The organism is Luteibacter jiangsuensis (genome assembly GCF_011742555.1).
GTDB classification, from domain to species: Bacteria; Pseudomonadota; Gammaproteobacteria; order Xanthomonadales; family Rhodanobacteraceae; genus Luteibacter; species Luteibacter jiangsuensis.
This window is the reverse complement of sequence record NZ_JAAQQR010000004.1, coordinates 1-55,662: the sequence shown is the minus strand read 5'-3', so window position 1 is coordinate 55,662 and position 55,662 is coordinate 1. Positions and strand designations below refer to the sequence as shown.

54 protein-coding genes and 1 pseudogene (1 of these 55 only partly in view) are annotated in these 55,662 nt (G+C 65.1%); 22 read left to right on the top strand and 33 right to left on the bottom strand.

The window, feature by feature from the left end; all coding sequences use genetic code 11:
- The 3 genes in view from HBF26_RS10200 to HBF26_RS10190 are tightly spaced (at most 1 nt apart) and all read left to right on the top strand, a layout consistent with a single transcriptional unit that may run on beyond the window.
- On the top strand, nt 1-1,067 hold the 3' portion of the coding sequence (locus HBF26_RS10200) for a YihY family inner membrane protein (RefSeq protein WP_167125672.1). The gene continues 205 nt to the left of window position 1, outside the view; only the last 1,067 of its 1,272 coding nucleotides appear in the window; its start codon lies beyond the left edge, outside the window; its stop codon occupies nt 1,065-1,067.
- The gene (locus HBF26_RS10195; protein ID WP_167022334.1) at nt 1,064-1,531 is read left to right on the top strand and encodes a TlpA family protein disulfide reductase; all 468 of its coding nucleotides are present in this window, start codon (nt 1,064-1,066) and stop codon (nt 1,529-1,531) included. Before HBF26_RS10200 ends, HBF26_RS10195 begins: the two co-directional genes overlap by 4 nt.
- Nucleotide 1,532: 1 nt before the next feature.
- Nucleotides 1,533-1,805 (top strand): acylphosphatase, encoded by a 273-nt coding sequence (locus HBF26_RS10190; RefSeq protein ID WP_167125670.1) that lies wholly within the window; start codon nt 1,533-1,535, stop codon nt 1,803-1,805.
- A gap of 105 nt (nt 1,806-1,910) precedes the next feature.
- On the opposite strand, the gene HBF26_RS10185 is transcribed toward HBF26_RS10190, so the two are convergent.
- Together HBF26_RS10185 and HBF26_RS10180 are read right to left on the bottom strand one after the other, a co-directional pair.
- Nucleotides 1,911-2,360: a copper chaperone PCu(A)C gene (locus HBF26_RS10185; RefSeq protein WP_167125669.1), complete on the bottom strand. Its 450-nt coding sequence runs from the start codon at nt 2,358-2,360 to the stop codon at nt 1,911-1,913.
- On the bottom strand, nt 2,357-2,974 hold the full coding sequence (locus tag HBF26_RS10180; RefSeq protein ID WP_167125668.1) for an SCO family protein: 618 nt from the start codon (nt 2,972-2,974) through the stop codon (nt 2,357-2,359). The genes HBF26_RS10185 and HBF26_RS10180 overlap by 4 nt, the downstream gene beginning before the upstream one ends.
- Nucleotides 2,975-3,053: 79 nt before the next feature.
- Between HBF26_RS10180 and HBF26_RS10175 the strand changes: the two genes are divergently transcribed.
- Nucleotides 3,054-3,434 carry a DUF423 domain-containing protein gene (locus HBF26_RS10175; RefSeq protein ID WP_167125667.1) on the top strand — a complete coding sequence of 127 codons (381 nt, stop codon included), beginning with the start codon at nt 3,054-3,056 and terminating at the stop codon, nt 3,432-3,434.
- Between the two features lie 116 nt (nt 3,435-3,550).
- On the opposite strand, the gene HBF26_RS10170 is transcribed toward HBF26_RS10175, so the two are convergent.
- The 4 genes from HBF26_RS10170 to HBF26_RS10155 form a co-directional block, all read right to left on the bottom strand.
- Entirely contained in the window at nt 3,551-3,739 is a 189-nt protein-coding gene (locus HBF26_RS10170; protein WP_167125666.1) for an Arc family DNA binding domain-containing protein, read from the bottom strand.
- Nucleotides 3,740-3,746: 7 nt separating this feature from the next.
- Nucleotides 3,747-4,613, bottom strand: a complete 867-nt coding sequence (locus tag HBF26_RS10165) for an SPFH domain-containing protein (protein ID WP_167125662.1) — start codon at nt 4,611-4,613, stop codon at nt 3,747-3,749.
- A gap of 64 nt (nt 4,614-4,677) precedes the next feature.
- Complete coding sequence (locus tag HBF26_RS10160; protein WP_167125660.1) at nt 4,678-6,174, bottom strand: transglutaminase-like domain-containing protein; 1,497 nt, start codon at nt 6,172-6,174, stop codon at nt 4,678-4,680.
- An 88-nt stretch (nt 6,175-6,262) separates the two neighbouring features.
- A complete protein-coding gene (locus HBF26_RS10155; protein WP_167125657.1) occupies nt 6,263-7,777 on the bottom strand; it encodes a transglutaminase-like domain-containing protein in 1,515 nt (504 codons plus the stop codon).
- Between the two features lie 125 nt (nt 7,778-7,902).
- Here HBF26_RS10155 and purT point away from each other — a divergent pair, with 125 nt between their 5' ends.
- The 5 genes from purT (at nt 7,903) to HBF26_RS10130 (ending at nt 14,648) form a co-directional block, all read left to right on the top strand.
- A complete protein-coding gene (purT, locus tag HBF26_RS10150) occupies nt 7,903-9,084 on the top strand; it encodes a formate-dependent phosphoribosylglycinamide formyltransferase (protein WP_167125655.1) in 1,182 nt (393 codons plus the stop codon).
- Between the two features lie 66 nt (nt 9,085-9,150).
- Nucleotides 9,151-10,860: a hypothetical protein gene (locus tag HBF26_RS10145; protein WP_167125653.1), complete on the top strand. Its 1,710-nt coding sequence runs from the start codon at nt 9,151-9,153 to the stop codon at nt 10,858-10,860.
- A gap of 8 nt (nt 10,861-10,868) precedes the next feature.
- Nucleotides 10,869-11,702: an SDR family oxidoreductase gene (locus tag HBF26_RS10140; RefSeq protein ID WP_167125651.1), complete on the top strand. Its 834-nt coding sequence runs from the start codon at nt 10,869-10,871 to the stop codon at nt 11,700-11,702.
- 97 nt (nt 11,703-11,799) lie between these two features.
- Entirely contained in the window at nt 11,800-14,133 is a 2,334-nt protein-coding gene (gene mrcB, locus HBF26_RS10135) for a penicillin-binding protein 1B (RefSeq protein ID WP_167125649.1), read from the top strand.
- Between the two features lie 2 nt (nt 14,134-14,135).
- Nucleotides 14,136-14,648, top strand: a complete 513-nt coding sequence (locus HBF26_RS10130) for a tetratricopeptide repeat protein (RefSeq protein ID WP_167125647.1) — start codon at nt 14,136-14,138, stop codon at nt 14,646-14,648.
- 151 nt (nt 14,649-14,799) lie between these two features.
- On the opposite strand, the gene hemE is transcribed toward HBF26_RS10130, so the two are convergent.
- The 4 genes from hemE to HBF26_RS10110 all read right to left on the bottom strand — a co-directional run bounded on the left by hemE (nt 14,800) and on the right by HBF26_RS10110 (nt 17,959).
- Nucleotides 14,800-15,870 (bottom strand): uroporphyrinogen decarboxylase, encoded by a 1,071-nt coding sequence (hemE, locus tag HBF26_RS10125; protein ID WP_167125645.1) that lies wholly within the window; start codon nt 15,868-15,870, stop codon nt 14,800-14,802.
- Nucleotides 15,860-16,123 (bottom strand): WGR domain-containing protein, encoded by a 264-nt coding sequence (locus HBF26_RS10120; protein ID WP_167022376.1) that lies wholly within the window; start codon nt 16,121-16,123, stop codon nt 15,860-15,862. Before HBF26_RS10120 ends, hemE begins: the two co-directional genes overlap by 11 nt.
- 223 nt (nt 16,124-16,346) lie before the next feature.
- Nucleotides 16,347-17,420 (bottom strand): 3-dehydroquinate synthase, encoded by a 1,074-nt coding sequence (gene aroB / locus HBF26_RS10115; protein ID WP_167125643.1) that lies wholly within the window; start codon nt 17,418-17,420, stop codon nt 16,347-16,349.
- On the bottom strand, nt 17,420-17,959 hold the full coding sequence (locus HBF26_RS10110) for a shikimate kinase (protein WP_338039663.1): 540 nt from the start codon (nt 17,957-17,959) through the stop codon (nt 17,420-17,422). The genes aroB and HBF26_RS10110 overlap by 1 nt, the downstream gene beginning before the upstream one ends.
- A gap of 33 nt (nt 17,960-17,992) precedes the next feature.
- On the opposite strand from HBF26_RS10110, the gene HBF26_RS10105 reads away from it, so the two are divergent.
- Complete coding sequence (locus HBF26_RS10105) at nt 17,993-18,859, top strand: NAD-dependent epimerase/dehydratase family protein (RefSeq protein ID WP_167125641.1); 867 nt, start codon at nt 17,993-17,995, stop codon at nt 18,857-18,859.
- 70 nt (nt 18,860-18,929) lie between these two features.
- Here the strand turns inward: HBF26_RS10105 and HBF26_RS10100 are convergent, their stop codons facing one another.
- Nucleotides 18,930-19,778, bottom strand: coding sequence for a kinase (locus HBF26_RS10100; RefSeq protein ID WP_167125639.1), 849 nt, complete (start codon nt 19,776-19,778; stop codon nt 18,930-18,932).
- A gap of 23 nt (nt 19,779-19,801) precedes the next feature.
- On the opposite strand from HBF26_RS10100, the gene pdxH reads away from it, so the two are divergent.
- The 3 genes from pdxH to HBF26_RS10085 are packed head-to-tail and all read left to right on the top strand — an operon-like array spanning nt 19,802 to nt 21,661.
- Nucleotides 19,802-20,389 (top strand): pyridoxamine 5'-phosphate oxidase, encoded by a 588-nt coding sequence (gene pdxH / locus HBF26_RS10095; RefSeq protein ID WP_167125637.1) that lies wholly within the window; start codon nt 19,802-19,804, stop codon nt 20,387-20,389.
- A 19-nt stretch (nt 20,390-20,408) separates the two neighbouring features.
- Complete coding sequence (locus tag HBF26_RS10090) at nt 20,409-20,849, top strand: secondary thiamine-phosphate synthase enzyme YjbQ (protein ID WP_167125635.1); 441 nt, start codon at nt 20,409-20,411, stop codon at nt 20,847-20,849.
- On the top strand, nt 20,849-21,661 hold the full coding sequence (locus HBF26_RS10085) for an ABC transporter substrate-binding protein (RefSeq protein WP_167125633.1): 813 nt from the start codon (nt 20,849-20,851) through the stop codon (nt 21,659-21,661). Before HBF26_RS10090 ends, HBF26_RS10085 begins: the two co-directional genes overlap by 1 nt.
- Here HBF26_RS10085 and HBF26_RS10080 read toward each other — a convergent pair.
- The 5 genes from HBF26_RS10080 to HBF26_RS10060 all read right to left on the bottom strand — a co-directional run bounded on the left by HBF26_RS10080 (nt 21,658) and on the right by HBF26_RS10060 (nt 26,286).
- The gene (locus HBF26_RS10080; protein WP_167125631.1) at nt 21,658-22,359 is read right to left on the bottom strand and encodes an arginyltransferase; all 702 of its coding nucleotides are present in this window, start codon (nt 22,357-22,359) and stop codon (nt 21,658-21,660) included. The two genes, HBF26_RS10085 and HBF26_RS10080, sit on opposite strands and share 4 nt — an antisense overlap.
- 88 nt (nt 22,360-22,447) lie before the next feature.
- Nucleotides 22,448-23,959: a GAF domain-containing protein gene (locus HBF26_RS10075; protein WP_167125629.1), complete on the bottom strand. Its 1,512-nt coding sequence runs from the start codon at nt 23,957-23,959 to the stop codon at nt 22,448-22,450.
- Complete coding sequence (locus HBF26_RS10070) at nt 23,952-24,614, bottom strand: biliverdin-producing heme oxygenase (protein ID WP_167125627.1); 663 nt, start codon at nt 24,612-24,614, stop codon at nt 23,952-23,954. Before HBF26_RS10070 ends, HBF26_RS10075 begins: the two co-directional genes overlap by 8 nt.
- Nucleotides 24,615-25,007: a hypothetical protein gene (locus HBF26_RS10065; protein ID WP_167125625.1), complete on the bottom strand. Its 393-nt coding sequence runs from the start codon at nt 25,005-25,007 to the stop codon at nt 24,615-24,617. It abuts the gene before it with no gap.
- A gap of 10 nt (nt 25,008-25,017) precedes the next feature.
- A complete protein-coding gene (locus tag HBF26_RS10060; RefSeq protein ID WP_240151294.1) occupies nt 25,018-26,286 on the bottom strand; it encodes an alkaline phosphatase family protein in 1,269 nt (422 codons plus the stop codon).
- Nucleotides 26,287-26,339: 53 nt separating this feature from the next.
- Here HBF26_RS10060 and HBF26_RS10055 point away from each other — a divergent pair, with 53 nt between their 5' ends.
- The gene (locus tag HBF26_RS10055; protein WP_167125623.1) at nt 26,340-26,750 is read left to right on the top strand and encodes a hypothetical protein; all 411 of its coding nucleotides are present in this window, start codon (nt 26,340-26,342) and stop codon (nt 26,748-26,750) included.
- A gap of 57 nt (nt 26,751-26,807) precedes the next feature.
- Nucleotides 26,808-28,478 (top strand): urocanate hydratase, encoded by a 1,671-nt coding sequence (gene hutU, locus HBF26_RS10050; RefSeq protein WP_167125621.1) that lies wholly within the window; start codon nt 26,808-26,810, stop codon nt 28,476-28,478.
- 12 nt (nt 28,479-28,490) lie between these two features.
- On the opposite strand, the gene msrA is transcribed toward hutU, so the two are convergent.
- Nucleotides 28,491-29,165, bottom strand: coding sequence for a peptide-methionine (S)-S-oxide reductase MsrA (gene msrA, locus HBF26_RS10045; protein ID WP_167125619.1), 675 nt, complete (start codon nt 29,163-29,165; stop codon nt 28,491-28,493).
- A gap of 162 nt (nt 29,166-29,327) precedes the next feature.
- Between msrA and HBF26_RS10040 the strand changes: the two genes are divergently transcribed.
- Both HBF26_RS10040 and HBF26_RS10035 read left to right on the top strand, forming a co-directional pair.
- A complete protein-coding gene (locus tag HBF26_RS10040) occupies nt 29,328-30,575 on the top strand; it encodes an HD domain-containing phosphohydrolase (protein ID WP_167125617.1) in 1,248 nt (415 codons plus the stop codon).
- Complete coding sequence (locus tag HBF26_RS10035; protein WP_167125615.1) at nt 30,572-31,822, top strand: EAL domain-containing protein; 1,251 nt, start codon at nt 30,572-30,574, stop codon at nt 31,820-31,822. Before HBF26_RS10040 ends, HBF26_RS10035 begins: the two co-directional genes overlap by 4 nt.
- Nucleotides 31,823-32,025: 203 nt before the next feature.
- Here HBF26_RS10035 and coaE read toward each other — a convergent pair whose 3' ends face one another.
- From coaE to pilB, 4 genes are all read right to left on the bottom strand, one after another.
- Nucleotides 32,026-32,631 carry a dephospho-CoA kinase gene (coaE, locus tag HBF26_RS10030; protein WP_167125613.1) on the bottom strand — a complete coding sequence of 202 codons (606 nt, stop codon included), beginning with the start codon at nt 32,629-32,631 and terminating at the stop codon, nt 32,026-32,028.
- Entirely contained in the window at nt 32,628-33,497 is an 870-nt protein-coding gene (locus HBF26_RS10025) for a prepilin peptidase (RefSeq protein WP_167125611.1), read from the bottom strand. Before HBF26_RS10025 ends, coaE begins: the two co-directional genes overlap by 4 nt.
- Nucleotides 33,498-33,575: 78 nt before the next feature.
- Complete coding sequence (locus HBF26_RS10020; RefSeq protein ID WP_167125609.1) at nt 33,576-34,841, bottom strand: type II secretion system F family protein; 1,266 nt, start codon at nt 34,839-34,841, stop codon at nt 33,576-33,578.
- 143 nt (nt 34,842-34,984) lie between these two features.
- Nucleotides 34,985-36,712, bottom strand: coding sequence for a type IV-A pilus assembly ATPase PilB (gene pilB / locus HBF26_RS10015; RefSeq protein WP_167125606.1), 1,728 nt, complete (start codon nt 36,710-36,712; stop codon nt 34,985-34,987).
- Between the two features lie 167 nt (nt 36,713-36,879).
- Here pilB and HBF26_RS10010 point away from each other — a divergent pair, with 167 nt between their 5' ends.
- Genes HBF26_RS10010 through HBF26_RS10000 form a run of 3 tightly spaced genes read left to right on the top strand, consistent with a single transcriptional unit; the run spans nt 36,880 to nt 39,466 of the window.
- Nucleotides 36,880-37,734, top strand: a complete 855-nt coding sequence (locus tag HBF26_RS10010) for a glycosyltransferase family 2 protein (RefSeq protein ID WP_167125604.1) — start codon at nt 36,880-36,882, stop codon at nt 37,732-37,734.
- Nucleotides 37,731-38,684: a glycosyltransferase gene (locus HBF26_RS10005; RefSeq protein ID WP_240151293.1), complete on the top strand. Its 954-nt coding sequence runs from the start codon at nt 37,731-37,733 to the stop codon at nt 38,682-38,684. The genes HBF26_RS10010 and HBF26_RS10005 overlap by 4 nt, the downstream gene beginning before the upstream one ends.
- A 2-nt stretch (nt 38,685-38,686) precedes the next feature.
- On the top strand, nt 38,687-39,466 hold the full coding sequence (locus tag HBF26_RS10000; RefSeq protein ID WP_167125600.1) for a class I SAM-dependent methyltransferase: 780 nt from the start codon (nt 38,687-38,689) through the stop codon (nt 39,464-39,466).
- On the opposite strand, the gene HBF26_RS09995 is transcribed toward HBF26_RS10000, so the two are convergent.
- From HBF26_RS09995 to HBF26_RS09940, 11 genes are all read right to left on the bottom strand, one after another.
- Nucleotides 39,463-40,464 (bottom strand): glycosyltransferase family 2 protein, encoded by a 1,002-nt coding sequence (locus tag HBF26_RS09995; protein WP_240151292.1) that lies wholly within the window; start codon nt 40,462-40,464, stop codon nt 39,463-39,465. The two genes, HBF26_RS10000 and HBF26_RS09995, sit on opposite strands and share 4 nt — an antisense overlap.
- A complete protein-coding gene (locus HBF26_RS09990; protein ID WP_167125596.1) occupies nt 40,461-41,393 on the bottom strand; it encodes an NAD-dependent epimerase/dehydratase family protein in 933 nt (310 codons plus the stop codon). Before HBF26_RS09990 ends, HBF26_RS09995 begins: the two co-directional genes overlap by 4 nt.
- A 4-nt stretch (nt 41,394-41,397) precedes the next feature.
- Entirely contained in the window at nt 41,398-42,831 is a 1,434-nt protein-coding gene (locus HBF26_RS09985) for a lipopolysaccharide biosynthesis protein (protein ID WP_167125594.1), read from the bottom strand.
- Between the two features lies 1 nt (nt 42,832).
- Nucleotides 42,833-43,471 carry a NeuD/PglB/VioB family sugar acetyltransferase gene (locus HBF26_RS09980; protein WP_167125592.1) on the bottom strand — a complete coding sequence of 213 codons (639 nt, stop codon included), beginning with the start codon at nt 43,469-43,471 and terminating at the stop codon, nt 42,833-42,835.
- Entirely contained in the window at nt 43,468-44,730 is a 1,263-nt protein-coding gene (locus HBF26_RS09975) for a DegT/DnrJ/EryC1/StrS family aminotransferase (RefSeq protein WP_240151291.1), read from the bottom strand. The genes HBF26_RS09980 and HBF26_RS09975 overlap by 4 nt, the downstream gene beginning before the upstream one ends.
- A complete protein-coding gene (locus HBF26_RS09970) occupies nt 44,678-45,784 on the bottom strand; it encodes a glycosyltransferase family 4 protein (protein WP_167125590.1) in 1,107 nt (368 codons plus the stop codon). Before HBF26_RS09970 ends, HBF26_RS09975 begins: the two co-directional genes overlap by 53 nt.
- Nucleotides 45,781-47,694: a hypothetical protein gene (locus tag HBF26_RS09965; RefSeq protein WP_167125588.1), complete on the bottom strand. Its 1,914-nt coding sequence runs from the start codon at nt 47,692-47,694 to the stop codon at nt 45,781-45,783. The genes HBF26_RS09970 and HBF26_RS09965 overlap by 4 nt, the downstream gene beginning before the upstream one ends.
- Before the next feature lie 55 nt (nt 47,695-47,749).
- Nucleotides 47,750-49,705, bottom strand: a complete 1,956-nt coding sequence (locus tag HBF26_RS09960; protein ID WP_240151290.1) for a tetratricopeptide repeat protein — start codon at nt 49,703-49,705, stop codon at nt 47,750-47,752.
- 61 nt (nt 49,706-49,766) lie between these two features.
- Nucleotides 49,767-50,222: a pilin gene (locus HBF26_RS09950; RefSeq protein WP_167125582.1), complete on the bottom strand. Its 456-nt coding sequence runs from the start codon at nt 50,220-50,222 to the stop codon at nt 49,767-49,769.
- Between the two features lie 301 nt (nt 50,223-50,523).
- Nucleotides 50,524-50,970, bottom strand: a complete 447-nt coding sequence (locus HBF26_RS09945) for a pilin (RefSeq protein WP_167125580.1) — start codon at nt 50,968-50,970, stop codon at nt 50,524-50,526.
- A 76-nt stretch (nt 50,971-51,046) separates the two neighbouring features.
- Nucleotides 51,047-52,417 (bottom strand): glycosyltransferase family protein, encoded by a 1,371-nt coding sequence (locus HBF26_RS09940; protein ID WP_167125577.1) that lies wholly within the window; start codon nt 52,415-52,417, stop codon nt 51,047-51,049.
- A gap of 136 nt (nt 52,418-52,553) precedes the next feature.
- On the opposite strand from HBF26_RS09940, the gene HBF26_RS09935 reads away from it, so the two are divergent.
- A complete protein-coding gene (locus HBF26_RS09935; RefSeq protein ID WP_167125576.1) occupies nt 52,554-54,644 on the top strand; it encodes an alpha/beta hydrolase family protein in 2,091 nt (696 codons plus the stop codon).
- Between the two features lie 158 nt (nt 54,645-54,802).
- Nucleotides 54,803-55,336 (top strand): hypothetical protein, encoded by a 534-nt coding sequence (locus HBF26_RS09930; RefSeq protein ID WP_167125574.1) that lies wholly within the window; start codon nt 54,803-54,805, stop codon nt 55,334-55,336.
- 82 nt (nt 55,337-55,418) lie between these two features.
- On the opposite strand, the pseudogene HBF26_RS19550 reads toward HBF26_RS09930, so the two are convergent.
- A pseudogene (locus HBF26_RS19550) lies at nt 55,419-55,532 on the bottom strand (magnesium transporter); the annotation flags it as partial.
- Nucleotides 55,533-55,662: the final 130 nt, after the last annotated feature.

Genomic DNA, 55,662 nt, shown 5'->3' with positions numbered 1-55,662 from the left:
CGTTCCAGAATTTCGTGCCCGCCACGGGCATGAAGATCCAGGAATACATGCTGGCCTTCGCCGACAAGGCCAGCCAGCTCACGGGTATTTCCATCCTCGTGATGCTGTTCAGCGCCGTGTCGATGATGATCAGCATCGAGGACCGCCTCAATCGCATCTGGCGTGTGCGCAAGCCCCGCGGATGGACGTCGCGTGTGCTGCTGTATTGGGCCGCACTGACGTTGGGCCCCATCCTCGTCGTGGGCGGGCTGGCGTTGTCCTCTTATATTGCGGCGTTCCCCTTGCTGCACCAGGCCGCCGATCAGATCGCTACGCAAAGCCGCCTGATCAACTTCCTTCCCTTCGGCATCACCTTCATCACGCTGGTGCTCATGTACACGATGGTGCCGAACCGGCGGGTGTCGTGGCGTCACGCGGCGGTGGGTGCGTTGCTCGGGGCCATCCTCTTCGAGCTTGCGCGCGGAGGCTTCGCGGCGTTCATCCGCAACTCGCCGAACTACGAGGAAATCTACGGCGCCCTCGCGGCCATCCCGATCTTCCTGCTCTGGATCTATCTGTCGTGGATCATCGTGATCCTGGGCGCGTCCATTTCGGCATCCATCTCGGCGTTCGAGTACACGGTACCGCACGAGGCCTTGCCGGAAGGCGCGGAGTTCATCGGACTGCTGGTGGTGCTCCAGCACTTCGTCGGTGCCCAGCGCACGGGTGAAAGCGTGGACCCGGCCATGATCCGGCTGCGCGAGCCTTACCTGCCCTCGAGCGCCATCGCATGTTATTTCGACGACCTTCAGCGGGCCGACATGATCCAGCGCTGCGAGTCCGGCGGCTGGATGCTCAGCCGCAGTCTCGACGCCACCGAGTTGCTGCGGGTGTACCGTTGCACGCAGTACCGGCTTCCGCTGGCCCCGCGTTCGGAGGTGCAGCGGCTCGGTATCAACTTGCCCCCGGAGCTCCTGGGTTTGTTGGACAATCTGGCCGAAGCGCTCGACGCCACGCTTGGCGCGCGCCTCGACAAGCTGTTCCCGCCCCCGCCGGTTCCCGTCCCCACCGAGGATACCCCCGCATGATCCGCCGCTTCCTCGCCGCCGCCGCATTGGCCATGGCCCTGCCCATCGCCGCTGCCCCGGCCGCGAATCCCGAACTCAAGGTCACCACGTTGGACGGCAAGCCGTTCGATCTCGCCGCACAGCGCGGCAAGTGGGTGGTGGTGAATTACTGGGCGACATGGTGCGTGCCCTGCATCAAGGAAATGCCCGACATCTCCGCGTTCGTGAAAAGCCGCAAGGATGTTGCGGCCATCGGCCTGGCCTTCGAGGACACCGAGAAGAAGGACATCGAGGCGTTCCTGCGCAAGCACCCGGTGGATTACCCCATCGCGCAGGTGGACGTCACGGAGCCGCCGAAGGATTTCGACCCGCCGAAGGGTCTGCCCACCACCTACCTGATCGCGCCGGATGGCCACGTCGCCCATCGCTTCGTGGGCCCGGTCGACGCCGCCAAGCTCAACGCGGCCATCGCCAAGGGGTCATGACATGAAAGCCGCGCGCTTCATCGTGAGGGGCAGGGTGCAGGGCGTCTTCTTCCGCGCGTCGGCGCGCGAGCATGCCTTGGCGTTGCGGCTTGACGGACACGCGCGGAACCTGGGCGACGGCAGTGTCGAAGTCGTGGTTCAAGGCGACGCTGCCGCCATCGACAGGATGGAAACCTGGTTGCACGATGGCCCGCCATCGGCCGAAGTCACCGAGCTGTATCGCGAAGACCTGGGTGTGCACGACGTGCTGCCCGGCTTCCGGGTCGTGGGTTAGAAAGTTGTAGGAGCCGCCATGGCGGCGAGCGAAACGTGCCGCACCATGGCAGGATTTCCTCGCCGCTATACGACTCCTGCACAGAAGCCCGGCGGCGCAGCGCACTCAGTCCGTCGGCCCCGATGCATTCGCCGGGCGGGCCAGCAGGGTTGCCGGAATGGTCTCGCCGTCCGAGAGCGTGAAGGTCACGACGATCTTGTCGCCAGGCTTCACCGCCTGTTTCGGTTGCATCAGCATCACGTGGTAGCCACCCGGTGCGAACGCGAGGGAGCCCTTCGCCGGGAGCGGCACGCTGTCGACCATCTCCATGCGACCCATGCCGCCATCCGTGCTGCTGCGATGGATCATCGCGTTACCGTACTGCGGGCTCGCAGCACCTACGATGGACAGTGCGCGATCGGAGCGATTCTCGAACGTGACGTATCCGCCGGCGGGCAGGTTGCCCGGCAGCACGCGTACCCATCCGCTCTTCGCCTCGACGGCCGGCTTATCGGCTGCGTGCGCGGCGCCGCCGATGGACAGGATCAACGCGAGGGCGAGGGAACGGGCCATCATGAGCGTGTCTCCAGCGAAGTGAGCAGGTGCAGGTCGTGGACGATATCGTCCTGGGATGCCGACGGTGTCGCGAGCAGCCGAGCCTTGCCTTCCGCATCGAAGAAGTAGATCGCGGAGCTGTGGCTGACTTCGTAATTGCCGTCGCCGCGGTCGGGTTCGCGGGTGAAGGCGGAACGGTAGCGCTTGGCCAGGGCTTCCACGGCTGCCTGCGAACCGACCAGGCCCACCGCGCGCTTGTCGAACGCGTTGACATAGGCATGCATCACGGCCGGCGTGTCGCGAGCCGGATCGACGCTGACGAAGAGGATGCGCACGTTCTCGGCTGCGGGACCGAGGCGGTCGAGTATCACGTGCAACTGCGTAAGCGTCAGCGGACAAACGTCCGGACAGTGCGTGTAGCCGAAATACATGACCGCGACCTTGCCTTTGTAGTCGGCTCCGGTCACCGGATTGCCGTTGTCGTCGGTCAGCTTGAAGTCGAGGTCGGGGAGATGGCCCGATACGTCGTTCAGCCGCCACTCGGGCTGCGCTTCGCGCTGGCACGCGGCGAGCGAAGCCACCGCAGCGGCGGTCAGCAGGACCATGAGGGCCCGACGGAAGATGGATGGCGTCATGCGAGTCTCCACGAGATATCCTGCGCAGGATACGCCACCCTGCCTGCCCGAAGGCGCGCACACAGAGGAATCCCAGCGCATGCGACAACCTGTCAGCACGGCCACCGCCATCGTCGTCGGTCTCGCGGGCGCGTCGGCGGTCGCCCTGGGCGCATTCGGCGCGCACGCGCTGCGCGGCAGCCTGGACGCGGCGGCCATGGCCACATGGCATACCGGCGTCGAATACCACTTCTGGCATGCGCTGGCCTTGTTGGTGGCGGCGGTCGGGCTGCGCGAAGGGCGGGCACGAAGCGTCGCGATCGGTGCGTTCGCTGCCGGCATCGTTCTTTTCTCGGGAAGCCTCTATGCGTTGGCGCTCGGGGCACCGCGCATGGTGGGACTGATCACGCCCGTGGGCGGCGTGGCGTTCATTGCAGGCTGGCTGGCCGTCGTTTCAGCACTCCGCCCCGGCCAGATGTAGGAGCGCGCCCTGCGCGCGACGGCTTTTCGCGTCGATCATCAAGCGTGCGCGCCAGCTCCAGGCCACGGCTCCAAAATATGTCGCGCGCAGGGCGCGCTCCTACAAAACAGCGTCGCTCACTCGTCCGGGTCTTCCACCGGATCGACCTTGCGTGCCTTAAGGCGCCCTGCGCGGCGCAGCGCGTCGCGCAACACGTATTCGATCTGCGCGTTGAGCGAGCGCAGTTCGTCCTCCGACCATGCCTGCATGGCTTCGAGCACGGCCGCACTGATACGCAGCGGGTATGCTTTTTTCTCGGCCGCCACGCGGGACTCAGCTGTAGAGGCTGCCGGCGTTGACCACCGGTTGCGTGGCGCGGTCGCCGCAGAGGACCACCAGCAGGTTGGACACCATGGCGGCCTTCCGTTCCTCGTCGAGTTCCACGACGCCTTCGGCGCGGAGCCTGTCGAGCGCCAGGGCCACCATGCCCACCGCACCTTCCACGATGCGCTCCCGTGCGGCGACGATGGCGCTCGCCTGTTGCCGCTGCAACATGGCCTGGGCAATTTCCTGTGCGTAGGCAAGGTGACTGATGCGCGATTCGATCACCTGCACGCCGGCCTTCTGCAGTCGTTCCTCGATCTCCTGGCGCAGATGATTGTTCACCTCCTCGCCATGGCTGCGCAGCGAGGGCTTGGCGTCGTCGTGTGCGTCGTACGCATAGCTCTGCGCCATCTGCCGGAGGGCCGATTCGCTCTGGATCTGCACGAAGTTCTCGTAGTCGTCGACGCAGAACACGGCTTCCGCGGTATCCACCACCTGCCAGACGACGATGGCCGCGATCTCGATGGGATTACCATCGCTGTCGTTCACCTTCAGCCGGCTGCTTTCGAAGTTGCGCACGCGCAGGCTTACCGGACGGCGGGAATAGAACGGGTTCGTCCAGCGCAGGCCCTCGCGACGCTCGGTGCCCGCGTATTTGCCGAACAACTGCATCACCTGACCCTGGTTCGGCTGAACCTGAAAGAAGCCCTTGGCAAGAAAGGCGAAGACGGGCACGAGTGCGACGCTGGCGGCCGCCAGGGGGCTGCCGTCATGGGCGACCTGGCCAAGAACGGCGCCGGAGATGAGAACGATCAGGACAATGAAACCGAGAAGGGCAGGAATGCCCGGAAGGGAGGCGGCGGCGCGCTCGTTCATGACGATGGACCCCTGGTTGGTTGAAAAAAGATATCACTTTGATATCAGATTTCAACTGCCTCGATTACGGAGCGTCCCGTCCCGCCGGCATCACAGGCCCATCGCTGGGTGCGGGCATGTCCATCAGGTTCGACGACGGAATGGCCCGGTCGATCCGGATCCGGGTGAGCGCGTTTATCGCCGAGAAGAACCGCCAGGGTTCGCCGCTGCCGGTGCCGAGCGCGATATGCGTGGAATCGAAGCGCCGCTGCGCCGAGTCGAAGCTGACCCAGCGGTTGTTTATCCATGCCTGGGTCCAGGCATGTGGCACGAACACACGTGTCGCGCCGCCCATGCGCTCCGCGTACACGATGCCGGTGACCACGCGTGCGGGAATGCCGAGGGCGCGCGCCATGGCCGTCAGGAGTACGGCATGTTCGGTGCAGTCGCCGCGGCGTGTGGAGACAGTTTCGAGGGCCGAAGCGTAGCCGACGTCCAGGCCCTTGGCGTCGATGTAGTCGGAAAGGAACGAGCGCAGGCGTCGCATGCGCTGCAGATCCGTGGATGCATCGCCGGCCGCGCGACGCGCCAGCGCCACCACCTCCGGGCTTTCCGACTGCACCCAGGCGTTCGGCGCCGTGTCCTCGGGAAGCGGGCCCGGCTCGTCGCTATGGCGCATGCCGAAGCCCACGTCCACGATGTACACGCCATCGCCCAGCGAGCGCACCACCTGCTCGTCGGTGTCGACGAAGGGATTGGCACCGGAATCGGAACCACGCACGGTGATGGTGTAGCGCACGGGCGCTATCCGCAGCGCGGCCACCATCGGCCGCGGCGAGGTGATCATCGCGGCGCGAAGCAGGTCGATGTCCTGGTCGGGCGCCTGCGCGCAGGCGGCGCTGCACGAGGCCATTTCCAACCGGAAGCCTAGCAGGGGCGCGAGGCTACGGCGGATGAAGCCCTCGTTGTCCACCCAGATGTCCACGGCCCGGTCGGGCCCCGCCCCGGCGATCGACTGCCGCAGGTGGTGCAGGGTCTCCCTGCGATCGTCGGGCATGACCACCACTTCGTCGCCGAGCACCTGCACGTCGACGTTGGCGACCTGCTGCCGTACCGAATCGAAATTGCGCAGCCGGTAGGTGGTGCCGGCCTTGAAGCCGTTCGCCACCATGGCCAGCCGCTGCCCTTCGGCGAGTGTGGCGCCGGTCGGCCAGATCAGCAGGTTGATCTTCGACTGGCCACCGACGGTGTTGGCCACCTGGAACAGACCGTCGTCACGGACCTCGCCGGTGGCGAGGTTTTCCTGCGACGACATGCGTGTGCTGGCGTAGAACGCCAGGGGGGCGCCGGCCGGGGACTCGGTGGAGCGGAGTTCCGTGCGCAACGTCATCGGCGTGCGCGAGCGGGTCATGCGGAAGTCCAGGACCTGCCAGGTGACCACCTTGTCCGGCTGCACCTGGCGGTCGATGTGCAGGCTTCCGACCTTGCGGCCGTCCAACAACACGGTCATCCAGCGATCTTCCGCCATGGAAACGGCAGGAACAGCGCACAGTACGGCGAGGACGGCAAGAAAGCGTCTCATGAGCGTACTTCCGGATTGTTGGGGACGCCGCCATCACAGCACGTTCGTGGCGCCAGTCAAGTGCCACATTCGGGGAAGGCAGGAGGCGTCAGGGCTTGTTCCGGGGCGGCGTCACGGGCTGGGACCTGTTCGGCTCCCGCGGCGGCGTTCGCAGCACAGGCTCCTGTCGCATGAATGGTATGCCTCCGACGGGAGCAACCCGGTCGATCCGGATATTCCCCAAAGACGCCATGGCCGAGAAAAAGCGCCAGGGATCGCCATCGCCGACCCCTAGTGCGATGTGGGTGGCATCGAATCGCCGTTGTGCCGAGTCGAAACTCACCCAGCGATCGTCGATCCACGACTGCACCCACGTGTGTGGGACGAAAACGCGCGAAGCACCGGCGAACCGGTCGGAATAGACGAGCCCCGTGACGATGCGCGTGGGGATGTGCAGCGAGCGTCCCAGCGCGGCGAGGAGCACGGCATGTTCGGTGCAGTCTCCACGGCGCGTCTCGAGGGTTTCGAGTGCCGAGGCGTAGCCCACGTCGAGGCCTGTCTGGTCGACGTAGTCGCTCAGGAAGCTCCGCAGCCGGCGCATGCGCTGGAGATCGTTCGATGCGCCGCCCGCGACCTTCTCCGCCAGGGCATGTATCTCTGGGGCGTTCGACTGCACCCAGGGATTGGGCGCGATGTCTTCCGCTGTCGGTCGAGCTTCGCCATGCGCCTGCGCGTCGCCGATCGTCACGTCGTAGACGCCCTGCCGCACCCGTGTTACCTGCTGCTCGTCGGTCGTAGCCAGAGGGGAATGCGCGTCGCCTTCGATACCGATGGTGTAACGCAGTGGAAGCACGCGAAGGCTGCCCATCGCGCGTGGCGCCTGCACCATCGACGAACGAAGGACATCGAGATCCTGGTCCGGCGCGTTCGCGCATGCCTCGTCGCAGGCAACGGTTTCCATCCGCAGGCCGAGCATCGGCGATAGCGTCTTGCGCGGATTGCCGTTGTCGTCCACCCACAGGTCGATGCGGCGGGTGCTGTCCGATCCCACGAGACCCTGCCGTAGATGGTGTAACGTTTCGTTCCCGCCAGGAAGCTCGACGACTTCGTCGCCGACCACCTCGACGTCGAGGTTCGCCACCTGTTGTTTCGTCGCATCGAAGTTCCGCACCTTGTATCGCGTTCCTGGTGCAAATCCGTGCGCGACGATGGTCAGCCGTTGCCCTTCGGCCAGGGCCGCCCCCTTTGGCCATGTCAGGAGACCCACAGACGATCGCCCACCGACGGTCGTGCTGACCTGGAACCTGCCATCGTCGCGTCGGTGTCCTTCAGTGCGTGTTTCCTGCCCGGAAGACCGGCTGCTGGCAGTGAAGGCATCCGGCTTCCCCACTGCCGTTTCGGTTGCCGCCACTTCGCTGTGTACGACGAGAGGGGTCTTCCCGCGATTGATCCGGAGATCGATCGTCTGGGTGGTGACGACGCTGTCGTCTTGCCGGTGCCGCTCTACGAGCATCTTCCCGATCTTGCGCCCGTCGAGCGTCACGGACATCCACGTTTCGGTCGCGGTCGCCTGGGCGACGCCCAGGAATGACAAGAGGGAAACGACGGCGATCCTGCGTCTCATGGAAAACTCCCCGGGGCCAACCCCAACCATATGAGGTCATCTGCGGGTATACGTCAATGCCAGGATACGATCCGGTGTGCGCGGGCAGGATAGAATCGCTCCCATCGCCTGCGAGGACGCTTTTCGTGAAAACTTTCGGCACGCCGCATTCCCCTACGGCCTTCAAGGTCCTTCTGCTCGGTTCGGGCGAACTCGGCAAGGAAGTGGCCATCGAACTGCAGCGCTTCGCCGTCGAGGTAGTGGCGGTGGACCGCTACGCGAACGCGCCGGCCATGCAGGTGGCCCATCGCAGCCACGTCATCGACATGCTGGACGGCGCGGCGTTGCGTGCACTCATCGAGCAGGAGAAGCCGGACCTCGTGGTGCCCGAGGTGGAAGCCATCCACACGCCGACGCTGGTCGAGATGGAGAAGGAAGGGGTCAAGGTGATCCCCACCGCGCGCGCGGCATGGCTCACGATGGACCGCGAGGGCATCCGCCGCCTCGCCGCGGAAGAACTCGGCCTGCCCACGTCGCCGTATCGCTTCTGCGACGACCGCGAGAGCTTTCTTGCCGCCGTCGCCGCACTGGGCACGCCCTGTGTCGTCAAGCCGGTGATGAGCTCGTCAGGGAAGGGACAGAGCGTGGTGCGGCACATCGAGGAAGCGGGGGCCGCGTGGGATTACGCCCAATCGGGTGGCCGGGCAGGGCGTGGGCGCGTCATCGTGGAGGGGTTCGTCGACTTCGATTACGAGATCACCCTGCTTACGGTTCGCCACCGCGACGGCGTGTCGTTCTGCGCGCCGATCGGGCATCGCCAGGAGGACGGCGATTACCGCGAATCGTGGCAGCCGCAACCGATGAGCGATGCCGCTCTGGCGTCCGCCCGGCGCCAGGCCGACGCGATCACCGCCGCCTTGGGCGGGCGCGGCGTCTTCGGCGTGGAATTCTTTGTGCGTGGCGACGAGGTGATCTTCTCGGAAGTGAGCCCGCGGCCGCACGACACCGGGCTCGTGACGCTGATCTCTCAGGACCTTTCGGAATTCGCGCTGCACGCTCGCGCGATCCTCGGCTTGCCCGTGCCCGACATCCACCTGTTCGCGCCCGCCGCGTCCTGCGCCGTGCTGGTCGATGGCGAAGGCACGGCGCCGAGGTATCACGGCGTTGCGGAAGCCCTGGCCGAGACTGGCACCATGCTTCGCATCTTCGGCAAACCGGAGGTTCGTGGCCGGCGGCGCATGGCCGTGACGCTGGCACGTGCCGCCACGGTGGAGGAGGCGCTCGCGAAAGCCACGCGCGCGGCCAGCCGTATCCGCGTGGAGCTGTGAGGGGCCTACAACGACCGTTCACGCCCCAATGTTAAGCTGCACCGCTCCTATGGACGATTCAACCCCATGAGCGGACGCAGAGATTCCAACGACCGCGAGCCCCGCGGTCGCACCGAACCCACCCTGGGCCGGCTCGACGACCTCGACAAGCCGGCTTCGCCGATCGACGACGGGCTGCCGCACATCGTCGTGGACGCTCCCCGCCGCCGTACGCCGCCGCCGCCGGCATCGCCCCGTGGGCCGCGCAAGCGCGGGTGGCTCATTCCTGTCCTCGTGCTGGTGCTGATCGGCGCAGTCACGGGCTTGTGGTTGCAGCAGGACCGCCTGCGCAACATGATGCCCGCCACCGAACTCAACGACACGCTGGCGCAGGCCAACCGCGCGCTCGACGAAGGCCGCCTGGACGGCACGAACGGCGACAGTGCGCGCGAACTGTTCGAAAAGGCGCGCGACCAGCAGCCCGACAGCGATCAGGCACGCGACGGCTTGCGCCGCGTCGGTCTGGCCGAGGTGGCCAGGGCCGACGCCGCACTGACGGCGGGGAATCTCGACCAGGCCGAGGCCGCGCTCAATGTCGCCCGCGAACTTCTGGGCGGTGGAGCCGACGTGGAGCGGCTGTCGCAGAGACTTTCCCAGGCCCGTAATCCGGAAGCGCGCACCGAAACGCTGATCGATCAGGCGCAGCAGGCGCTGGCCGCCGGGCGCCTGGATGGCGACGACGGTGCGGGAGCGCTGTATCGCCGTGTGCTCGATGCCGACAAGACCAACGCCGTGGCCGCGCGCGGGCTCGACAAGGTGGGCGACGCACTGGCCGCCCAGGCTCGCCAGGCGATCGCCGCCAACGACAAGGAAAAGGCGAACGCCATCGTCGACCGCATCGCCATCCTCGTCCCCCGCTACGGCGATCTCCCTTCCTTGCGTGCGGCATTGGCGGAAACGAAGAAGCAGGACGGCCAGGCCGTTGCCATGCTGATCCAGCAGGGCAACGAAGCCCTGCGCGCAGGACGATTCGTCGGCGACGGCGAGGACAATGCGCTGTCGCGCTTCCAGGCGGCACTCGCGGCCGATCCCGACAATGCCGAGGCGAAGGCTGGGGTGGGGCGGGTCGCGCAGGCGCTGATCGTGCAGGCGAACGCGGCCATCGACAGCGAGGACGACGATCAGGCCACGCGGTTGCTCGACCGCGCGGCGAAGCTCGCCCCCAAGTCGGCGGAGCTGGCCGCGGCCCGTGCGCGCATCGCCGGTGGCGACCGGCATCCGGCCGCCGGCGGCGGCGATGCGAACGCCAGCGGTGGCGACGACGCGATTCCCGAGGCCTCGATGGCCGTGAGCCCGGAGCAGAAGGCGAAGGTGGCCGATCTCGTCCGGCGCGCGCAGGCCGCCGCCGCGCGGGGCGACATCATGGATCCTCCCGGCGACAGTGCCTACGACCTGTACCGCAACGCCTTGGCCATCGACGGAAACGATCCAGCGGCACGCGCGGGGCTGCAGGGCCTCCCCACCCAGGTGGAAAAGCAGATGCAGCAGGCCGTGGCGAACGGCAACGTGCAGCGCGCCGAAAACCTCTACGGCACGCTGTCCGACCTGGCCCCGGGCGATGCCACCCAGGGCGAGGCACGCCACCGGCTCGGCAGCGCCTGGATCGACAACGCGTTGCAGCGCGCGGCGCAAGGCGACCGCCAGGGCGCGTTCCAGGCGCTCGACCGTGCCCGCCGCTACGCGCCGGACGACCCCCGCCTGCAGAGCGCGTACGAGCGCATCGCGACGGGGCGTTGAACACGGGCATGACGGTTCTGGTGATCGGAGCATCGGGGCAGATAGGACAATTCCTCCTGCCTCGCCTGACTGACGCCGGCTTCGATTACCTGGCGCTGAGCCGTCAGGCGACGGGAAGCGATCCTCGCTGGATACGCGGCGGTCTTCCCGATGCCATGCCCGACCTTCCTCCGCTGCGTGCGGTGATCAGCCTTGGTCCGCTCGATCACCTGGCGCCGTGGCTTGCGGCCACGCGGCTTGCCGGAACGCCGCACCTCGTGGCCACCTCGTCGATGAGCGCGGAGACTAAGCGCGACTCGGCGGTCCCCGCGGAGCGCGACCTGTCGCGCCGGCTGCGCGATGCCGAAACCACCCTGGTCGCCACCTGCGCGTCTCGCGGCATGCCGTGGACCCTGCTGCGACCGACCCTGATCTATGGAGCCGGCGTCGACAAGAGCCTCACCCCGATCGTGAACGCCGCCTTGCGCCGCAAGGTGTTCCCTCTGCCAGCGGGACGTGGGCTCCGGCAGCCGGTGCATGCCGACGACATCGCGGCGGCCGTCGTCGCCGCGCTCGGCTCGCCGTTCGCCCGTGGCAAGACCTTCCCGATCGGCGGGGGCGAGCGCATGAAGGCGCGGGAGATGTTCCGGCGCGCACGGCGCAGTGCCGGCGGCGCCACCCTGCCATTGCCGATCCCCCGGCTGGCCCTGCGCCTCGCCACACTCGTCGTCCCCGCGCTGCGCGGACCGGTGGAGCGGCTCGACGACGACCTTGTCGCCGACAACGGAGAACTGGAGCGCATCCTGGGCATTCACCCGCGCTCTTTCAGACCCTCCCCGGACACGTGGCGGCCGCTCACCTGAGCCCGGTCGCCATACCCTTGCCAGCATCCGTTCAGATGGCTGCCGGGAAAGTGCCCCTATCATCTCCGCACGTCTTCTCCCCCAGGACTCCTCCGCGTTGGCCTTCCTGAATCGTCTCGGCTCCCTCCTGCGCGCCAGCTGGCCCTGGCTGCGCGTCCCCTTCTGGCTGGTGATGGGCCTCGTCTTCGGCTTCCTGCTGCCGTACACACTGGTGCTGAATTCGCGCCTGCAGAGCCGCTTCAGCGACCTCGTATTCGCCGTGCCGACGCGGGTGTATGCGCGGCCGCTGCCGCTGGCCCAGGGCGTGCCTATGACGCCGGCGGCGCTCGAACTGGAACTCACCTTCGCGGGCTACACCACTGAAGGGGGTGGCAAGATCCAGGGCAGCTATTCCAAGAACGGCTCCCGGTTCCTCATTGCCTCGCATGGTTACGCGGGACCGGACGGCGGCGAGCTGCCGCATCGCATCCGCGTCGCGCTGTCCGGCGGACAAGTGGCGTCGGTAGTCGACGACACGAACGACAAGCCCATCAAGGCGATTCACCTCGATCCCGCGCGCATCGCCACGCTTTACGGTGCACAGCAGGAAGAGCGCCGGATCGTGCGTCTCGAGAATGTGCCGCCGCTGCTCGTGCAGGGCCTGCAGGCCGTGGAAGACCGCGACTTCAAGAACCACATCGGTCTCGACTTCTCCGCCATCCTGCGCGCGTCCTTCGCGAACCTGCGCGCCGGGCATACGGTGCAGGGCGGCTCCACGCTCACCCAGCAGCTGGTACGCAACCTCTTCCTCGACCGCAGCCAGAACATGCTGCGCAAGGTGAACGAGGCCATCCTCTCGCTGCTCATGGAAGCGCACTACTCGAAGGGACGCATCCTCGAGGCCTATGTGAACGAGGTGTTCCTCGGACAGCAGGGCAACCAGGCCGTGCATGGGTTCGCGGCCGGCGGCGAGTTCTTCTTCGGACGCCGCCTCGAAGATCTTCGCCCGCAGGAGATCGCCCTGCTCATTGGACTGGTGAAGGGCCCCAGCTACTACGATCCGCGCCGCTATCCGGAGCGCGCGCTGGCGCGCCGCAACCTCGTGCTGCAGCAGTTCCACGACACGGGCCTGCTCGACGACGCGCAGACGAAGGCGGCGCAAGCGACGCCGCTCGGCATCGCGGCGAACGCGCAGTTGCCGCACAACCGTTTCCCGGCGTTCATGCAGCTGGTCCGCTCGCAGATCACAGCCGATTTCGACGAGGCGGCGCTGCGCGACGGCAGCCTTTCCATCTTCACGACGCTGGACCCCGCGGCCCAGCTCTACACCGAGCAGGCGATCCTCACTACCGCGAAGGCGTTGGGCAAGCGCGGCGCGGCGGCGCAGGCGGCGGCGGTGGTCACCGATACCACCAACGGCAGCGTGCTGGCCGTGGTCGGCTCGCGCGATCCGGGCGACCAGGGTTTCAACCGTGCTCTCGACGCGCGTCGGCCCATCGGTTCGCTGGTGAAACCGTTCGTTTACCTCGTGGCGCTGGCGCAGCCGTCGCGGTGGTCGCTGTCATCCATTCTGGACGACACCCCGATCAACATGCGCCAGCCCGACGGCACACCGTGGACGCCGCAGAATGACGATCGCCAGATCCACGGCCAGGTGCCCATGCTCGACGCGCTGGTGCATTCGTGGAACCTGGCCACGGTGAACCTGGGTTTGCAGGTGGGCGTGCCGCGCATCAAGGGCTTCCTTGAATCCTTCGGACTGGAGAACGTGAATCCCAGCCCGTCGCTGCTCCTCGGCGCGGTGGATCTGTCGCCCTTGCAGGTCGCGCAGCTTTACGAATACATCGCCGCCGACGGCCACGCGCTGCCCCTGGTGGCGGTACGCGGCGTCATGGACGCCAAGGGCCAGGCGATCAAGCGCTACGAGGTGAAGGGCGGTGAGGGCGAGTATCAGACCGCGGCACGGCTCACCACGTGGGCCATGCAGCAGGTGGTGAACAGCGGTACCGCCGCGGCCATCGGCAACTCCGGCCTTTCCTGGCTGCATGCGGCCGGCAAGACCGGCACCAGCGACAGCCAACGCGACAGCTGGTTCGCGGGCTTCACGGGCGACCGCCTCGCCATCGTCTGGATGGGCCGCGACGACAACAAGCCGACAGGGCTCTACGGCGCCACCGGCAGCATGCGCGTGTGGCAGGAATTGTTCCGCAAGATGCCCACGCGCCCGCTGCCCACCACGCTGGGCGACGGCCTGGAAATGGCCTATGTGAATCCGCAGAGCGGCAAGCGCACCGACCCCTCCTGTGAGGGTGCGCGGCAGTTCCCCTTTGTGTCGGGTTACGTGCCCGAAGCGGAAGAGGGCTGTTTCTGGCAGCGATTCAAGGGTATGTTCGGCGGCGACGCCGAGCCTGAAGTGCCGGCGTCCCCGGTACCCAGTAATCCTACGGATTGACCATGCATCGCCTTCGTCTTTGTGCCATCGCCGCCGTTACGCTCGTCGCCGCCTGCAGCCAGCCTGCGCCGCCGCAGGCCACCCGCCCCAGCAAGCCCACTTACGACATCGTGGCCCAGGTTCGCGCCGCGGGCGAAAGGGAGAAATCCGCCATCGAGGTCGCGCCGCTGCGCGATCCGGGCGTGCAGGGCCTGGAGCAGGCCGCCCGGGCGGACGAACGCGCGGGCAAGTACGACGAGGCCGACGCGAAGCTGCTGCAGGCGCTGAAGCTGGCGCCTGAAGCCCCGGAACTCATCCAGGACCGCGCCGAGATTGCCATTCGCCGGCAGGATTACCCGCTGGCCGAGCAACTTTCGAAGCAGTCGTTCGAGATGGGCCCGAAGTCGGGCAGCCTGTGCGCGCGCAACTGGCAGACCGTGGTGGAAATGCGGCTCCAGGCCGGCGACACCAACGGCGCGAACGCCGCGCGCGGTGCGCTGGCGAAGTGCCACATCGCGGGGCCGAATCGGTTCTGAATCCACGCAGGTCTCGACGGAAGTGGACCATGGTAGGAGCGCGCCCTGCGCGCGACAGCTCTTGGGGCCGTGAGTAACAGGCCCTGTTGCTCCTCGCGAAAGACTGTCGCGCGCAAGGCGCGCTCCTACGGGATTGCAGTGCGGCGGGCCGTCAGAGGGCGCGAATCACCCGTCCGTGCTCATGCACGGTATCCACCAGCACCTTCACGTTCTCCGGATTCACCTCCGGCGTGATGCCATGGCCGAGGTTGAAGACGTGACCCGGATGGTTGCCGAAGGCGTCGAGCACGGCGCGCGCCTCACGCGCCACGACCTCCGGCGACGCCAGCAGCACCGCCGGATCGAGATTGCCCTGTAGCGCGACGCGGTCGCCCACGCGGCGGCGGGCTTCGCCGATGTCGAGCGTCCAGTCGACCCCAAGGCCGGCACAGCCGGTATCGGCGAGTGCTTCCAACTGGCCGCCCGCGCCTTTCGAGAAGAGAATCACGGGCAGGTCGCGGCTGGCCGCGTCGGTTTTCAGCACCTCGACCACCTGCGCCATGTAACGCAGGGAGAATTCGCGGAAGGGCCCCGGGCCCAACAGGCCGCCCCAGGTGTCGAAGATCATGAGGGCCTGGGCACCGGCATGGGCCTGGGCGACAAGATAGGCGGCGACGGCGCGAGCGATCGTATCCAGCAGTCGGTGGGCGAGCGCGGGCTGGTCCCACGCCAGCGCCTTCACCCGCGCGAAGTCGCGCGAGCCTTGCCCCTCCACCATGTAGCAGGCGAGTGTCCACGGACTGCCGGAGAATCCGATCAACGGCACGCGGCCGTCCAGTTCCCGGCGGATCAGGCGCACCGCGTCCATCACGTAGCGCAGTTCGCCGTCCATGTCGGGCACGGTAAGTGCCTCGATGGCGGCCGCGTCGCGCAACGGGCGCGCGAACCGCGGGCCCTCGCCCTGTGCGAACGACAGCCCGAGGCCCATCGCGTCAGGGATGGTGAGGATGTCGGAGAACAGGATGGCGGCATCCAGTTCGAACCGTTCCAGTGGCTGCAACGTGACCTCGCACGCGTACTCCGGATTCGTCGCCAGCCCCATGAAGCTGCCTGCGCGGGCACGCGTGGCCCGGTATTCCGGCAGATAGCGGCCGGCTTGCCGCATGACCCAGATGGGCGTGGTGTCGGTGGGTTGGCGGCGCAGCGCGCGAAGGAAGCGGTCGTTGCGGAGTTCAGCGGCCATGCGCCGACTCCTGTCCCTGGCTGAACATCACTTTGAAGCCTTTCTTGATCTGAGCGTCGCGCGCTTTGGTGAACGCGGCCAGCGCGGCGTCGCGGTCGACGAAGACCTCGCGCTTGAGCATGGCCTTGCCGCCCTGCACGCCGCTCTCGCGGTACAGGGTCCAGCCGCCGAGCAGGTCCTGCTCGAGCGTGATCTGCACGTACCGGGGCGACTCCGCCCCCGCTTCGGGCATGGTTTGCAGGTAGATCCGCATCAGCGATCCGTGACAGGCGCAGGGCCGATCATTGTAGGGCCTTTACCAAGAGGTTGCTCTGCCTCGACCCTCACGGTCAGTCGGCTCGTGTAGGAGCGCGCCTGCGCGCGACAGCCTTTCGCACCGGTCTGCAGGCTGGCGCGCCAGCTCCCGGCTTTGGCCTCAAAACATGTCGCGCGCAGGGCGCGCTCCTACAGCGGGTCCTGCCTGGCGCGAAAAGCGGTCAACCCGCCCCAAGGACTTCGAGCACGGCTTCTTCGGCGACGCCCGACACGATCTCAGCCTTGCCGATGCCGCGCCAGAGAATGAGCCGCAACGTGCCCGCGCTGTTCTTCTTGTCGAGCCGCATCAGTTCGATGAGCTGACTCGCCGGGTATTGGCGCGAGGTCTCGGTGGGAAGGCCCAGCCGGTGGAGCAGGGCAATCAGGCGCGCGGTGTCTTCGGCAGCGGACAGCCCCAGACGCTCGGAGAGCCTCGCGGCCAGCACCATGCCCACGGCCACGGCCTCGCCGTGCAGCAGATCGCTGTAATTCCCCGCGGTTTCGATGGCATGGCCGAAGGTATGGCCGAGGTTGAGCAGGGCGCGTTCGCCTTGTTCGGTTTCGTCGCGCGACACCACGCCCGCCTTGTAAGCGCATTTGCGCGCGATGGCCTCGATGAGGGGCGCGGTCTCGCGCGCGGCAAGCGCGTCGGCATGGGTTTCTAGCCAGGCGAAGAAGGCGGGATCGCCGATGGCAGCGCCCTTCACGACTTCCGCCAGGCCCGCGCGGTATTCGCGCTGCGGCAGCGAGTGCAGGAGATCGATGTCGGCAACCACCGCGCGGGGCTGGTGGAAGGCACCGGCGAGGTTCTTGCCCACGGGCAGGTTCACGCCCGTCTTGCCGCCGACCGAGGAGTCGACCATCGCCAGCAGGGTGGTGGGCATCTGAATGAAGTCGATGCCGCGCATCCAGCACGCCGCGGCAAACCCGGCGAGGTCGCCCACCACGCCGCCGCCGAGGGCGACGACGCAGGCGTCGCGCGTGGCGCCGAGCGCGCCAAGGGCTTCGAGCACCTTGCCCACGTTGGCGAACGTCTTGTGCGTCTCGCCGTCGTCGAGCAGGAACGAGGACCAATGCAGGCCATCCAGCCCCTTCGCCACGCGGTCGAGGTAGAGCGGTGCCACGGTGGTATTGCTCACCACCAGCACGTGCCTGCCACGGACGAGGGCCCGCCAGCGAGCGTGGTCCTCCAGCAGGCCCGGGCCGATCCAGATCGGATAACTGCGACCGGCGAGGTCGACGTGCAGGGTTTCCATCAGGTGCGTTTCCAGTGACGGTCGAGGAGGGCGATGGCGCGGGGAACCGCTTCGTCGACGCTTTCGCGGCGCCCACGGAAGATCAGGTCCGCGATGTCCTCGTACAGATGATTGCGGTGTTCGGCCAACGATTCCAGCCTGCCCCGGCGGTCGCCGCCGGCGATCATGGGGCGGGCCGTGTCGTGCTGGAGGCGGTCGAGTTGCTCGTCCACGTCCACTCCCAGCATGAGCACGGTACCGCGCGACATCAGCGCTTCGCGATTCGCCGGATCGAGCACGGCGCCCGCGCCGGTGGCCAGAACGATGCCCTGGCGCAGGCTGGACTCTTCAAGTTGCGCGCACTCGCGCGCGCGGAAGGCCGCTTCGCCCTCGGCCGCGAAAAGTTCGGCGATGGTCATGCCGCAGCGCGCTTCGATCTCCACGTCGAGATCGACGAAAGGCAGTCCGTAGTGGGCCGCGAGGCGCTGTCCGATCGAGGTCTTGCCGGCGCCCGTGGGCCCGACGAGAAAGAGGTTGGGCGAAGGATTCATTACGCCCATGATAGGGCACTCCGTTCGAATGTCGCAGGCGCCATGTCCGCAGAAAACACCACCGAGAGGCCCGTTCCGCGTTCTGTGCTGATCGCGGGCGCCGGCGACGTGGGCACCCGGCTGGCCCATCGCCTGCTGGCGAAGGGCCGGAAGGTGTTCGCCCTCCGCCGCGGCGAAGCAGCCGGCGGCGACGGCATCGTCTGGCTTCGTGGCGACGTGACCCGGCCGGGCACGCTTTCCGGCTTGCCGGCGGTGGATGCGGTGGTCTTTTCGCCGACCGCCGATGCCCGGGACGAAGCCTCCTATCGCGCGGTATTCGTCGATGGCCTTCGCCACCTGCTGGACGTGCTGCCTGTACCGCCGCAGCGGACCTTGTTCGTCTCGTCGTCCGCCGTCTATGGCGAGCACGGGGGCGGCTGGGTGGACGAAGACACGCCGCCGGATCCGCCGGGATTCAATGGCCGTGTATTGCTGGAAGCGGAGCGCAGCCTTGCCGCGCTGCCGGTGGGTGGCGTGTCCCTGCGGCTGGCGGGCCTCTATGGTCCCGGCCGCACGCAGCTGTTTGATCGCCTGCGCGAGGGCAAGGCGGCGGTGCCGCGTGGGCGCGAGGTCTATGCCAATCGCATCCACGTGGACGACGCCGCAGCGGCGCTCGCCTTCCTCCTGGAGCTGCCCGCGCCGGAAGCGGTGTATGTCGGCGTGGACGACACGCCGCTGCCGATCGACGTTCTTTACGATCACCTGGCCCGCCTCACCGGTGCGCCGCTGCCACCGGACGGCCCCGGCCCCGCAGGGATCGGTAACAAGCGCCTTTCGAACGCTCGGCTGCGCGCCGCAGGCTTCCGCTGCGCGTGGCCCGACGCGCGCGAGGGCTACGCCGCGCTGCTCGATTCGCACCCAGAAGGGTAGGAGCGCGCCCTGCGCGCGACAGCTCTTCGCGCCAATCTGAAAATCAGCGCGCCAGCTCCCATTCTCGGCCTCAAAAGATGTCGCGCGCAGGGCGCACTCCTACCCCGGAGGCGATGGCGTGGCGGTGCGCATCCAGGTGGATTACCAGGTCCACTTTCGCGCCCAATGTCTCCAACGCCCTGCGGCTGATCCGCTCGTAGTGCTGCAGGAAGCGGGACAGCGCGACAGCGTCCATCGCTGCCGGATCCCCGCGTCGGCGCAAGGGCTCCTCCGCCTCGTCGCGCCACGTCGCCACGATGTCCCACGACGGCGCCTGAAGAAGCACGAGGGCGTCGATGCGAGCCCAGATGGGGAGGTAGTCGGCGAGACGCTCGTCGACCCATCGCCGCCACCGGCCGTCGGCGTCCTCGACACGTTCCAGTGCATTGGCTGGCTCGACCAGCTCGGAGGTATCCGCGGCAGGCTCCACGCCCAGGCACCACCCCTCGAACACCACCAGTCGCGGCGGCCGTACCACGGAAGGCCACGACGACGGCTCCTGGCGCTCATCACGGCCCTTGTCGAAACGCGGGAGGCGCACCGGCGCGTCCGGCGATGCCTTGCCCAGGTTGTCCAGGGTGGAAGCGAGCAGCGCCAGGTCGTGCGTGCCGGGTACGCCGCGGGTGCGCAGCAGGGGGTGAACGTCCATCGCAAGCGCTTCGCGCTCGGCGCGGGTCAGGTACACGTCGTCCAGCGACAGCGAGACGGCGTCCCACCCACGTGCGCGCGCCGCGGCGACGAGACTGGCCGCAAGGGTGCTCTTGCCACTGCCCTGCAATCCCGAGATGCCGAGCACGAAGGGGCCTTTCGCACGCCCGATGGGTGCGGCAAAATGATCGAGGACAGCGGCCGCCTGCGTGCTAGCATCGAAGGACTCCATGGCCGACAGCATAGTCCCTCGTCATGCTTACACCGATCATCCTCGACACCTTCCGTGGCCTGCTCGACGAAGCCAAGGGCAGCGGCGATCCCGAACCCACCGCGATGAACCTCTCCACCGTCGACGCGGGCGGCAGGGTGCATTCGCGCATCGTGCTGCTCAAGGCCATCGACGAGCGAGGGCTGCGCTTCTTCACCAATTACGAGAGCGCCAAGGCGAACGAGATCGCGCAGCATGGGCAGGTAGCGCTGTGTTTCCACTGGAAGCAGATTCGCGAGGGCATCCAGGTGCGCTTCGAGGGGCGTGCCACGAAGACGGATGCCGCTGAATCGGACGCCTATTTCGCGACCCGCCCGCGCGGCAGCCAGATCGGTGCCTGGGCGTCGAAGCAAAGCCGGGAACTGCCCGACCGGCAGACCTTCGAAGACCGGGTGGCGCATTACGAGAAGGAATTCGCCGGCCGCGACGTGCCCCGTCCCCCGCACTGGGGCGGTTACCTCGTGGAACCGGACCGCGTGGAGTTCTGGTACGGCGCCACGTTCCGCCTGCATGAACGCATCGTGCACGCCGGGGACGGTACACACTGGACCAGCTGCCTGCTTTATCCGTAACGCATCCCGGGAGTTCGCCGTGAGCCGAGCCCAGCCTGTCCAGCACATCGCGCAGAGCACCTTCACGGTGCACACGCGGGGCCGTTCCCTCACCGAGGTGACCGACCGCATCGCAGAGGCCATCGTCGCAAGCGGCGTCGGCATGGGCATCGCGCACGTTTTCGTGCAGCACACGAGCGCATCGCTGCTTGTGGGCGAGAATGCCGACCCGACCGTCGTTGCCGACCTGGAACGCTTTTTCGCGCGCCTCGTGCCCGACGGCGACCCGCTGTTCCACCATCGCGACGAAGGCCCCGACGACATGCCCGCGCACGTGCGCACGGTGCTGACAGGCGTGTCGCTCTCGCTGCCCGTGCACGGCGGCAAACCGCTGCTCGGCACCTGGCAGGGCGTGTTCCTCTACGAGCATCGCCATGAGGCTCATCAGCGGAAGATCACCGTCACCGTTTCAGGTCATTGATGTCCGACGCCTATCCGCAGCGTATCGTCTGCCTCACCGAAGAACCGACCGAAGTCCTTTACGCGATCGGCGAGGATCATCGCATCGTCGGCATTTCCGGCTTCACCGTGCGGCCGCCGCGGGCCCGCAAGGAAAAACCGAAGGTATCCGCATTCACCAGCGCGAAGATTGGCCAGATCCTCGATCTGAAACCGGATCTCGCCATCGGTTTCTCCGACCTGCAGGCCGACATCGCCCAGGAACTCATCCGCGCGGGCGTGGAGGTATGGATCAGCAACCATCGCAGCGTGGATGGCATCGTTGCCTACATTCGCCGCCTGGGCGCGATGGTCGGGGCGACCGCGAAGGCCGAAGCCCTGGCGCAGCGCGCGGAGGAGCACCTCGCCAGCGTGGCAGCGCAGGCCGCCGCGTTGCCGCGCCGGCCCAGGGTTTACTTCGAGGAGTGGGACGAGCCGCTCATCACCGGCATCCGCTGGGTCGGCGAACTGGTGCGTATTGCCGGCGGCGACGACGTATTCCCTGAGCTGCTGGAAGAACCGCTGGCGAAGCAGCGCATCCTGGCCGACCCCATGGAAGTCGTGCGCCGTGCGCCCGACATCGTTTTCGGTTCCTGGTGCGGCAAGCGGTTCCGGCCGGAACACGTGGCGGCTCGCCCCGGCTGGGCCGACATGCCCGCGGTGCGCGACGGCGAACTGCACGAGATCAAGTCGCCGATCATCCTCCAGCCCGGTCCCGCTGCGCTGTTCGACGGCATCGACGCATTGCACTCGGTGATCGCGCGCTGGGCGCACCGCCAGGAGCCGGGTGCCTAGGGCATCGGAATCCAACGGCCGTGCCTGCGGATCTCGAGCGGCTTGAAACGCCGCTTGTAATCCATCTTGGGATGCCCCGCGATCCAGAAACCCAGATACACATAGGGGATGCCGCGGCGCCGCGCCAGTTCCACTTGCTGGATGATGCCGAAGGTGCCGAGGCTGCGCGCGTCCTCCTCCGGGTCGAAGAACGTATAGACGGCCGAAAGCCCCGCGAGGGTGACGTCGGTGACGGCAACGCCCAGCAGCCGGTTTCCGGTCCGGAATTCGAGGAATAGCGTCGGGCTCCAGGGGGCCGCGAGAAAGCGCTGGAAATCCTCGGCGTCCGCCGCATCCATGCCGCCGCCGCTGTGCCGGGCATGCAGGTAGCGTCGGTAGAGCGCATGGCGCTCGCGCGTGAAGCCGGGCATCTGCTCGCTCACCTCGATGTCGGCGTTGCGTTTCAGGCAGCGGCGCTGCGAGCGATCGGGAGAGAAGGCGGCCACGTCGATGCGACACGGCACACAGGCCTGGCACGCGTTGCATTGCGGCAGGTAAAGATGACCGCCGGCGCGGCGGAATCCTTTTGCCAGCGCAGGGGCGTACAACCGGTCGAGGTTCGGCGCGGCCGGATCGACCACGAGGTTCTGTGCCGTCCGCTCGGCAAAGTAGCCGCATGTGTGCGGCAAGGTCTGGAACAGGCGGACACGATCGGTCATGGCCCGATCTTATAGCGCCCCGGCCGACGCCGCGTCACCGCGGCGTGGAGGCTGTTCCGGAAGCGACGCATGGGTGCATCGCGGGCGGTCAGTCGGCGGAGGCGTCCGTCGGTCCGCGGATCATCGAGCGCAACGCGAGCGCCGACTCGAGGTGCTGGCGCGACCACGGACGCGAGCGTCCGCGAACGGTTTCCTGCCAGGTTTCGAAACTCTGCCGGGGCGACAGCCGGGCCCCGGGGATCGTCTCGAGCTTGGCGAGAGAAGGATTGCCGCCCCAGCGCACCTGGCGCACTTGCTCGGTGCGGGTCCACAGGATCGCGGCGTCCTGCCCGATGGGCAGCGGGAGGTACACGAGGCCCGCGGCCATCTGGGTCACGGCGGGATCCGCCAGATCCGCGCACCATGCGCCGATGTCGTCCGTGTGCACCATGTCCGCGAACGTGGCCGGCGCGTCTTTCGCCCTGTCGAGAATACGGGACAGTACCGTGTCGCCGGGTAGTTCGCCGTGCCGGACCATGCGTCCGTCGGCGGCGATCGCGATGCCGTCCGCATCCACCATGTCGAGCAGTTCCGGCGCGACGCGGCCAAGGAGTGCGGGGTCGATCCGGTCGCTCTCGTCGAAGGCCGTGATCAGCTTCTCGCGCACCGTCAGCAGGGCGCTTTCCAGTTCGATCTCGCCGAGTTCCTCGATGGCGGCCACGCGCGCCGCGAACGCGGTAGCGATGCCATCGGCGGCCTCGCGCATGCGGTGATCGGCGAAGAACGGACTGTAGTGGTGGCAGGAAATGAGGCCCCACAACGTGCCGCCCACGATGATCGATGCCACCAGGGTTCCCGTGACGCCCATGTTGCCCAGGTATTCCAGGTGCACGGGCGACACGCTGCGGAGCGACACGTCGCTGAGATCGGTGGCTTCGGCGGTGACGGGGTCGTAAGCGGGCAGGATGCGCGCCGGCACGTATTTGCAGTCGCTGATCTGACGCACGCGGTTGCGCAGGTAGAGCGCGCGGGCCTGCGCGGGGATGTCCGTGGAGGGGTAGTGCAGCCCTAGGTAGGCCTCCAGGTCGTCGCGCCGCGCTTCGGCGATGATCTCACCGTGCCAGTCGCGGTCGAAGCGATAGACCATGACCCGGTCGTAGCCCAGCAGGCTGCGGATGGTTCGCGCCACGCGCGCGCCGGCCCGCTCGACCTGGAGGTCTGTTTCCATCAGCCGTGCGAGCTCGCGCGCCACCTGCCGGGGATCGTCGTCGAAATGGACGTCGCGCCTTTCGATCTCGATCAGCCAGCGAGTGTCGTAGGCGTGCACGGCCGCGTACCACGGGCCACCGGCGCTCCCATGCGGGAGCGCCACGGGAGCCCATGCGTCATGCGCCGGCCGCGTGCCGTCGAACAGGCCGGAGGGCAGTTCGACGATTTCGTGCAGGGGCGCGTCGAGCGCGGTTTCCACGTCGACCCCGGTCACGTCGCCGATATTCTCGCTGACCTGCAGGACGGTTTTCGTGGCGGCGTCGACCACGAGCAGGACGCCATGCGGCTGGATCGAGCCGGGAATGTGGATCGGCTCGCGATCGCAGAGGGTGAGGTCGGGAAGCTCAGACATGCGAGGCGTGATCCTTTAACGTCTGTTGGTAGCGCGCAAACATGCGCAGTGCGCCTTCCACGGCGCTGCGCAGCGCGGCCGGCTCGGCCAGCATGCGGTCGAGCAACCCCTGGAAGCGGTGCCAGGGCGCTTTGGTGTTTTCGCCGATGGCGTAAAAACGGTGGGCCAGGGCAGGGAACCGTTCGCGGAGCCGTTTCACGATGACGCGGCCGCCGAGCGCCGAGCCTTCGATGACGTAAAGCTCACCCCAGCCCTGTAGGAGCGCGCCCTGCGCGCGACAGCTGTTGGGGCCGTGAGCCACAGGACCTGCCGCTTTCCGCGAAAAGATGTCACGCGCAGGGCGCGCTCCTACGAGGGTGTTGTCGCAAGCCGGGTGGGACAGATCCTCCAGGTCCCGGGCCAGCGCCTCGACGCGGGAGGCGTAGTGCCAGCCCTGCGCGACACCGATGCCTGCCAGCCACGCCGACCGCTCGGCTTCCCATTCGCTCAGCAGATGCCACTGGGCCGCCAGCAATGCCCGGTATGCCGTTTCATCCAATGCGCCGGCGAGCAGCCGTTGCATGAGCGGCGATGCCTCGGCCGCGTCGTGCGCGGCACGCGTGGACTCGCGAAGAGCGACGTGGGCGGGAGGGCGAACTGCGCGAGCGCCCTCCACTCAGAGCACCTGGGTGGCCTTGAGCACGACCACCAGCATGACGCCGGCGACGATCGCGAGCACCATGAGGCGAACGCGCGACGCGGTGCGCTGCGCCGCGGGCCGGTAGTCCGGTTGCCGGTGCATGCGCAATTCCTCCTGGAAGCGCACGACGGGCTCGATGCCGATGTCTTTCAGCAGGCCGCGCGCCTTCGGGAAGTCGTCGGCGCTTTTCACCCAGACCTGAGGCCAGGCATCGCGGTCGTTGTTCCGCTGCGAATAGCTGAATCGCTGATAGGTGGGCCGGTTCCAGCTCGAGCGGTTGGTCACCGTGGTTTCGATGCCCTGCTCGGTGAGCAGGGCGACGACACGGTCGATGTTGTCCTGGCGTGGCGAAGTGTAGATCTGGCGCATGCCCCCGATTCTACGGGAATCGGCCCGTGCCGGTTGCCGGGGCTCGCAATGCGCCCTTCACGTCGTCGAGCCTGCCGTCGTTGGGCAGCGGCTGCAGTCCCAGCAGGTGCATCAGAAGCGGGTAGATGTCCACGTTCGGGAACGGCGCGATGCGCGCGCCGCTCGCCATGTCGGGGCCACGGGCGACGAACAGGGCGCGCATGGTGGGATCGAGGTTGTCGTACCCGTGCTCGCCGCGCGACATCGGTTCCTTCCGTTTCGCCAGCACCTCATGGCTGGTGATCGACCAGCCCGTCTCGGCCAGGCAGAGATAGGCCGGCACGCGGGGGTTCTTGCCGTAATCGAGCCGCGCCGGCAAGTCTTCCTTGCGATAGCAGCGCATGTGCGCGTGGGGGGCGAGCAGGCGTGCCACCGCGCGCGACGCGTCTACGCCCGGCTTTGCGTTGAACGTGGCCATGACGCCGTAGGACACGGCGTCCAGCGACGCCAGATCGGTTTCCTCGTCGGCGAACACAATGTTGCCGCGGGGCACATCGGCCATGCCATGGTCCGACACGATCACCAGGTTGATGGCGTCGTAAAGCCCCCGGCGGCGCAGTTGCGCCACTAGGTAGCCCAGCGCGTCGTCCACCGTGCGCAGGGCGTCGTTCAGTTGCGTGGAGTCCGGTCCGAACTCGTGGCCGGCGTGGTCGACATCGTCGAAATAGAGGGTATCGAATACAGGTTTCGGGCCGGGTTCGTCGATCCACGACAGCAGCTTGTTTACGCGCTGGCGGGCCGTCAGCGAATCGTCGAAGGGGATCCAGTGATCCGGCCTCATCCCGTGGATTTTCGCTTCCGTGCCCGGCCAGAACATGGTCGCGGTGCGCAGGCCGTGCTTCTGCGCCGTGACCCAGACCGGTTCGGCTTCCGCCCACCAGCGGCCGTCGCTGGTGGCATCGCGGTTCGCAAGGCTGAAACTGCCCAGCTTCGTGTCCTGCATCGTGTTGTTGACGATGCCGTGGCGGTCGGGTACCCGACCGGTCACCAGCGTGTAGTGATTGGGGAACGTCAGTGACGGGAACGACGGCAGGATGTACGGCGCGCTGACGCCATCGCTGGCCAGGGCGACGAGGTTCGGAGTGAGACCGCGTTCGATGTAGTCGGCCCGGAACGCATCGATCGACACGAGCAGCACGGGGTGGCGGGCAGGCGCCGCCGTCGGCTGGGCGGCGCAGCCGCACAGGAACAGCAGCAAAAAGGTGAGCAGCGCACTCCAGCGCGACAACATGGTGTTCATGGGTAAAGACGTAGGCTCGTGCACAGACAATCCTTCCATGATGGACGAGTCCCATGACCAATTCATCACGCAAAATCCTGCTGGGCCTCCTCGCGGCCTCGCTGCCCGTCCTGGCGCTGGCGCAGAGCCAGCCCGCGAAGCCCGCGCCGCCGCCGCGTCCGAGGCCGGTCGTGATCACCACGCCGACTCCCAACGAGCAATGGCAGCGGCAGGTCGACCGCCAGCAGCTGCAGGACCGGCAAAACCAGAACGCGCTGCGCGAGCAGCTGCGACAAGGCTCACTCGACCGGCAACGCGCCAATACCACCGACCCGGCGCTGCGAAACCAGCTCGATGCCGCGGACCGCAGCCAGCAGCAGCTCTACCGCGCCCGGCAGGATGCGGCCACCCGCCAGTACCAGACCCTGCCGCAGCCCGACAGCACCCGCAACGCCCCGGCGCGCGCCGGTACCGCGGGCCGCTAGCGGCGCCCCCGGGCGCGGGACCATAATCGGGGATTCCCAGGATCGACGGAGTCCCCGATGACCGCAGTCACGCGCATCGACACCACCCGCATCGTTCGCGCGCCGCGCGGCAGCGAACTCACGTGTCGCAGCTGGCTTACGGAAGCGCCGTTCCGCATGCTGCAGAACAACCTCGACCCCGACGTTGCCGAGAATCCGGCGGAACTGGTGGTGTACGGCGGGATCGGTCGCGCGGCGCGCAACTGGGAATGCTTCGACGCCATCCTTCGTACCCTGCGCGAGCTGCGCGACGACCAGACGCTGCTCGTACAGTCGGGCAAGCCGGTGGGTGTCTTCCCGTCGCACCCCGACGCACCGCGCGTGCTCATCGCCAATTCGAACCTCGTGCCGGCATGGGCGAACTGGGAGCACTTCAACGAGCTCGATCGCAAGGGCCTGATGATGTACGGCCAGATGACGGCCGGCTCGTGGATCTACATCGGTTCGCAAGGCATCGTGCAGGGTACGTACGAAACCTTCGTGGAAATGGGGCGGCAACATTACGGCGGCAACCTCGCCGGCCGCTGGATCCTCACGGCGGGCCTGGGCGGCATGGGCGGCGCGCAGCCGCTCGCGGCCAGCCTGGCGGGTGCTTCGTCGCTCACCATCGAGTGCCAGCAAAGCCGCATCGACTTCCGCCTGAAGACACGCTACGTGGACGAGCAGGCCACGGATCTCGACGACGCGCTGGCCCGGCTCGAACGCTATGGCAAGGAAGGGCGGGCCGTGTCCGTGGCCCTGCTGGGCAATGCCGCGGACATCCTCCCCGAGCTCGTCCGCCGTGGCGTCCGCCCCGACGCGGTGACCGACCAGACCAGCGCGCACGATCCCGTGAACGGTTATCTGCCGTCCGGATGGAGCGTGGAGGAATGGTTCGAGCGCCGTAAGGCGGACCCGGCGGGTACCGCGCGCGCGGCCAAGGCGTCCATGCGGCGCCACGTAGAGGCGATGCTCGCCTTCCACGCCATGGGTGTTCCCACCTTCGATTACGGCAACAACATTCGCCAGATGGCCAAGGACGAGGGGCTTGCAGAGGCCTTCGCGTTCCCGGGCTTCGTCCCGGCCTTCGTGCGGCCCCTGTTCTGCCGGGGCATCGGCCCGTTCCGCTGGGTGGCGCTGTCCGGCGATCCGGAAGACATCTACAAGACCGACGCCAAGGTGAAGGAGCTGATTCCGGACGACCCGCACCTGCATCGCTGGCTGGACATGGCCCGGGAGCGCATCAGCTTCCAGGGCCTCCCGGCCCGCATCTGCTGGGTGGGCCTGGGCCAGCGCCATCGTCTCGGCCTGGCCTTCAACGAGATGGTTCGCAACGGCGAACTGAAGGCGCCCGTGGTGATCGGCCGCGACCACCTGGATTCCGGCTCCGTGGCCAGCCCCAATCGCGAGACGGAAGCCATGCGCGACGGCAGCGACGCGGTGAGCGACTGGCCGCTGCTGAACGCCATGCTCAACGTGGCCGGCGGCGCCACCTGGGTCAGCCTGCACCACGGTGGCGGCGTCGGCATGGGCTACAGCCAGCACAGCGGCGTGGTGATCGTGTGCGACGGCAGCGAGGCCGCCGACAAGCGCATCGCGCGCGTGCTCTGGAACGACCCCGGCACGGGCGTGATGCGCCATGCGGACGCGGGCTACCCCGAAGCCATCGCCTGCGCGAAGGAACAGGGCCTGGACCTGCCGATGCTGTGACCTGCGGATCGATCAGCGGCCGTTGGCCCATTCGGGGGTGTAGCGCTCGGGGTACAGGCGCTGCAGCGCCAGGACCTTCGGCCGATCGTTCACGGCGATGTACATCGAGTCCGGATTCAGGCGCATGTAGTCCTGGTGGTAAGTCTCCGCGGGGTAGAAGGCCTTCAGCGGCGTGACCTCCGTGACGATCGGCGCGGCGAAGGCATGGGCGGCCTTCAGCTGGGCCACGTAGGCCTCGGCAACCTTCTTCTGCTCAGGGGTGGCATAGAAGATGGCCGACCGGTACTGCGTGCCCACGTCCGGACCTTGACGGTTGAGCAGGGTAGGGTCCTGCGCTACCGAGAAGAACACCTGCAATAGTTGGCCATAACTCACCTGGGCGGGGTCGTACACGACCCGCACGGATTCGGCGTGGCCGGTGTCCCCGTCGCTTACGTCGTCATAGTTCGCGTGCGCGGCGTCACCGCCCGAGTAGCCCGAGCGCACGCTCTTGACGCCCCGCACGTGCTGGAACACACCCTGCACGCCCCAGAAGCAGCCACCCGCGAATACGGCCGTGGCATCGCCGGTGGCGGCCGGCCTGGTGTCGACGACCGGGGCGGGCAATTTCACTCCTTCCTCGCCGGCGGACGCGGCGGAACAGGCGGTGAGGGCGAGAAACAGGGAGGGAAGCAGGCGAAGGCGCATGGGGAGCTCCTGGGGGTGGGCCTGTCCGATCAGACCGGCCGCCCCGCGATTTCCTGACAGTCCGGACGGTGCCGGCTTTCACATTCGGCGCCCCGAGCCCTAAAGATTCGGTAAACGACGCCGATATCCCATCGGATGGGCCGGTGTGGTGGAGAGGAGCAAGTGGCTTACGACCTGGTAGAGAGACGCGTCTTCGTTGCCGACCTGGAGGTGGGCATGTACGTGAGCCGTCTCGATTGCGAGTGGTCGGACACCACGTTTCCCCTGCAGGGCGTGCCGATCACGTGCCAGGAAGACATCGACAAGCTGGCGCGATTCTGCAAGTACGTGTTCGTGGACCTGCATCGGCAGGCGGCCCGCGAGCGGCCGGCCCTGCGTCCGGCGCACGTGGCGGCCCCGGCACGTCCGGCACCGCCACGGCCGGTCGTGAACCCGCGCCTGGTATCCCGGCACGTCTATCGGGACACCGTTCGTTTCGAAGACGAGGTGCCCCATGCCCAGGCGGCATTCGACAAGGTGACGCGTTTCGCGGAGCGCCTGGTAGACGATGTCCAGCATGGCCGCAGCATCGAGCCGGTCGCGGTGGAAGAGGCAGTGCGCCCCCTCGTCGCGAGCGTATTGCGCAGCAGCGATGCCTTCGTGTGGATCGAGAGCCTGCGCCGACGCGATACTTACACCTATCAGCACGCCGTGGGCTGCAGCACCCTGGCGGCCGCGTTCGGCCGGCACATGGGCTTCGCCAGCGACGCCATCGTGAGCCTTGCCGCGGGCGGCCTGCTGATGGACGTGGGCAAGGTGCGAATCCCGGAGGAACTGCTCTCGCGCCAAGGCCCCCTCAACGATGACGAGTGGACGCTGGCGCGCCAGCATGTGGGGGAGGGCATCGCGATCCTCGACCACTCGGGAGTGACCGACGCCGAGGTGCGCGACATGGTGCTCACCCACCACGAGCGCTTCGACGGCAGTGGCTATCCCGCGGGGTTGGCGGGCACGGAGATCCCGCTGCCCGGGCGCATGGCCGCCATCATCGACACCTACCACGCCATGTCGTCGTCGCGCCCGTATCGGCCGGCGGTGTCCCAGCACGTGGCCCTGCGCCAGTTGTACGCGGGCCGGGAAGCCGCCTTCCAGGGTGAGCTCGTCGAACAGTTCCAGGCCTGCCTCGGGGTCTACCCCACCGGCTCCATCGTCGAACTCAACACGGGTGAAGTCGCCGTCGTGATGGTGCAGAATCAGGCGCGCCGCCTGCAGCCGCGGGTAGCCATACTGACGCATGCGGACAAGGGGCAGCGCGACGATTTCCTCATCGTGGACCTGATGAACCAGGTGGACGTCGTCCGCCGAGAAATCCTGCGCACCCTGCCGGCAGGCAGTCATGGCATAGATCCCAGGGAGTTTTTCATTCAGTGAGTGAGCGTGCCGATATCCTGCCAGCGGTGCAGATGATCCTCGACCGGGTCGTTCCGGATTCCGGTTGGCGTGCCGTGCTGGTGGTGCGGTTGCAGGGGATGCGCGAGGCGCAGCTGCGCTTCGGATACGAATTCGGCAACCAGATCATGCTGGCGGCGCGCGAGCGGCTCGTGGAAGCCGTGCGTCATTTCGACACGGTCTTCGTCGCCGGCGACGACACCTTCGTGGTGGTGCTGCCCTCGGTGCGCAACCGCACCCATGCGTTGCTTGCCGCCACCCGCATTGTCGGGGCCTTCGATGCCCCCCTGCTGCGCGGCGATCGTCCCTGGCACGGTCGTCCCATCGTGGGCGTGGCGGTGCACCCGGAGCACGGCACCTCCGCGGAACTGCTTTATCGCCGCGCGGAACTCGCGCACGACGAAGCCTTGCGCGTGGGCGAGGCCTTCGCGCTGTACCAGCCCGACGCCACGCCGGTTGAAATCCTCTATGGGGAACTTCGCGAGGACATCGAGGCCAACCGCCTTCATGTGGCCTTCCAGCCGCTACGCGACCTGCGTTCCGGGGAGATGGTGCGGGTGGAGTCCCTGTCGCGCTGGACCACCACCGCTCAGGTGCATGTGGCACCCGCCGACTTCGTCCAGTTCGCCGAGCGCAGCGACCTCATCGTTCCCCTGACGCGGTGGAGCCTCAACGCGTCCCTGCGCCACGCGGCCGCCTTGCATCGTGGCGGATGTCCGCTGGACGTTGCCATCAACCTGTCCCCGCGCGTTTTCGCGGAATCGGGGTTCGCGGAGCAGATGCTCGGCGCCATGGAAATCTGGGGCGTGCCGCCCACGGCAGTGATCGTCGAGATCACCGAGACCGCCCTGCTGACCGACCTGGACATGAGCGTGCGCGTGCTGCGCTGCCTGCGCGATCGCGGCGTGCGCGTGGCCATCGACGACTTCGGCACCGGCTATGCCTCGTTCGCCTACCTCCGCCATTTCCCGGCGACGGAACTGAAGATCGACCGGACCTTCGTCGATGCGATGAACACGGACAGCCGTACCGAGTTGCTGGTGCAGGCGATGATCGACGTGGCCCATCGCCTGGGCATGGAGGCCGTCGCGGAAGGCGTGGAGAACGAAGCCACGCTCCTCAGCCTCGTGGAAATGGACTGCGACCTCGTCCAGGGCTATCACATCGCCGAACCGATGAAAGCCGAGGAATTCGTGGCCGAACGGCTGGCGGCGGCCAGCCTGATCTGAAACCAAGTGTTTCTGTGCTCCTGTGGGAGCAACTGTTTTTTCAGAAGCCCTTCCCAAGCACAGAAGTTTCCCACGGGCATGCGAGCTTTGTGTGGGAGCCGCTTCAGCGGCGATGGGTGTTCGCGGCGAGCTTGCCCGCTGCCGCGGGATCGCCGGCAAAGCCGGCTCCCACAAGGTGCCATGCAGTCGCCATGGTGCGCGGTTCAAACGCCGCCGGCCAGCATCCTGTAGTGCGCGTCCAGTTCGCGCACCGCCACATCCAGCTTCGCCTCGTCCCCATCATTGACGATCACGTCGTCGGCCATGGACAAGCGGTGTTCCCGCGTCGTCTGGGCCGCGATCATCTTCGCCGCCAGGGCCGCGTCGATGCCGTCGCGCCGCACCAGGCGTTCGATGCGCACCGCTTCCGGGGCATCCACCACCAGCACGCGATCCACCCACGCGTAATGCGCGCGGTTCTCCGCCAGCAGCGGGATCGACAGGATGCAGTAAGGGCCGTCGTCGGCATCGACGGCGTCGCGTAGCCAGGTGCGGATGCGCGGGTGGAGGATGCCTTCGAGCGCGGTGCGGGCCGCCGGGTCGTCGAACACGCGCTTGCGCATCGCCGCGCGATCGAGCCGCCCGTCGTTATCCAGCGCATCGGGCCCGAAGGTACGGGCCACTTCCGCCAATGCCTCCGACCCGGGTTCGACCACGGCGCGTGCGGCTGCATCGGCATCGTAAGTGTGAATGCCCAGCGCCTCGAAACGGCGCTCGACGGCGCTCTTGCCCGACGCGATGCCGCCCGTGAGCGCGACGACGAAGCTCATCGCAGCCCGGTGAATTGCAGGTAGGCGGCCAGCAGGCGGTCGCCGGCGAGGAACCACACCCATCCCGCGGCGGCGATATAGGGGCCGAAGGGGAATGGCACGTCGCGCTGGTGGTTACGGAAGAGCATGAGACCGCCGCCCACCAGGGCGCCGATGAGCGACGACAGCATGATGATCGGCAAGAGCGACACGGGCCCCATCCACGCACCGAGGGCGGCCAGCAGCTTGAAGTCGCCGTAGCCCATGCCTTCCTTGCCGGTCAGCAGCTTGAACAGCCAGTAGACGCTCCACAGGCTCAGGTAGCCGATCAGCGCCGCCAGGATGGCCGAGCCGGGCGCCACGGGCAGTGGCTGCCAGGCGGGAATCAGCGAGAGGCCCAGGCCGATCCAGAGCAAGGGGTAATTGAGTTCGTCCGGCAGGAACTGCGTCCGGGCGTCGATGCCGGAAAGCGCGATGAGGAAGAACGTGAAGACCAGCCCCGCCAGCGCCGCCGGCGTGGGGCCGAAGTGCCAGACCACCAGGGCGCTGGCCACACCGGTGAACAGTTCCACCAGCGGATACTGGGCCGAGATCTTCGTGCCGCAATAACGGCAGCGCCCGCGCAGGAACAGCCAGCCCAGCACGGGAATGTTGTCGTAGGCGGCCAGCCGGTGCTTGCACTTGGGGCAATGCGAGGCTTCCAGGGCCACGCCCGGCGGCTTCGGGTCGTCCACCGGTTCGAGTTCCAGCACCTCGCGCGCCTGCCGGCGCCATTCCCATTGCATGCGCGCCGGCGTGCGCAGGATGACGACGTTGAGGAAGCTGCCCACAAGCATGCCGAAAACGGCGGCGAAGGCGATCCAGAGGGCGAGCGGGAGTTCGGGCATGGACGGTCCGTGGTCAAGAAAAACCCTCCGCCCGCGAAGGCGAAGGGTTCTTATTGTGCCTGCTTGCGGCGGCGGGGATCAGACCGTGCCGGCGAGCTTGAAGATGGGGAGGTAGAGGGAGATCACCATGCCGCCCACGAGGACGCCGAGGATGATCATGATGAACGGTTCGAGCAGGCTGCTCAGCGTGTCCACCGCGGTGTTCACTTCTTCCTCATAGAACTCCGCGACCTTGAACAGCATGTGGTCGAGAGAACCGGATTCCTCGCCGATGGCGGTCATCTGCACCACCATGTTCGGAAAGAGGTTGGTCTGCCGCATGGACAACTGCAACTGGTGTCCGACCGCGATGTCGTCGCGCATCTGCTTCACGGCGTCGCCATAGACCACGCTGCCGGTGGCGCCGGACACGGCGTCCAAGGCTTCGACGAGCGGCACACCGGCGTGGAAAGTGACGCCGAGCGTGCGGGCGAACCGGGCGATGGCCGACTTGTGCAGCAAATCGCCGATGACCGGAATGCGCAGGGAGAAGCGGTCCAGGAAATGGGCGAACTTCTCGGAGCGCTTCTTGAAGAAGATGATGAGGAATACGGAGCCGACGATGCTGCCGATCACGGCCCACCAGTATGACTGCATGAACTTCGACGCCGCGACCACGAACTGGGTAGGGGCGGGAAGCTCGGCCTTCGCCTCGGCGAACGTCTGTTGGAACACCGGCACGACGAACAGCAGCAGGATCATCGAGACCAGCAGCGCCACCACCAGAACCATGACGGGGTAGAAGAGCGCCTTCTTGATCTTCGACTTGATGCTTTCCATGCGCTCCTTGTAGGTAGCGACCGTATCGAGCACGGTGTCGAGCACACCCGCCGATTCACCCGCATGGACGAGGTTTCTATAGAGCTCGTCGAACTGCACCGGATACTGCGCCAGGGCCTCGTGCAGGGAGGCGCCGCCTTCGATGGCGCTCTTCACGTCGATCAGCATGTTCTTGAAGCGGACGTTCTTCTGCCCGTTCGCGATGATGTCGAAGGCCTGCACCATGGGCACGCCGGACGCCATCATAGTGGCGATCTGGCGGCTGAAGATCGCGACGTCCCTCGGTTTGACCGTGCTACCGGACGACCCGAAAAGCGGCTTCGCCTTCTCGCGCACCGTTTGCGGGTTCATGCCCTGGCGGCGCAGCTCCGCCTTCACCAGCGCGGCGTTCTTCGCCTGCATCTCGCCCTTCATGCGCTTGCCGCGCTTGTCGAGGGCGGTCCAGTCGTACATGACCAGCTTATTGACTTCGGCGCGCGCGGCGCCAATGGCGCGCGCGTTCTTCGTGGCGGTGGCGGTAGCCATGGCGCGGTGTTCCCCCCGGGTTGATGCGTCGTGGCCGCCCCTCCCGGGACGGCCATGTTCTTATTCTAGTTTGAACGGTAGGGCTGGTGTCTTTCTGCCGTCTGGCGCACATCTTCACATGCCGCGGCGGCCGCGGGCAGGCGTCAGTCCTTGGTGACGCGGTTGATTTCCGCCAGGCTGGTGACCCCGTTCCGGACCTTCAGGAGTGCCGAGGCGCGCAGGTCGTTGATGCCGGCCTTCTTTGCCACGTCGGCGATCTGCATGGCATTGCCGCCCTCCAGGACGATCTTCTGGATCTCCTCGACCATGGGCATGACCTGGTAGATGCCGACGCGGCCCTTATAGCCCTCGTTGCAGCTGTCGCAGCCGACGGCTTCGTAGATGGTGATGCCCTCGTCGATTTCTTCCTGGGTAAAACCCTCGGCCAGCAAGGCCGCGGGCGGTAGCTGGATCGGCCGCTTGCAGTCGTGCAGACGCCGAGCCAGGCGCTGGGCGATGATCAGGGTGACCGACGACGTGATGTTGTAGGGCGCGATGCCCATGTTCATCAGGCGCGAGATGGTCTGCGGCGCGTCGTTGGTGTGCAGGGTGGAGAGCACCATGTGGCCGGTCTGCGCCGCCTTCACCGCGATTTCGGCAGTTTCGAGGTCGCGGATTTCGCCGACCATGATCACGTCCGGATCCTGGCGCAGGAACGAGCGCAGGGCCGCCGCGAAGGTCATGCCGCGCTTGGTGTTCTGCTGGACCTGGTTGATGCCCTCGACGCGGATTTCGACCGGGTCTTCCACCGTGGAGATGTTGCGCCCCTCGGTGTTGAGGATGTTGAGGGCGGTGTAAAGCGACACCGTCTTGCCCGAGCCGGTGGGGCCGGTGACCAGCACCATGCCGTAAGGTTTTTCGATGGCGTCGAGGTAGAGCTTCTTTTGCGCGTCCTCGTAGCCCAGCTTGTCGATGCCCAGTTTGGCCGAGGAGCCGTCGAGGATACGCAGCACGATCTTCTCGCCGAACAGCGTCGGCAGGGTGCTGACGCGGAAGTCGATGGCGCGGGTCTTGGTCAGGTTGAGCTTGATGCGGCCGTCCTGCGGCACGCGGCGCTCCGCGATGTCCAGGCCGCTCATGACCTTGATGCGCGAGGCAATGCGATTGCCCAGCTTGATCGGGGCGGTGGCGACGACGCGCAGGATGCCGTCCATGCGCAGGCGCACGCGATAGACCGTCTCGAACGGCTCGAAGTGGATATCCGAGGCGCCACGCTTGATCGCGTCCACCAGGATCTTGTTCACGAACTTGACGACCGGGGCGTCGTCGTTGGCGTTGGCATCGATGCCCGTGGCGCCTTCGCCGTCCTCGTCGCCGCCTTCCAGGGCCAGATCTTCGAGGCCATGGTCCTCGAACCCGGGAACGCTGGCGCTCATGGCGGAGAGCGCGGTATCGATGATGCGGCGCAGCTGCCCCCGCTCGACCAGCACCGGCTCGACCATATGGTTCGAGTGGAACTTGATCTCGTCGAGCGCGTGCGACTGCATCGGATCGGCAATGCCGACGAACAGGCGCTTGCCGCGCTTGAAGAGGGGCAGGGCCTGGTGCTTGGTGATCAGGGCTTCGGTGACCAGATCCAGCGGCATGTTCGCCGCGGCCATCCCCCCGATGTCCATCAGGGGCATGCCGAACTCGGCCGACGCGACCTGGGACAGCTTGGCACTGTCGACCAGGTTGTGATCCACCAGCCAGGCGGAAAGTGAGACACGCTTCTCGGCGGCGTCCTGCACGGCCTTGCGGACATCAGCCTCCGGCAGCACGCTCTCCGTGACGAGGCGGCGAGCCATGCCGGTGAGGCCAGCCAGGATCGGCGTATGCATTTGTGAAGCCATCTGGACGTTTCCCCGAGATACGCGCCTGAATCTACTCTAGATTATAGGATTGGTCACGCTGCGAGGTGTGATGGGGCGGGGGTTCGGGCGAAGGTGCGGTCCGCGGTGCCCTTCTCGTTTCCCGCCGCCGATATCCCTTATGATTCAACGACCATGGGGGAGATATCTTGAGCCGTATAAGCATCATCCTGCCCGCCAAGAACGAGGCGGCAGCCCTGAAAGATCTTCTGCCCCGATTGACTGCTGCCCAGCCCGGGGCGGAGATCATCGTGGTCGACGATGGGTCGACCGACGACACCAAGACCGTGTGCGCCGGTAACGGGGTGACCTGCCTTTCGTCGCCTTATTCCATGGGTAATGGGGCGGCGATCAAGCGCGGGGCCAGGGCGGCAACGGGGGATATCCTCGTGTTCATGGACGGGGATGGGCAGCATGATCCGGCTGATATCGCGCGGCTTGTGGGCCGCCTTGCCGAGGGCTACGACATGGTCATCGGCGCGCGGTCCTGGGAGAGCCAGGCCGGGGTCGGTCGTGGCCTCGCGAACACGCTCTATAACTGGCTCGCCAGCCGAATGACTGGTCAGGTCGTCGCTGACCTGACGTCGGGATTCCGCGTTGCCCGTGCAAACCGTTTTCGGGAATTCATTCACCTGCTGCCGAATGGCTTTTCCTATCCCACCACCAGCACGATGGCGTTCTTCCGCAGTGCCTATGGCGTGGCGTACGAGCCGATCAAGGCGGCGGAGCGCGTCGGCAAGAGCCATATCAAGCCACTGAAGGACGGTCTTCGCTTTCTGTTGATCATCTTCAAGATCGCGACGCTCTACTCGCCCCTGAAATTGTTCGTTCCCGTCAGTTTCGCCTTCTTCGTCATGGGTAGTGCGAATTATGCGTATACGTACTTTCACTATGGACGCCTGACCAACGGCAGTACCCTGATGTGGAGCGCGGCCGTTATCGTTTTCCTCATTGGTCTGGTTTCGGAACAAATCACGTCCCTCACATACCGGCCCCACGAATGACGCGTCCCAGGGTCAGCGTCTGCGTGTCGACTTACAACCATCGTCGATATATCGCGGACTGTCTGCTTAGCGTGCTGTCTCAGGATGTCGACGCCGAGGTGGAGGTCTGGGTTGGCGACGACATGTCCAACGACGGTACCTCCGATATCGTCGCTTCCCTTGCCCAAGCCTGGCCAGGCCGGATACATCATGTCGTCCATGCAGAGAGGCAAGGTCCGATAGGCAACCTGCGCAGCATGATCGCGATGGCCGATGGGGATTTCGTCGCCCATTTGGATGGAGACGATTTCTGGCTCCCTGGTAAGCTTCGTGAGCAAATTGCCATGCTGCAAGCCGCACCGGAGTGCGCAGCTTGTTGCGCCAACGCTTTCGTGTTCGACGACGAGCGCGAACCCGTGGGCGTTTTCAGTAATGCGCGTTCACAGCGATTCGATACGGAAGGATTGCTTCGGCGAGGCAATTTCCTGAACCATAGTTCGCTTCTCTATCGAGGGGAGTTCCGGAAGATATTGCTGGACCTGGTGCCTCCTTTCATTGATTACCGCATACATCTGACGCTTGGTGCCGCGGGTGGCATGGCGTATACGTCGAAGGTACTCGTGGGATATCGATCGAACTCCTCGGGATCGATGCTGGTTCACGATAACGATGCCGTGCGTCGCCAGTACTTCGAGGCTATCGAGGCGGCTTTACCGGTCATTTCGGTCAAGGTGCGAGCGGAAGCATGCGCCGACTTTCTCCGCCGCGTCGCATTCCGGGCCTTACGGCTGAGGCGCCTGGCGATGCTCCAGGCATGGTGGCCTGCTGCCCTGCAAGGATCAGCGGAGACACCAGTCCGGTTTGCATTTCGTTGCCTGAGGAGCTTTCTCATGGAATCCGTCAGGCAGGGGATGCAAGCGTTTTCCACTTCCGTCCTGCGCACACGCACGCGCACCCTCTACTTCCGGTAATCATGCTTAAGCGCTTTGCAAGGCTGGCAAGGGCCGGCATCCTCGGTTGGCTCGCGCCGCGACGCCATGTTTGCGTGGTATGTGGACACGGCGTTGGAGGCTTTCTGCCCTATAGGAATGGCACGTCGTCCCTTTCCGGCGCGATGCGACAACTTGGACTCAACGGAAGTGATCTGGATAACTTTGAATGTCCGCGCTGCGGCGCGACCGATCGTTTACGCCATTTGAAGCTCTACCTCGAGGCTGAAGGCCTGCTGGCTCGCATGAAAGGGGCGCGGGTGCTTCATTTCGCGCCGGAGAAAAAGCTCGTCGAAGTGATTCAATCGAGCTTGCCGGCGGAATATTTGCGAGCCGACATCGAGCCACCGTCAACAGACGTCATCAAGGTCGATATCACGAGGATGCCGTTCCCTGACGCGTCCTTCGATGTGCTGATCGCCAATCATGTGCTGGAGCATGTCGATGGCCTGGCGGCGGCGCTGAAGGAGATCGAGCGCGTCCTTGCGCCGGGCGGCTTCGCCATACTGCAAACTCCCTATAGCCTCGTTTTGACCCGGACGTTCGAGGATCCCGGTGTTTCGACTGCGCAGGCTCGCCTCGAACTCTACGGTCAGGAAGACCATGTTCGTCTCTTCGGCAATGACATCGTCGAGCAGATGACCAGCCTGTCGGGGCTGCGATCTTGCGTGCGTACCCACGCAGAGGCCTTGCCTGGTATCGATGCGAGGCGACATGGGATAAACCCAAGGGAGCCTTTCTTCCTGTTCCGGAAGGATCGTTAACGGAAGCGGGGCAGGCCGTAGCGAAACAGCAGAGCGAGCTTGCGCGGGCACCAGGTAAATGCCGCGTAATACTGCGAACTGTCGATCGTCCGGGCCTTCTGCAATCGCTGCCTGTGGGCGAGGAGGGATTTACGTTCGCGCCATGCTGAGAGCGCCGCTCCGACATAGACCTCTTGCAGAAGCCGGCGATCCCGCCGAATCGCGGAGAACATCAAGCCCTCGCCCATCAGGGTCATCAGATGCGCGACAAGCACGGGAATCAGCCACATGCCAGGGGTGAAGACCACGAGCAGGAAGGTCTTGTTCCGCTCGCTGAGTCGTCGACGCCGGTAGGTTGTGAGCAGCTTCCCTTCATTCGCACGATTGCCGCCGAAACTCTGCCCTTGCATGTGGCGATACCCGGAAGCGGGCAGGCAACGAACATCGTATCCGCGCTGCCTCGCCGCACAGCAGAGATACATGTCTTCGGCGAGGGATTCCAGCCAGGCCGGAAAGCCGCCGAGCGCAAACCACAATGCACGGGGAATCCACATGCATGCCCCGATGCTCATGGCGACGTCGGGATGTCCTTCTGAAGTGACGGGGACCGGATTCATGAATGGGTCGAGCAGGCACCCCCGGTCGACCAGGTCGCCAGTCGACCAGTCGAACTGGGGAGCGGTGAGGATGGCGGGGCGAGACGCCTCGCGGGCGTGCGCCAGGAAGGTCGACAAGGCGTCGGGAAACAGAGCGGCGTCGTTGTTGAGCAGCAGGACGTACTCACCGCGACTGGCGGCCACCATGCGATTGTTGGATTCGCAGAATCCGACGTTGGACTCGCTGCGAATGACCCGGACCCCAGGGTGCCGCGCCAGGACCGCGAGGGAGGCATCGGTCGAGGCATCGTCGTGCACGATGATTTCGTAAGGCCCGGCGAAGTCCTGCGCGCTTATCGAGGCAAGGCATGCATCCAGCATGTGCTCGCCATTGTAATTGGCGATGCATATCGAACAGATCATCGATCTGCGCTCCATGACCTCTCGAGTCCATCGCGCAGCCCGACCCGAGGTGCCCAGCCGAATGTTTCGCAAGCCTTGCTATTGTCGAGCACGACTCTGTCGACATCATAAGGCGAGGCCGGCCGGTACTCGCGTAGCACAGGCTTGCCGGTTATCTCATCGATCAGGTCGAGTAGTTGGTTCAGCGGCACCGGAATGCTGCTTGAGGCATTGAAGGTGTGCGTTCCCATGGTGGCAGGCTGGCCCAGGACGTTCATGATCAGGTCGATAAGGTCGGACACGTAGAGGTAGTCGCGAATCGCCTGACCGTCTCCACGTATCACAACGGGCTCACCGGTCATCGCCGAATGGAATACGGTCGGCACGATGCCGAATCCCCGCCGATAGGGTTGTCCTGGTCCATACACGTTGGATGGGCGAAGCACCGTGACCGAGTGCTTGCCTTCGTGTGCCCATGCCGACAGGAATGCTTCCGCGGCGGCCTTTCCTGCGCTGTAGTAGGCCTTCGGCTCCACGTGCGACGTTTCGGTGGCGTTCCGTTCCCTTACGTCGCCGTAGATGGCCCCCCCGGTGGATACGAAGACCATGCGCTTCGGCGTTAAGCCGATGCTGGCCTCCATGAGTTCCAGCAGTGGCCGCAGGTTATCGTCAAGCTCCGCTAACGGCCTCCCGGCGCTGGAGCTGGGAGTGCTGGCACCCGCCAGCCATACGATGCCGTCGACATTGCGCAGCAGTTCGGTGTAGCCATCGGCGGTGAGGTTCCTGGCGACAACCGACTTCGTGTTCCCGAAAACGAAAGGTCGCCTTGAAAGCGTCACCACGCCATATCCGACGTTCTGGAGGCGGGAGAGGAGATGCGAGGCGATGAACCCACTCGCACCTGCGACCAACAATGTCGGCTTCATGGTCCGGGACAGGGTGGGGGCCATGATGTCAGCGTAGCCTCGAGGGAATGAGTTGCAGAAAACCGGAAACCGCCGGATGCGACACGATCCAACCGACCGATACGTGGACGAGAAGCGCCAGGCTGATGCCACTACCGATACCCACCCAGGACTGCGGCAGCCAGGCAGCGCAGGTCATCGCGACGGCGGCCGTGAATCCCGCCACTACCAGGGTCGGCGCAAGATCGCGCGCCTGGGCCGCGCCATTGTAACGGAGTCGCCTTCCCACGAAATACGCGTTGAGCAGGTACGATGCAGCGCTGGTGATGACGGTGGACCAGGCGATCGCCGTTATCCCCCACGGCGCGCTGCCGAGAAGCAATGCCACCGCGAGCGTTTTCTTTGCGACTTCCACCCGCAGCACGAGCCGCGGCTCGCCCATCGCGTTCAGGGCCACCAGGCTGAGCACATGGGCTGGCCAGGGAATGGCTCCCAAGGCGAGGATCGACAGGAGCGGACCTGCCGGCGCCCAGCGCTCGCCGTACACGAAGACAACGATCGGGCTCGCATAGACGGCGAGAACGATCATGAGCGGAACAAAGGCGAAGAGGCTCATGAAGAGGGCGGCACGGTGTACCCGTTTAACCTCGTCAAGGTCGTGCCTTGCGGCCGAAAGCAAGGGCAAACCCAGCCGGTTGAGAAGGGCAGAGGCGAAAGACGTGGGCGCCTGCTGTGTGTTCTGGGCAAGCGAATAGAAGCCGAGGTCGCGAGCGGTGAACAGTCGACCGATGATGACTGCCTGGAGACGGTTGTAAGCCGTGTCGATGAGGCCAGCCACCAACATGTAACCGCCGAAAGAGAGGATCGACCGGGCATCTTCGCGTCGATACCGCCCCAACGGGCGCCACCCCGAAGCGAGATAGAGCATGAGTGCCCTCGTGCCGATCGATGTGATGGCTTGCGCAACCAGCGCCCAGGCCCCCGCACCTGCCATGGCCAGCGCGATGGCAATGGCGCCGGAGGCCAGCGAGCTTCCTAGTTCCACGCGGGTTCTGACCTGAAAGCGCAAGCGCTGGGTCAGCAGGGCATCCGGCACGACGGCGAGGGCGTTCAGGGGAAAGATCGCCGAGAGGACGATGCACATCGCCGAGATTTCGGGCCTTCCGTAGAAGTTCGCGATCGCATGCGACGCGGCGATCAACGCACCCATCACCACGACGGAAATGGCAAGGTTGATGATGAACGCCGAGGTTTCCTCGTCGGCCGTCGTGCGTTGTCGCTGGATCAGAGCCAGGCCCGTGCCGGAATCGACGAAGACATTTCCCAGGGCGGTGAATACCAACACCATGGCAACGACGCCATAGGCGGAGGGCTCGACAAGATGGGCGAGCACGATGGTCACGCCGAACTGCAGCACATAACGAACGCCGATTTCGAGCCCGCTCCAGCGAGTCGCGTGCTTGACGGCGCCGGGTACGCTCAAGTCAGCGGACCTTCGCCGGCACGCCCATGACGCGGGCCCCATCGGCAACCGGACCCGTCACACACGCGCCTGCGGCTATGAACGCATCGTCGCCGATCGGCAGCGGGACATTGTGAAGGCCGTTCACGATGGTGGCGCCGATGCCGACGAACACGCGTGAGCCGATGTGAACGTGTCCGGCCACACGAGCGCCAGGGGAGAAAATGGAGTAGTCACCCACGCGGCAATCGTGCGAGAGCGAGCTGTTCACGTTGACGTGGACATGCCGGCCCAGCGAGACATTGACAGTGAGAACGGCGCCGGGAAAGAGAATGCAGCCTTCCCCGAGCACCACTGTACGGTGCAGGCCAACGCTTGGGTCACAAAGCGTTGCCGCTGACATTCGCCGGGAGACGCAAAGGCCGGTGGCACGCTCTTTCAACGCGGGATCGCCGACCGCGGCGACGAAGGGCCATCCGTCGCAATGCCCGGACTCTATGGCATGCACTTCGATGCCGTTGACGGTCGTCTCACGTAAATGCGCTTCCTCGACCACGAATGCCATGGTGGCCGGCGCCACCCCGCAGCGCTCCGCGATGAAGGCGACCTCGCGCGCGTGGCCCCCGGCGCCGAAAATGGCCAGCTTGCCGTAGGGTGTCATGGCTGAGCCAGGCCTTGCTTGCACGAGAACGCGATCACGTCGCAGATGAGATGGATGCCATCGAGCGTAAGCGACGGGCCGCTGGGAAGCACGATATTGCGGGCGGCGACACGTTCGGTATGTTCGAGCGATACAGTCGGCTCGATGTCGGCGTAGGTCTTCATGCGATGGCAGCCGGGCCAGAAATACTTGCGTGCGAGGATATTTTCCGCGTGAAGGATATCGATCAATTCGTCGCGCCCCACCCTCGACGGTTCGTCAACCGAAGCCACAATGTAGTGATAATTGTTTTCTTCGTGCTCGTCATATGTCACGAGCGTCACGCCTGGGATGTCGGCCAGTCGTTCACGGTAGACCTCGTAACGGATGCGGTTCGCCTCGACAAACGACGGTAAGGCTTCGAGATTGGTCAGGCCCATGGCCGCGCTGGCTTCCACCATCTTGCCGTTGGTGCCGTGGTGTACCACGTTGTCGTAACCCGCGAAGCCGAAGTTGCGCATCAACCGCATCGTGTCGGCCAGCGTGTCGTCGTTCGTGACGACGGCGCCGCCTTCCAGCGTGTTGAAGACCTTGGTTGCGTGGAAGCTGAGCACTTCGCAGGCGCCGAACGAGCCGATGCGCTTGCCCTGGTAGGTGCAACGATAAGCATGGGCGGCGTCGAACATCAGCTGCAAGCCGTGCTCATTGGCGATATCGGCCAGCGCGTTGATGTCCGCCGCGCGGCCCCAGGTGTGCACTGCGATGATGCCCGTGGTCCGGGGCGTGACAGCGGCCAGGACCGACGCTGGGGAGAGGTTATGCGTGGTGGGATCGATGTCCGCGAAAACAGGAGTGATTCCCTGCCATGCGAGAGAATGGGCGGTGGCGATGAAGGTCCACGAGGGCACGATGACTTCACCTGTCAGGCCCATCGCTCGGATCGCGATTTCCAGTGCGATGGTTCCATTGCATATGGCCACGCAATGGCGGACGCCGAGGTCGGCGGCGATGCGCTGCTCGAACTCCTGGACAAGCGGCCCATTGTTCGTCAGCCATTTCCTGTCCAGCATCGCGTCGATTCGCGCCAAGAAGGCGGATCGGTCCCCGGTATTGGGGCGCCCCACGTGCACGGGCTCTTGGAAGCGCGGCGGAGCGCCTCGGATGGCGAGCGGGAACCGGTTCGTGGTCGTCATGGATTGGGTCGCTTTTTGGCGCAGTGTGACGGTATCAGCGCCTGGGCGCCAATAGCTCGTAGATGGCAGCATACCGGCGCGCCGCATCGTCCCAGGTTCCGAACGCGGTGCGCGCTGCGGATCGGGCATTGGCGCCGAAAGTCGAGTTCGTGTGCGGGTCTTCCAACGTGGCGATGGCCTCGGCATATTCTGAAGGGTTCCCGCAGAGCAAACCATTTTTCCCGTGCTCGACTACCGTGGCATGCGCAGGCATATCGGAGGCGACGATAGGCAGCCCGGCGGCCTGGGCTTCCAGCATGGTCTGCGGCCTCCCCTCCGCATGGACGCTCAGGGTGATGAGCCCGTGGGCCCTGGGGAACCATGTCGATGCCAGTTGAGCAGGTGTTGCCGCTCCGTGCCATCGAACCCATTCGGGAATGGCGACTTGCTCCTGCATCGGGCCAAGCAGATGCAAGGTGCGCGGCTGATTCCGGAAGAGGGGTTCCGACCATTCGAACAGCGGACCGAGCTTGTTCGCCGTGAGCCGGGTTACTGCGATCCACTCTGGATAGGATTGGGGCTGGCGGACGACGTCGTACCAGATGGGATCGATGCCGAAGGAGACCGGGACGATGCGTGCCACGTCGCCGAAGGCGGCCTCGAGTCTCGGAACCATCCACTCGGCGTTGGGACAGATGGCGACGGCGCGCCCCTTGAACGTCCTCCGAAGAAGCGCCTTTACCGTAGGGATGTCGAGCAGATTGAGATCGTTGCCCAGCACCGAGATGACAACTGGCTTGACGTCGGATGGCAGCGGCAGAGCGCATTGCAGCCAGTTGACATGATAGAGATCGATGTCGCGTTCCCTACGATACGCGCTCCATAGCATGCGCAAGAGGCGGAACGGAACATTTGCACCGCGCAGGCCGTGCTTGCGCATGAGATGGGATACGCCACCCGCGGCCATCAGTTCGCCAAGCCAGCGGGCTTCCTTTGGAGTGGTCGTACTCCGCACGTGCTGGGGTAGTTCGCCCGGTGGCGCCCACAGTCGCAGTTCCATTCCTGGAATCCTGGCAAGGCCACCTGCCAGATTGCGGATGAACACACCGCGCCAGTCACTCTCGTCCGCGGGATAGGAGGTACTGGTCATCAGAGTCTTCATGTGCTGGCCTTGGCAGCGCTGCTGCCATACGTTGCTGCCCGATCCTGAAGAGATTTGATGGAGTCGTCGAGGCGGCCATTAAGGTTCAGGCGGCGAAGTGCTGCCATGTGTTCGGCCACTGCCGCTTCGTTACCGAGCACGAGGGCCTCCTTCACGATAGTGATGTGATAGGCAGGTTCCGAGGGTTCCGCCGCAGATGCCGCTTGCGCCATGCGGAAACCGAGTGCCCTGTCTCCCAACCCATTCCAGGCGAAGTCGCCGTACGCGGAAAGAAGTCGTCCCCTGGGCCGCGGATGGTTCAGTGCGGCCATGTAGAGGCGCAGGAGTTGGTCTGCAGGCAGGGCGCACTGCTCCTTCAGGCTGCACGAACTCAACGACATGATTGCGCTTTCGTCCTCGATCGTCGGCGACCTCAGCTTCAACTTGCGCTCCATCGAGTCCCACCATTCCTGCTTGATGGGGCGATGCATGCGCGCTGCGAAGTAGATGAGCGCCTGCTCGGGCAGCGTGGAGGACCCGGGAAGGGCAGCGGCTTTCTCCAGCGGAGCCGCGACAAGCGGAACTACCGGGGAATCCGCCTTGTAGCCGGAAACGATGATGTAGGTCCGGCCGAGTTCATACTGGGCGCGCGGCGAATCCGGGGCACGGATAGCGAGCTCTTGGGCAAGCCGCACCGGATTTCCCCAGCGATAGGCGGAGTAAGCGGTCAGCAGACCCCAATAGACCAAGGCGAGTCCGAGCGCGACGCTGCTCGCCGTCGATGATCGAGGTTCCGCCGCCGCGCTTTGTCTCCTCAGCGTCGTTACCACGGCGAGCACCACGCCAAAGCTGGCGAAGTAATTGCGGTGTTCGTAGATCAATTCGAGCGGAACGATGGTGGCCGTGAGCGTCTGGGCGGCCAGGAACCACGCGATGCCGAGGGAAAGCAGAGGCGCGCGTCGTCGTGCGGCGAACGCCAGGCCGGCCAGGGCCACCAGTCCCACGATGCTGAGCAAGGTGATGGGCGGCGACAGCAGCCCCGTCGAGATCCTGAATTCGTCGTGGTAGAAAGACAGTGCCGACGGCGTGGGCACGACTGTCCACGCGAGGTAGTCGAGGACGACCCGTGCTTCGCTCAGAAGGCGGGTGGTCATCGTGAAGTCGCGTGTCGCCCAGGTCGACGCACGAAACAGCGCAGGTGCGATCCAGGCTACACCCAGGATTCCTGGCATGAAAAGCACCACGCCAAAGAGTATCCAGATGCGCCGTGGCAACCGTCGCTCGGGTGCTTTGTCACGGAAGACCAACCATTCGATGAGAAACGCATAAAGTGGGGTAAGAACCGCCGTTTCCTTGGCCAGTAGCCCCAGGCCGGTTCCCAGCACGAGTGAAAGCGCGCTAAGCGCGAACCCGTACCTTGCACGTTCCATGCGCTGTCGCCCAACGACATATCCGTAGAGCCCCAGGAGGACGAAAACGTTGGCGAGGCTCTCCATGCGCTGCACGACATAGAGAACGGCTGTGAGATTGATAGGGAGCAGCAACCATGCGGCTGCAACAAGGGCTGCGGTCCGGCTGTCCCGTTCGTCCGGCAAGACATCCCGCGCGATCAGTCGGCGTGCGAGCAGGAAGACGAGAAGCCCGTTGATCAAATGGATGATGACGTTCGTCAGTTTCATTGCCTCCGGATCCACGCCGCTGGCGTAAATGTTGAGGGCGAAGCTGAGCGACGCCAGCGGGCGCTTGAAATCGCTGGACGGCGAGGAAAGCGCTGCGGAGGTCAGTTCCGGCAGGGATAGGTGTTTGATATGGAGATCGGCGTTATCGACGATATTGGGAAAGTCGTCGAATAGCCACGCGCCCTTCAGGCCCGGTGCATAGGCGATGAACGTGACAAGCAGGGCGATCGCCACCCACAGGCCAGGATGCATGACCCACTGCCGAATATTCTGCCGGGCATTCAAAAGAAGCAGCCTCGGGATGTCGTCATTGCGCTCGTTTCCTGTCGTCCCGGGCGAGGGCCGCGTTTAGGTGGTCGATCTCGTTGCGCCAGTAACCTTGCCGCTCGAGCACCCGGTCGTGCAACCATGCCATGGCCGTACTGGGGCCGCGACCCGGGGGCTCGGGTAACGTCTTGAAATAGGCCAGGTGCCGGAGGCCAAGGCCGGGCGCGCCTGCACGCCCCAAGGCAGCGGCCTGCTCCAGTGCCGCCTGTGGGGTCGGGGACAGCGCTAGAGCCTTGTTGAAGTCCTCAAGCGCGGACTGCGTGTCGCCACGGGCGAGGGCGAGTTCTCCCCGGGCATGGACGATGTCCTGCATCCGGCCAGGGAGCGATGCGATGATCGGATTCGAAGCAGCCGCGTCAAGGATCGTAAGGATCGCTTTGTTATCGAGCCCGGTGCAGCGCTGCGCTTTCGCCTCCTCGATGGCCTCGAGGCTCCAGTTCAGAAGGATGCGCCCGGGATCACGCGCGGCATGGCGCAGTGTGTTCGCGCCATTGAGGATATCGTCTCCTGTTACCGAACCCTCCTGGCACCGCAGGTCCAGCAGCGTCAGGGCGATCTGCGGTTCGTTGGGGAAGTTGTTTTGCCGCTTCGTCAAGCGCTGTATGCCCAGGTCGGCACGACCCGCGGCGCCTTCGATCTGCGCGGCATAGGCTTGTGCACGCGGCGATTCCGGCGACTGGGTCGCCCAGAAGAGGGCCTGTGCGGGAGGATTGTTCCAGAGCCGGACAAGCCTGAGCGATAGCAGGCTCATGCCCGTCAACAGGATCACTGCCCCAGCCACAGCGGTGCGGGCACGGAAATGCCTGCCGGCGGCCAGGGCGGCTGGCCAGAACATCAACAAACCAGGCAAATAGTTGCGGTGTTCGAAGTACAGTTCCAGGGGAAGTGACGTGGATTCGATCAGATGCCCCGCGAAATAGAAGATCACGGACATGGCTAGCGCGGGGTGGGTCTTCCGGTAACGCAACCCCATGCCAAGCACGACGGCCAATCCGAGGATCGCAGGCAGCGTCCAGAGTGGGTGCCAGAGGTCAGTTGCCGCAACGTACTGATCATGGAACACGCTGCCCGATGTTGGCAGGACCAGCCAAAGCTGCCCAAGATAGACCCAAAGTATGGACGGTTCGGTGAGGAGGCGCTGCCCGATGGTCCAGCCGCGATAGGCTGCAGACGCATTGTCGATACCGCGGTACGCCAGCCAGGCCAGTACTGCGGCGACAGCAAGGATCCAGGGCCAGCAACTGATCCTCAGCAGGCGGCGGTAGCGCCTGTCATGACTCGCCAGCGGCGGGACGCAGCTGTCGACGGCGACGATCAGGAGCGGCAAGAGGATGCCGTTCGCCTTCGACAAGAGGGCGAGAAGCGTCAGCAGGGGGATGCCGAGGAGAAGTCCGATCTCGCTTCGTCCACGTTGGACCTGGGACCTTGCTGTCAGCCATAGATGAAGTCCGAGCAGAACGAAGGCCGTGGGAAGCATGGCCTCCCGCTGAACCACGTAGAGCACCGTGGAAACGAACAGCGGATGGAGTAGCCATGCACCCGCACCGACGCAGGCGGCAAACGCTCTCGGAAAACCTTGCGCGCCCAGAAGACCGCCCAGGCGAAAGAGCAACCACGCCAGAAGCGTGCCGTTGAGCAGGTGGATGACAACGTTAGTTCGCTTGAAGGGCTCGGCGGCCGTAGGCCAGTCGTGGCCATCGATCAGGAAGGAAAGCAGCGCGATCGGCCGCCCGGTGGGGTCGGCTGTGCCTGAGGTGATGAAGCGCAGGAAGGCCGGCAGATTGTCTATAGGCCCCTGTGCGCCAAGCGAAGGCAGGTTCGCATAGTCGTCGAAGACGAACCCGCCCGTGAGGCCTTGGGCATATATCCAGGCGGCCGTGACGATTGTCGCAAGCGTGCAGACAACCATGACGAAACGGGGGCGATCGAGGTGCACGGAATTCATCCAAAAAAAAGGGGCCGCGAAACGGCCCCTTTTTCGCAGAACGTGATGCGTATCAGGTACGGCAGGACGTCGGAAGGTAGGCATCGGGAACGGTCGTGCCCGCGCCGGACTTGCAGTTCCAGGTGATCGAACCGCCCTGGTCGGTCGCCGAGAGGACGACCTTCTTTGCGCCGCCAGCGGTCAGCTTGCTATTCGCTTCGTTACCGAAAGTGGCGATGATCTTGCCCGGCGTGGTCTCGCCAGCGTCAACGCTGACCACATACTTGCCCGAGATGGAGGCAGCCGCAGGCAGTCCGGCCGACGCGTTCTTGCTCGGGAAACGGCCAGTGTTGTTATAGAACTCGGAGACGGCCGTCTTGGCACCGTCGGCGAGATTCATGCCTTCAGAGACCTGAGTGCGAATGATGTAGTTCTGATACTGCGGGATGGCAATGGCAGCCAGGATCGCGATGATGGCGACCACGATCATCAGTTCGATGAGCGTGAAGCCCTTCTGGACATTCTTCATGGAGTTTCCTCGTAACTGTGGACTAACCGAAAAAAGTGACGCCCCCTGAGCCCTAAGCATCCGCCCCTTTCGGGGCAGCAGCTCCCTCACTTGCTTTTGGTCAGGAACCGACCAGGAAGCTCGCCGCAAAGCGTGCATCGAACATGCCATTGCGTTCGCGACCGGTATATTCCCTCATATCTGCCGGTCATGGGATTGTGCATCCGGTCACGCTTGTGGATCAACAGGAAAATTTCGACTATTCAGTGTATTGCGTGCATCTCTCGAGGTGACGCTATGCGTCACTATGTGACGAAGGTCGTCAGTTTGAGCGGCAAGATGTTGGCAGGTACCGGTCGTTAAGCGTGGATTTGCAGGTCCAGCCAATGGCGCCGACCGTATCGATGGGCGAGAGAGTGATCGTCTGATGCTTGAGCGCCTCGTTGGAATCGGGGCGTAGATAGGCGATGAGAATGACACCCGTATCCTGCAGTGCGACTGAGGAAACGTATTTGCCATTGATGGATGCCCCATCGGGAAGGCCCGCCGATTGGTTGGAGGTGGGGAATCGCCCCGTATTGTGCACGTATTCCCATACGGCTGCCTTGGCTCCGGCGGCTGTAACGAACCCCTCGGACGCTTGGCTGCGGATCAGATAGTCCTTGTATTGGGGTACGGCGATAGCAGCGAGGATAGCGATGATCGCAACGACGATCATCAATTCAATCAGTGTGAAACCGGATACCGTCCGATTGTTCTTGAAGTGCATGGCGTGGGCCCCTGTTGTCACCGGACGTCGTAGCACGCTTCATACCAATGCCCCTATGGTTCAAGGGTGCAGAAGACTAACTGTGACGAGCGTCGCGCAATCTTGGCCGGCGTCTTACTTCCCGGCTCCAGCCGGCAAGTCCGGCGATGGCGACGCAAATGGCCATCCATTCGCTACCGCGGTAAGGCGCGGCGTATCTGGCGTCGGCCTGCAACACGGTGAATACCGCTGTCGCGTAGACAGCGAGTAGCATCGCGAGCGCAAGGACGGGTTCCCTCCGCTTCCAGGTGGCGAGAGTGATAACGGCACCAGCAAATGCCAGTAGCATCAGAAAGGGGTTCGCAAAGTAAAGCAGGTCTGTAATCCATCGCAAGACGCCGGTGCCGCTCAGTGGCGAGCGATAAGTCGGATATACGTATATGTCCCCTTGCCCGATGCCGATCGACCAGCCCCACAGTTCGGCCGGTTTGGACGCATACCAGGCGAGGTAACGCATCGGCTCACGCGCCATACGTTCCGCAATCGCCCTCAGCCCTGCTCGGCGATCTTCGTGCACTAGACGAATTTCGCCATCGATCAAGCCCAGGGTCGCCTGCGCATTGGGGTTCCTATAAATGCTGGCAATCCACGCGCTGTGATATTCCGGCCATGATCCCTGGACAAAATTCATGGCGATGCGACTGGATGAACTCAGGCCCGGCGGCAACTGCGTGCCACGGAGTATCCATGCCGCGCATGGGAGGGTGGCTGCGATGAGCAAGCAAATCCAGAGGGTCCGCCGGGCCTTGTCACGCCATGCCATGACCGCGGCAAGCAGCGGTGCCGCCGGGGCCAAGACGGCGTTCGTCAGTCCCGCAGCCGCGAAGGCGGCGCCCGAAATAAGCATTCCAGTGCGCGTGCCTCTCTCGAGCCCAAGTTGCAAGGACCAGAGCGCTACAGCCAGGAAGAAACCGACCAAGGTCTCGCTCAGGAGGAAGCCTGCCAGCGTTATCGAGAGCGGCCAGAACGTCAGGCCCAGGCTCGTCACTACAGCCGAGCGAAAGCCAAGCCATCGTCGTGCCAGGAGCGCATATAGGGCGACCGTGAATGCGGACAGGATGGCTTGGACGTCGAGAGCGGTTGTGTAGAACGCCTCGCCATCACCGCACAAGGCAACGATCCCGGCAAGGAACGTGGGGTATCCCGGATCCCGGAAGTTGTCGGCGATAGGTGCCCCTTCTTCTGGCGAGACAATGGAAAACACCTGCTGATGAACGATGTTCCGGGCGTAGGTGAAATACTGGCCGGCGTCCCCTCTCAAAGGATGGTCCACCACAGCCGTTTGGACGTAATAAAGCCTGATCGCCAGTGCGACGATGACGACGGCCATTAGGACGGCATGCTGCCGCAATACACCGGGCGCCCAGCCTCGGCGCCCGAGTGCCTTGGGCGTGCTGACTTCCAGCATTATCGGTTCCCCTGTAGACCACCGGTCACTCGTGTAGGTGGACAAAGGACGGCAGAATACGCCATACCCTACCAGCTCGTGCAACCGCCTTCCGGCGAGACGATAGACTTATCCAAGCACATCCAAGGAAGCCCTCATGAAGCCACTGTTTGCCGCGCTAGCCCTGGCCCTAGCCTCCGGCCCCGTCCTCGCAGCCGACGCCGACAACGCCGCCCCGCACCCGTTCTCCATCCGCGACCTGGTGATGATGGACCGCGTGAGCGACCCGCAGCTGTCGCCGGACGGGCGCTATGCGCTGTTTTCGGTTCGGGCCACGGATTACGCGGCGAACAAGGGTGTGAGTTCCATCTATATGGTGGACCTCAACAAGCCACCCCAGCCGGTGATGGTGGTGGAGAAGGGGTCTTCCCCGCGCTGGGCTCCGGATGGCAAGTCCATCTATTACACGGCGCCGCAGGACGGCACGGCCCAGGTGTGGCATCGCGCCTTCGACGCGGACGCCACGGGCAAGGGGCTCGCGCTGAGCGTCCGGGCCGGCGAGCCGGTGACCAACGCGCCGCTGGACGTCAATGCGTTCAAGCTCTCGCCGGACGGCTCGAAGCTGCTCCTGAACTACGACGTGTTTACCGACTGCCCGGACCTGGCCTGCACCAAGGAGCACCTGGACGGTCGTGAGAAGGACAAGTCCACCGGCACCGTCTACGACAAGCTCTTCGTCCGTCACTGGGACACCTGGGCGGACGGGCGGCGCTCGCAGCTGTACATCGCCGATGCAAATGCTCCGTCGCAGCCGGTGCTGCTCACCCGCGGCATCGATGGCGACGTGCCGAGCAAGCCTTTCGGCGGCGACGACGAGTTCACTTTTTCGCCCGACGGCAAGACCGTCTATTTCGACGTGCGCATTGCCGGCAAGACCGAGCCCTGGTCGACCAACTTCGACATCTACAGCGTGCCGGCCGATGGCTCGGCGGCTCCGGCGAATCTCACCGCCGAAAACCTGGCCTGGGACGCGAACCCCCTCGTGTCGCCCGACGGCAAGACCCTCTACTACACGGCCATGAAGGAGCCGGGTTCCGAAGCGGATCGCTTCGGCATCATGGCCCTCGACCTGGCTTCCGGCAGCAAGCGTGAGGTGGCTCCTTCGTGGGACCGTTCCTCCGGCGCGTTGCAGATTTCGCCCGACGGCAAGACCCTCTACACCACGACCGACGACAACGGTCAGCACCCGCTTTTTGCCATCGACACGGCGACCGGCAAGGCCACCATCCTGGTGACCGACGGCTCGGTGTCGGCGTTCTCGGCGCAGGGCAAGAAGATCCTGCTGAGCCGCGACGACCTGAAGCGGCCGGCCGACCTCTACACCGCCGACCTCAACGGCAAGGGTCTCAAGCAGGTGACCCATTTCAACGCCAAGCGGATCAAGGGCGCGCAGACCGGCGACTTCGAGTTCTTCACCTTCAAGGGCTGGAACAACGAGACCGTGCAGGGTTACGTGGTAAAGCCGGTGGGCTTCAAGCGCGGCAAGTCCTACCCGGTTGCCTTCATCATCCATGGTGGCCCGCAGGGCGCGATGACCAACAGCTGGAGCTACCGCTGGAACGCGCAGACCTATGCGGGCCAGGGTTTCGCGGTGGTGACGATCAACTTCCACGGCTCCACCGGTTACGGGCAGGCCTTCACCGAATCCATCTCCGGCGACTGGGGCGGCAAGCCGTTGGAAGACCTGAAGGCCGGCTGGAACGCAGCACAGTCGAAGTACAAGTTCCTCGATGGTGACCGCGCATGCGCGCTCGGCGCCAGCTACGGCGGCTACATGGTCTACTGGATGGCCGGCAACTGGAACCAGCCCTGGAAGTGCTTCGTCGACCACGACGGCGTGTTCGACGCACGCGCCATGTACTACGACACCGAAGAGCTGTGGTTCGAGGAAAAGGAAAATGGCGGCACGCAGTTCGACCACCCGGAGAACTACGAGCGCTTCAATCCGGTCAACCACGTGAAGGACTGGCGTGTGCCGATGCTCGTCATCCACAGCGGCAAGGATTTCCGCATTCCGGATACGCAGGGGCTTGGCGCCTTCACGGCGCTACAGCGTCGCGGCATCCCCAGCAAGCTGCTGCACTTTCCGGATGAGAACCATTGGGTGCTGAAGCCGCAGAACAGCGTGCAGTGGCATGAGACGGTGAATGCTTGGTTGAAGGAGTGGACGGCTCCTGAGGCCAAGTAAGACGCAATGGGGCGACGACTCTCGTCGCCCATCTTCGATATCGGGCTAGGGCGTAGCCACGTTCTCCGAAACGCACACCCGTGGCGCATGGACGAGAGTGAGGAGTGGAGCGAAAGATGACTGGAAGTCGTGCAGGATTAGGGACGGAGAATGGTCTGATGACCCGCAAGAAGGTGCGAATGCCGAATGTCATTCGGGCTGCTCTTGCGCTAGAAATATTTACGGCTGCATGTGTCGTGACCGCAGCGGCCGCTACTACGTGGGTCTGGAAAGTTCCCGAAGCCTATCAATACTTCGCGCCATGGATCGATTTTCTGGATCCGACGATACCTCTAAGAATGTGGGCGGCGCCGTCACCGCAGCCTGCCTTGCGAGAGGTTTATTACTCTTTTGGTTTTATATGCTACGTCCTGCCTGTGATATTTCTTGCGCTGAGGTTTTGTTTTCCATTCAGGGGTAGGATGGCGAAAAAGTTCAGTGTGAAGAAGCGGTTGCTTTCGCCATTTTTGTTCGCTTTTGTCGGGATCATCAGTTTTGGTATCGCTGTGTCTCCCATGAGAGATACGAGAGGTCTGCACATCGCCAGTTCGAATGTGCAGTTGATCTTGTTTGGCTGGGTGGATCCTTGTACGTGCAGTGTTATCTTTTGGGTAGCGATTTTTGGGCTGTGGAAGTCATTTTCCGGCAGGTGATGGCGAAAATGGAAGGCACGTAATAGCCGGGATAAGACAAGACTTATCTAACGGGCATCTGCACGAAGTCCATCCCGTGTCAGCTTGTAATCAGGCTGGGAGCCGCCAGCATGGCAACCCACCCCGCGAGCTTCTTCGTCACCTCGTTCTGGCCGAAGGTGACAAGCGCCAGGTTTTCGCTGATCGCAGCCCCGGCGGCCTCAACTGACCTGCCCCCACTGAGCCGTACCACATGAAGCTGTAAAGTCCGTCAATCACGAGGACGGATATGAAGAAGAGTCGTTTCACCACCGAGCAGATCATCGGGTTTATCAAGCAGGCTGACG

What these genes read in the sequence shown, in the direction of transcription:
- HBF26_RS10195 (WP_167022334.1), top strand. Translation starts at nt 1,064, where the DNA reads ATGATCCGCCGCTTCCTCGCCGCCGCCGCATTGGCCATGGCCCTGCCC.
- HBF26_RS09965 (WP_167125588.1), bottom strand. Translation starts at nt 47,694, where the DNA reads ATGCATCCTGGCCTGTGGGTGGCGATCGCCCTGCTTGTCACGTTCATC.
- coaE (WP_167125613.1), bottom strand. Translation starts at nt 32,631, where the DNA reads ATGAGCTTCGTCGTCGCGCTCACGGGCGGCATCGCGTCGGGCAAGAGC.
- HBF26_RS10165 (WP_167125662.1), bottom strand. Translation starts at nt 4,613, where the DNA reads ATGAACGAGCGCGCCGCCGCCTCCCTTCCGGGCATTCCTGCCCTTCTC.
- HBF26_RS10175 (WP_167125667.1), top strand. Translation starts at nt 3,054, where the DNA reads ATGCGACAACCTGTCAGCACGGCCACCGCCATCGTCGTCGGTCTCGCG.
- HBF26_RS10190 (WP_167125670.1), top strand. Translation starts at nt 1,533, where the DNA reads ATGAAAGCCGCGCGCTTCATCGTGAGGGGCAGGGTGCAGGGCGTCTTC.
- HBF26_RS09995 (WP_240151292.1), bottom strand. Translation starts at nt 40,464, where the DNA reads ATGATCTGTTCGATATGCATCGCCAATTACAATGGCGAGCACATGCTG.
- hemE (WP_167125645.1), bottom strand. Translation starts at nt 15,870, where the DNA reads ATGGCCGCTGAACTCCGCAACGACCGCTTCCTTCGCGCGCTGCGCCGC.
- HBF26_RS10085 (WP_167125633.1), top strand. Translation starts at nt 20,849, where the DNA reads ATGTCCGACGCCTATCCGCAGCGTATCGTCTGCCTCACCGAAGAACCG.
- HBF26_RS09935 (WP_167125576.1), top strand. Translation starts at nt 52,554, where the DNA reads ATGAAGCCACTGTTTGCCGCGCTAGCCCTGGCCCTAGCCTCCGGCCCC.
- HBF26_RS10180 (WP_167125668.1), bottom strand. Translation starts at nt 2,974, where the DNA reads ATGACGCCATCCATCTTCCGTCGGGCCCTCATGGTCCTGCTGACCGCC.
- HBF26_RS09970 (WP_167125590.1), bottom strand. Translation starts at nt 45,784, where the DNA reads ATGAAGACTCTGATGACCAGTACCTCCTATCCCGCGGACGAGAGTGAC.
- HBF26_RS09940 (WP_167125577.1), bottom strand. Translation starts at nt 52,417, where the DNA reads ATGCTGGAAGTCAGCACGCCCAAGGCACTCGGGCGCCGAGGCTGGGCG.
- HBF26_RS10160 (WP_167125660.1), bottom strand. Translation starts at nt 6,174, where the DNA reads ATGAGACGCTTTCTTGCCGTCCTCGCCGTACTGTGCGCTGTTCCTGCC.
- HBF26_RS10055 (WP_167125623.1), top strand. Translation starts at nt 26,340, where the DNA reads ATGACCAATTCATCACGCAAAATCCTGCTGGGCCTCCTCGCGGCCTCG.
- hutU (WP_167125621.1), top strand. Translation starts at nt 26,808, where the DNA reads ATGACCGCAGTCACGCGCATCGACACCACCCGCATCGTTCGCGCGCCG.
- HBF26_RS10000 (WP_167125600.1), top strand. Translation starts at nt 38,687, where the DNA reads ATGCTTAAGCGCTTTGCAAGGCTGGCAAGGGCCGGCATCCTCGGTTGG.
- pilB (WP_167125606.1), bottom strand. Translation starts at nt 36,712, where the DNA reads ATGGCTTCACAAATGCATACGCCGATCCTGGCTGGCCTCACCGGCATG.
- HBF26_RS09930 (WP_167125574.1), top strand. Translation starts at nt 54,803, where the DNA reads ATGACCCGCAAGAAGGTGCGAATGCCGAATGTCATTCGGGCTGCTCTT.
- HBF26_RS10130 (WP_167125647.1), top strand. Translation starts at nt 14,136, where the DNA reads ATGCATCGCCTTCGTCTTTGTGCCATCGCCGCCGTTACGCTCGTCGCC.
- HBF26_RS10185 (WP_167125669.1), bottom strand. Translation starts at nt 2,360, where the DNA reads ATGATGGCCCGTTCCCTCGCCCTCGCGTTGATCCTGTCCATCGGCGGC.
- HBF26_RS09980 (WP_167125592.1), bottom strand. Translation starts at nt 43,471, where the DNA reads ATGACACCCTACGGCAAGCTGGCCATTTTCGGCGCCGGGGGCCACGCG.
- HBF26_RS10120 (WP_167022376.1), bottom strand. Translation starts at nt 16,123, where the DNA reads ATGCGGATCTACCTGCAAACCATGCCCGAAGCGGGGGCGGAGTCGCCC.
- HBF26_RS10140 (WP_167125651.1), top strand. Translation starts at nt 10,869, where the DNA reads ATGACGGTTCTGGTGATCGGAGCATCGGGGCAGATAGGACAATTCCTC.
- HBF26_RS10100 (WP_167125639.1), bottom strand. Translation starts at nt 19,778, where the DNA reads ATGGAGTCCTTCGATGCTAGCACGCAGGCGGCCGCTGTCCTCGATCAT.
- HBF26_RS09990 (WP_167125596.1), bottom strand. Translation starts at nt 41,393, where the DNA reads ATGGCCCCCACCCTGTCCCGGACCATGAAGCCGACATTGTTGGTCGCA.
- HBF26_RS10065 (WP_167125625.1), bottom strand. Translation starts at nt 25,007, where the DNA reads ATGCGCCAGATCTACACTTCGCCACGCCAGGACAACATCGACCGTGTC.
- msrA (WP_167125619.1), bottom strand. Translation starts at nt 29,165, where the DNA reads ATGCGCCTTCGCCTGCTTCCCTCCCTGTTTCTCGCCCTCACCGCCTGT.
- HBF26_RS09950 (WP_167125582.1), bottom strand. Translation starts at nt 50,222, where the DNA reads ATGAAGAATGTCCAGAAGGGCTTCACGCTCATCGAACTGATGATCGTG.
- aroB (WP_167125643.1), bottom strand. Translation starts at nt 17,420, where the DNA reads ATGGAAACCCTGCACGTCGACCTCGCCGGTCGCAGTTATCCGATCTGG.
- HBF26_RS10005 (WP_240151293.1), top strand. Translation starts at nt 37,731, where the DNA reads ATGACGCGTCCCAGGGTCAGCGTCTGCGTGTCGACTTACAACCATCGT.
- HBF26_RS10075 (WP_167125629.1), bottom strand. Translation starts at nt 23,959, where the DNA reads ATGTCTGAGCTTCCCGACCTCACCCTCTGCGATCGCGAGCCGATCCAC.
- HBF26_RS09945 (WP_167125580.1), bottom strand. Translation starts at nt 50,970, where the DNA reads ATGCACTTCAAGAACAATCGGACGGTATCCGGTTTCACACTGATTGAA.
- HBF26_RS10110 (WP_338039663.1), bottom strand. Translation starts at nt 17,959, where the DNA reads ATGGGCGTAATGAATCCTTCGCCCAACCTCTTTCTCGTCGGGCCCACG.
- HBF26_RS10060 (WP_240151294.1), bottom strand. Translation starts at nt 26,286, where the DNA reads ATGAACACCATGTTGTCGCGCTGGAGTGCGCTGCTCACCTTTTTGCTG.
- pdxH (WP_167125637.1), top strand. Translation starts at nt 19,802, where the DNA reads ATGCTTACACCGATCATCCTCGACACCTTCCGTGGCCTGCTCGACGAA.
- HBF26_RS10080 (WP_167125631.1), bottom strand. Translation starts at nt 22,359, where the DNA reads ATGACCGATCGTGTCCGCCTGTTCCAGACCTTGCCGCACACATGCGGC.
- HBF26_RS10020 (WP_167125609.1), bottom strand. Translation starts at nt 34,841, where the DNA reads ATGGCTACCGCCACCGCCACGAAGAACGCGCGCGCCATTGGCGCCGCG.
- HBF26_RS10025 (WP_167125611.1), bottom strand. Translation starts at nt 33,497, where the DNA reads ATGCCCGAACTCCCGCTCGCCCTCTGGATCGCCTTCGCCGCCGTTTTC.
- HBF26_RS09975 (WP_240151291.1), bottom strand. Translation starts at nt 44,730, where the DNA reads ATGCGGCGCGCCGGTATGCTGCCATCTACGAGCTATTGGCGCCCAGGC.
- HBF26_RS10105 (WP_167125641.1), top strand. Translation starts at nt 17,993, where the DNA reads ATGTCCGCAGAAAACACCACCGAGAGGCCCGTTCCGCGTTCTGTGCTG.
- HBF26_RS10145 (WP_167125653.1), top strand. Translation starts at nt 9,151, where the DNA reads ATGAGCGGACGCAGAGATTCCAACGACCGCGAGCCCCGCGGTCGCACC.
- HBF26_RS10155 (WP_167125657.1), bottom strand. Translation starts at nt 7,777, where the DNA reads ATGAGACGCAGGATCGCCGTCGTTTCCCTCTTGTCATTCCTGGGCGTC.